Consider the following 57,671-nt stretch of genomic DNA (forward strand, 5'->3'; position numbering starts at 1 on the left):
AGAATCATGACACCTCACCTCGTAGTGTAAAGGGAGGTGTCTACAAAATCGGGGGCATAGCACCGCCAGTCCGTACACTTCGGGGGGAGCTTTCTTCCTTCTTCAAGCGGCGATAGCCGCGTTCTTCCCTCTTCAAGTTCATGACTTCAGGTTTCTGGTGTCGCCGGAGACGGCAACTCCGGGGTCAGTTCCTCGCCTGCAGGGTGCCGTCGTAGCGTCCCTGGCGTTCCGCCGGGGTGAGCAGGGCCACGCCTCGCGTATCTCCGCCGTTGGCCAGGCTTTCGAAGATCACCCGGTAGGTCATCACCGCCTGCACATAGGCGCGCGTTTCATGGAAGGGGATGCTTTCGACGAAGAGGTCGAATTCCTGTGACGGGTTGTCGCGCAGCCAACGGTCCACCCGGTGCGGGCCGGCGTTGTAGGCGGCGGCGGCGGCCAGGCGGTTGCCGCTGTAACGCTGGATCATGTCGCGGATGTAGGTGCTGCCCAGGCGGATATTGGTCGCCGGGTCGAGCACTCCGTAGGGTCCGGGGTCGGCCAGGCCCAGCTGACGACTGACGTTGGCAGCGGTCCCCGGCATCAGCTGCATGAGCCCTCGCGCGCCGGCGGATGACAGGGCGTCGGGGTTGTAGGCACTCTCGCGACGCGCAATGCCCATCAGCATATAGGGGTCGACGCCGGTCTGCTGCCCCCAGCGCATGAACTGGTCGCGATAGGCCTCCGGGAAGCGCCACGGCAGAGCATCCCAGAGTTCGGCGGCGATGGTGGTCTGCACCAGGCGCGCATACCAGCCCCGGCGCTGGGCATAGTCGGCCATGGCCCGGGCTTCGCTCTCGCTGGCACGGGTGGCGGCGGTGTACCACTCGCTGGCGGCCAGGCCGGGTTCATCGATACGCAGCAGGGCTTCGGTGCGTTCCACGACTGCTGAGTGGCTCACGCGGTCCCGTACGGCCGGATCGACCTGGGTCGAGGCCATGCTCAATGCATAGGGTTGACCGAGGCGGTCGGCAGCCGCGAAGCCATAGAAGTCGCGCTCGGTGGCGGCGTGCTGATAGGCGGCCTGCGAGGCACTGCCATTGCCCACCTGGGCATGGGCGCGCCCCAGCCAGTACTGCCAGCGTGCCTTGTCACGCTGCTCGGCCTCCATGCCTTCGATCCAGCCGATGACGCCCTGCCAGTCGCGGTCGCCGAGTGCCACACGAGTGCGCAGTTCCAGAAGCTCGGCATCGGCCAGGCGCGGCATGATGTCATCGACCCAGCCACGGTTCTGCCGGATATCGCGTACCAGCGAGTAGAACACCAGGTCGTGCTCGATGGCGCGGCGGTGCTGTGAGGCGATGGACAGATGCGGCGAGATCTTGCGCCAGGCTTCCAGCGCGGCTTCGGTATCGGCCCGGGTGAAGCCGTGCATGGCGGCGGCGTAGAGGGCGCCGCTACCGCGGCAGTCCGGTCCGATGCAGGTGGGCACACGGGTAATGGCGGAGTAGTCGGATTGCAGCCGCTCCATGATGGCCTGGCCCTTGTTCCAGGCGGGGCCGAGCTGGCGGCCGAGGTAGCTCACCATGCCGCTCTCGCCGTTTTGCCAGGCCAGCATCATGCGTTCCCAGGTTTCCGGCGGGCCGATGTCGCCGCGTGTACGCAGGGTATTGAAGAGCGGGTTGCAGGCTTCCGGCTGAGAGCGTCCCACCTTCCACAGTTCGCGGCCGCCCCTGGCGGCTTCGGCGGGCTGGGTGCTCAGCAGGGCAGCGTAGTAATGGCACTGGCGTTCGGTACTCTCGGGCACCCCCTGGGCGACTGCCCGCAGTCGATCATAGCGGCCCGCCTCGCCATAGGCCGAAATGGCCTGACCGCGCATCCAGTCGGCCAGCGGTGAGTCCCGGTGGGCGTCGATGTATTGCAGCACGCGCTCCGGCGCGGCCCGAGGCAGGCTGGCCTTGAGTCGGTGGTACTCGACATAGCCGGCCAGCACATGCTGGTCGACGGCTGCCTGGTCAATGGCCTGCCACTGTTGATCCCGTGCCGCTTCCAGGGCGTCATGCATCGCCCGGTCACTGGCCTGGACGGTGATCGGCAGCCACAGCAGGGCGGCCGCGAGCAGGGACTTCCAGGAAACAAGGGGGGAAGAGCGAAGCATCAGAGGTTCTCGCTGTTTCGTCGGCCTTTAGGAAACGCTGAATAAATAGCCGAGCATAGTGAAGGCTAGGCCCGCTCCCGGCGGGCCATCGCATTTCCCACGTCCTTGTGGGTCACGCAAGGCGCACGGAGCACAGAAAGTGAGACATAACAGATCGTTAGGCGAGCTTTCGCGCACCGCGCAACGCAGCGATTTGCATGCACAGGCATTTAAGCAGTGTTTCCCTTACGCAGTGTTTCCCTGGCCGATCATGGGTGAGTCACGCCAGTGATCTTGCCAACAAGGCGCGCGCTCGACAATGTGGTCGACAAGACGAGGTCATGCCATCGAGAGTATCCTAGCGCCTGGTGGAGAGCCTGGATAGGCAATCCGGCGGCGTTGCGGCATTTTTTCAGGAGGGGTGATGGCTGGATTCAAGGGGTTGGCGTTGTTTCAGCGCCTCAAACAGCGTTCTCGTGTGCTGGGACGCATGCGGCGAGCCCTGAGCCTGTTCGTGCCGATGCTGGCCGACGTGCTGCGCGGTCGCTACCGTCCGGTGCCCTGGTCGGCGATCGGCTGGATGCTGGCGGCGCTGGCCTATCTGGTCTCGCCGCTGGATCTGATTCCGGATTTCCTGATGCTGATCGGCGTGGTCGATGACGTGGTGGTGGTCGGCTGGTTGCTGACCCGCGTGGATCGTGCCCTGGAAGCCTATCGGCGCTGGAAGCATGGCGAGGATGAGGCCCGGCTGCTGGATGAAGACGCCGACTGAAGGCAGTGTGACGCTTGAAAAACACACGGCGGTCCCCATATCGACGACATAACGCCATTGGTGGTTGCCGCCACCGTCACTGACACGTCGAGAAAGGGGTCCGAAATCGATGACCACTGCCACCCACGAGGAAACCCTGGGTTTCCAGACCGAAGTCAAGCAACTGCTTCACCTGATGATCAATTCCCTGTATTCGAACAGGGAAATCTTCCTGCGCGAGCTGGTTTCCAACGCGGCCGATGCCTGCGACAAACTGCGTTACGAAGCACTGGACAATGATGCCATCTTCGAGGGCGACAGCGAGCTGCGCATCGAGATCGAGCATGATCAACAGGCCGGCACCATCACGCTGCGTGACAACGGCATCGGCATGAATCGTGACGAGGTCATCGAGAACCTCGGCACCATCGCCCGCAGTGGCACGTCCGAGTTCCTCAAGCAGCTCTCGGGTGAACAGCAGAAGGATGCCAAGCTGATCGGTCAGTTCGGTGTTGGTTTCTACTCCGGCTTCATCGTCGCCGATGACGTCACGGTGCGCACCCGCAAGGCGGGGACGGACCACAGTGAAGGCGTCGAATGGCGTTCACAGGGCGAGGGCGAGTTCAGCGTCGCGGACATCGAGCTCGAGCGCCACGGCACCGAGATCATCCTGCACCTCAAGGAAGACGCCAAGGATTTCGCCGACGACTTCCGTATCCAGAACCTGGTGCGCAAGTATTCCGATCACATCGATGTGCCGGTGCGCATGCCGAAGACCGAGAATGCCCGCGATGACGAAGGCAACGAGATCGAGGGCAGCGAGGTCACGACCTGGGAAACCGTCAACGAGGCCACCGCGCTCTGGGTGCGTCCCAAGACGGACATCGAGGACGAGGAGTACAAGGCGTTCTACAAGCATGTCGCCCATGACTTCTCCGACCCGCTGACCTGGAGTCACAACAAGGTCGAGGGCAAGCTCGAGTACACCAGCCTGCTCTATGTGCCGGGACGTGCGCCCTTCGACCTCTACGAGCGTGACGGCGCGCGTGGCGTCAAGCTCTACGTGCAGCGCGTCTTCATCATGGATGACGCCGAGCAGTTCCTGCCGCTCTATCTGCGCTTCATCAAGGGCGTGCTGGATACCCGCGACCTGTCGCTCAACGTCTCCCGTGAACTGCTGCAGCAGGACCCGCAGGTCGACAAGATCAAGTCGGCCCTGACCAAGCGTTCCCTGGACATGCTCAAGAAGTTGGCCAAGGACGACGAGGCCTACCAGACCTTCTGGAACACCTTCGGCAGCGTGCTCAAGGAAGGGCCGGCCGAGGATCATGCCAATCGCGAGAAGATCGCCGGCCTGCTGCGCTTCTCCACCACCCATACCGACAGCGCCACCCAGGATCAGTCACTGGCCGACTATATCGGGCGCATGAAGGAAGGTCAGGAGAAGATCTACTACATCGTCGCCGACGGCTTCAATGCCACCAAGAATAGCCCGCATCTGGAGATCTTCCGCAAGAAGGGCGTCGAGGTGCTGCTGCTCCACGACCGTATCGACGAGTGGTTGATGAGCCACCTGACCGAGTTCGAAGGCAAGTCCTTCGTCGACGTGGCCAAGGGCGATCTCGACCTCGGGGAAGTCGAGGACGAGGACGAGAAGAAGGCCCAGGAAGAAACCGCCAAGGCCAAGGAAGACCTGGTCAAGCGGGTCCAGGACGCGCTGGGCGGTGATGTCCAGGAAGTCCGCGTGACGCATCGCCTGACCGATTCCCCGGCCTGCGTGGTGCTGCCCGAGCATGAGATGGGCTATCAGATGCGCCGCATCATGGAAGCCGCCGGTCAGCCCATGCCGGAGGTCAAGCCGATTCTCGAGCTCAATCCGGAGCACGCCCTGGTCGCGCGCCTGGAAGGGGCCGAGGGAGAGGGCTTCAATGACCTCTCGCGCATCCTGCTCGATCAGGCCGTGATTGCCGAGGGCGGTCACCTCGATGACCCGGCAGCTTACGTCAAGCGTCTCAATACGCTGTTGAGTGCTTGACGTCCACGTCAGCGCGAAATTTTCTGCGTCTTTCTCGACCCCGCTTCGGCGGGGTCGAGTCGTGTCGGGCCGGTGCTTTCGGACGCATCCGGATACGCCTTCGGCAATGGTCTCGACGGCATGCGCCTTGAGAAAGATTTCCAACTCAGGTATTGATAGCCGGCTCGAGTCGTGAATAACGATAAACCTGCAAGGGGGAGATCCAACGTGAAGATTGGTGCACCCAAGGAGTCCGCTGCAGGGGAAGCGCGTGTCGCGTTGACCCCCGAGAGCGCTCAGCATCTCCAGAAGCTTGGACACGAATGTTTGATAGAAACGGGCGCTGGCACGGCGGCAGGCTTTGATGATGCGGCCTACCGTGACGCTGGCGTGGAAGTCATCGAGGGCGCCGAAGCGCTCTGGCAGGCGGCGGATGTGGTCATCAAGGTCCGCGAACCTTCCGAGGCCGAGGCCGCTCGTCTGCGACAGGAACAGACGCTGATCTCGTTTTTCTGGCCGGCCCAGAACGAGGAGCTGCTGGAACGTTGCCGGGCCACCGGCGCCAATGTCATCGCCATGGACATGGTGCCGCGCATCTCGCGGGCCCAGAAGATGGATGCGTTGTCGTCCACGGCCAATATCGCCGGCTATCGCGCGGTGATCGAGGCGGGCAACCAGTTCGGGCGCTTCTTTACCGGCCAGGTGACCGCCGCGGGCAAGGTGCCGCCGGCCAAGGTGCTGGTGGTCGGTGCCGGCGTCGCGGGCCTGGCGGCCATCGGCACGGCGACGAGTCTCGGGGCCGTGGTGCGCGCCTTCGACGTGCGTCCCGAGGTCTCCGAGCAGATCGAGTCGATGGGGGCCGAGTTCCTGTTCCTCGATTTCGACAATGCCGAGGACGGCTCGGAAAGCGGGGGCTATGCCAAGCCTTCCAGCCCGGAGTTTCGCGAGAAACAGCTGGCGTTGTTCCGTGAACAGGCCGCGGATGTCGATATCGTCATCACCACGGCGCTGATTCCCGGCAAGCCGGCGCCGAAGCTGTGGCTGGAAGACATGGTCAAGTCCATGAAGCCGGGGTCGGTGATCGTCGACCTGGCCGCCGAGCGGGGCGGCAACTGCGACCTGACCGAGCCGGATCAGCGCATCGTGACGGATAACGGCGTGGTCATCGTCGGTTACACCGATTTCCCGTCGCGCATGGCCACCCAGGCCTCGCTGCTGTATGCCACCAACATCCGCCACATGATCACCGATCTCACGCCCGAGAAGGATGGTCAGCTGAATCACGACATGGAAGACGATGTCATTCGTGGCTCGACGGTGGCCTACCAGGGCGAGATCACCTTCCCGCCGCCGCCGCCCAAGGTTCAGGCGATCGGCGCGGCCAAGCCCAAGCCCAAGGAAAAGGAGCCCACGCCGGAAGAGAAGAAGGCGGCGGAACATGCCTCCTTTGTCAGCCAGACCAAGCGTCAGGTCGGCATGCTGGCCGTGGGCGGGGCGCTGATGCTGTTGCTGGGCCAGGTGGCACCGCCATCCTTCATGCAGCACTTCATCGTCTTCGTGCTGGCGTGCTTCGTCGGCTTCCAGGTGATCTGGGGCGTGAGCCACTCCCTGCACACACCGCTCATGGCGGTGACCAATGCCATTTCCGGCATCATCGTGCTGGGGGCGATACTGCAGATCGGCTCGGGTAGCATCCTGGTCGGGCTGCTGGCGGCGATATCGGTCCTGATTGCCACCATCAATATCGTGGGCGGCTTCCTGGTGACACGCCGGATGCTGGCCATGTTCCAGAAGTCATGAGCCGCGGAGAGACACCATGTTGAGTCAAGGATTCGTGTCCGCGGCGGCGATCGCGGCAAGTGTACTGTTCATCCTCTCGCTGGGGGGCTTGAGCAATCAGGAAAAGGCCAAGCGGGCGGTGTGGTACGGCATCGTCGGCATGGCCGTGGCGGTAGTGTTTACTGCCTTCGGACCGGGTATCGGCGGTTACTGGTGGATGGTGCCGATGATGATCATCGGCGCCGTGGCCGGTGTCTACCTGGCGAAGAAGGTCGACATGACCGAAATGCCGCAGCTGGTGGCGGCACTGCACAGCTTTGTCGGCCTGGCGGCGGTCTTCGTCGGCTTCAATGCCGACCTGGAGCGGCGCCGCGTGCTGGCCGCGGAAGGCGGCAGCGAGGGCTTTTCGGCCTTTGCCGCCCTGGTGGCGGAAAAGACGCCGGCGGAGCTGACCTTCCTGCAGATCGAGGTCGTGCTCGGCGTCTTCATCGGTGCGGTGACCTTTACCGGCTCGGTGATCGCCTTCGGCAAGCTGGCCGGCAAGGTGGATGGCAAGCCACGCCAGCTGCCGGGTGGTCATTGGCTGAATGCCGGTGCCGCCGCGCTGTCCCTGCTGCTGGCGGTGCTTTACCTCAATGGTGCCGGCTTCTGGACGCTGCTGGTGCTGGCGGCGCTGGCGCTGTTCATCGGCTATCACCTGATCATGGGCATCGGCGGTGCCGACATGCCGGTGGTGGTCTCCATGCTCAACAGCTATTCCGGCTGGGCGGCGGCGGCCATCGGCTTCACGCTCTCCAATGATCTGTTGATCGTCACCGGTGCTCTGGTGGGCTCCTCGGGGGCCATCCTGTCCTACATCATGTGCAAGGCGATGAACCGCAACTTCGTCAACGTGATCCTGGGTGGCTTCGGTGGTTCTCAAGGGCCGGCGGCCGAGATCGAGGGCGAGCAGGTCGCCATCGATGTCAATGGCGTCGCCAGTGCCCTGAACGATGCCGACCGTGTCGTCATCGTGCCGGGGTACGGCATGGCGGTGGCCCAGGCACAGAATGCCGTCAGTGAATTGACGCGCAAGCTGCGTAGTGCCGGCAAGGAAGTGCTGTTCGGCATTCACCCGGTCGCCGGTCGTCTGCCCGGTCACATGAACGTCCTGCTGGCCGAGGCCAAGGTGCCCTATGACATCGTCCTCGAGATGGACGAGATCAACGATGACTTTGCCGAGACCGATGTGGTGATCGTCATCGGCTCCAACGACATCGTCAATCCGGCCGCCCAGGAAGACCCCAACAGCCCCATTGCCGGCATGCCGGTGCTGCGGGTCTGGGAATCCAAGCAGGTCATTGTCTGCAAGCGCGGGCAGGGTACCGGCTACTCGGGCATCGAGAACCCGTTGTTCTTCAAGGAGAACACGCGCATGCTCTACGGCGATGCGCGGTCCAGCATCGATTCGCTGGTTCCCCTGGTGGAATGAGCCCCGGGCCGGCTGGGCCGGCCCGTTTCGTTGCTGTATCCAACGCCCCGACTCGGGGCGTTTTTGGTTACAATCCTGCCAACATTCTCTTGCACGGGGCGATCATGTCCGATGAGCACAACAGGGTAGCGGTGCTGGGCGGCGGCAGCTTCGGCACCGCCCTGGCCAGCATCGCAGCCGATAATGGCTTCGAGGTGCGACAGTGGCTGCGCGATGCCGAACTCGCCGCTCAGATCAACCGCGAGCATCGCAATGGCCGCTACCTGCCCGACTTCGCCATCAACCCCGCCGTGGTAGCCCACACTCAGCTCGCTGAGGCGTTGCAGGGGGCGGGGCTGGTGCTGGTGGCCATTCCCTCCAAGGGCTTTCGTGATGTGGTGCGTCAGGCGCGCCCCTGGCTCGAGCCCGAGTGCATCCTGGTCAGTACCACCAAGGGCATTCAGGAAGATGGCTTCAAGCTGATGAGCCGGATTCTCGAAGAGGAGACGGATGGCCAGCATATCGGCGTGCTCTCGGGGCCGAACCTGGCCTCGGAGGTCGCCCAGCATCAGTTGACGGCCTCGGTCATCGCCAGCCATGACCCCTTGACACGCACCCGCGTGCAGACCGCGCTGGGTTGTGACTACTTCCGTGTCTACGCCAGCAATGACCGCTACGGCGTGGAGCTCGGTGGTGCCCTGAAGAACATCTATGCCATTGCCGCCGGCATGGCCGCGGCGCTGGGCATGGGCGAAAACACCCGCAGCATGCTGATGACGCGTGCCCTGGCGGAGATGAGCCGCTTCGCGGTGGCGCAGGGCGCCAATCCGATGACCTTTCTCGGGCTCGCCGGGGTCGGCGATCTGATCGTGACCTGCTCCTCGAGCCTGTCGCGCAACTATCGGGTCGGTTTCGCGCTCGGCGAGGGGCGCAGCCTGGATGAGGCCGTGGAGGCGCTCGGCCAGGTGGCGGAAGGCGTCAACACCGTGCGCCTGGTGCGTGACATGGCGCATCAGGAAGGCGTCTACATGCCGTTGGCCGAGGGACTCTATCAGGTGCTCTTTCGGGATGTGCCGGCCCGTGACATGGCGCGCCTGCTGATGCAGGGTGAGCAGAGCAGCGATGTGGAATTCGTTCTGCCGCGCGAGAATGTGCAGCAGGATCACCGCGACTCGGGACACAATGATGGCTGAAACCCTGTTGATCATGCGCCACGGCGAAGCCGGGGCAGGGCGACCGGACAGCGAACGCGAGCTGACCGCGACGGGGCACCGTGAAGCCGCCCGCATGGCGGAGTGGCTGGCCGGGCGTCAGGACCTGGATCTCGCCCGCTTGCGGCTGCTGGTCAGCCCTTACCGGCGGGCACAGCAGACCGCCGGCCCTGTGGCAGAGGCCCTGGGCGTGGCGATCGAAACCCTGCCGCTGCTGACGCCGGACGATGCCCCCGACGCCGTGCTCGACTGGCTGCTCGAGGCCGATCCGAGTGGTCCCTGCCTGCTGGTCAGCCACATGCCGCTGGTCGGTGCCCTGACCGGCCTGCTGGTGGAAGGACGCAGCGAGCATGGCCTGGGCTTGCCGACCGCCGCCATCGCCGAACTCACGACCGAGGTGCCGGCAGCCGGCTGTGCACGCCTGGCAGGCCTCATCACGCCCGCTGATCTGACCGCCTGACCTGACGCGGCTCCCTCTCTCTAACCAGGCTTTGTCTGAAAAGTCGACGAGCGAAGGATAGACAAGGCAAAAATCAGCGAAAAAGCGGAGTTTACGAGAGTTGTAAATGAGCATGTTGAGCTGATTTTTAACGCCGTATAGCCGAGCGCAGTCAGTTTTCAGACAAAGCCTAGATCAGGCCGGCGATACGCAGCATGAACACACCCGCCGTCACCGTGATACTGGCCATCAGGGTGGTCAGGGCAATGATGTTGGCGGTGAGGGTTTCATCACCGCCCATGGCCTTGGCCATCACGAAAGCCGCGGCCGCCGTGGGACTGGCGAAGAACAGGAACATGACGCCCAGCTCGCGCCCTTCGAAGCCGACCCACCAGGCCATGGCGGTCGCCAGTATCGGGATGCCGACCATCTTCCACAGGCTGGCGCCCAGTGCGGCGACATAACTCCTCTTCAGCGCGCGCGTCGACAGCGTGGCCCCGATGCAGATCAGCGCCAGAGGCAGGGTCAGCGAGGCAAAGTAATCGCCGCTGGTGGCCAGCCACGTCGGCAGTTCGACCTCCAGAATCGCCAGTGGTGTGGCCCCCAGGACCGCCAGGATCAGGGGGTTCTTGCCAATGTGTCCGGCGATGCTGCGCCATTGGGCATGGCGCGATCCTCCGCCATGTGGCCGGTAGATGCTGAGTATCACGACGGACAGGATATTGTAGGTCAGGATGACCACGCCGAGCAGCAGCCCGCCCAGGGACACGCCGGCCTCGCCATACATGCCGTGGGCCAGCGCCAGGCCGACGATACCGCAATTGCCGCGAAAGGCACCCTGCACATAGACCCCGCGCTGATGCCTGGGCACCCGACAGGCCGCCCAGCCCCAACTGATCAGGAAGCTGGCCAGCGTCGCCAGTGCGAAGAACAGCAGCAGCCAGGGATCCAGGGTGCTGTCCAGATCCGTCCCGATCAGGCTCAGAAAGATCAGCGTCGGCAGGGTGCCATGAAAGACCAGCCGGGAGGCGGTGTTGACGAAAGCCCGGTCGATCCAGCCCAGCCGCTTCAGGCCAACGCCGATGAACACCATGGCAAAGACCGGCAGGGTGATGTCCAGTGTGGAGAGGAAAAGCTGCGTCAATGACATGCCGGGGTCCTGAAGGGGGCAAAGAAGAAGGCCAGAGGTGGCTATGGTGCCGGCGTCAAACGGCTTTTACCAGTCAACCCGGCACGGCCGGGTCCCTGCACGAGCGAGGGTGGCCGTACCGAGACCCGAGCACGTTGGTGGGCCTGGAGTGGCGCCGCATGGATAGAGCGATTGCATGCTACCCTGAGCATATTGTATGACATATGACAATAAGTGAGGCTCGTGACCTGCGCAGGAAGCCGAGGGCGTCTCGTGTTGTCGAGGACTCGCGCAGGGAAATGATGACCTGTTTTTCTATCCGTGATGTGAGGTGGCGTGGTGTCTAGCCAAAAACTGGTGGTGGTGCATGAGTTGTATCCGGAGCTCGTCGAGCAACTGGCCGAGCGGTTCGATCTGACGCACTTTACGCGCGTCACGACGCAAGAAGACATGACGGCTTTCAGGGCGGCGTTGAGTCAAGCCGATGCCTATGTCGGGTCCGGCATCAGGTTCACCGAGGAACTCCTGGAGGCGGCGCCCAGGCTGAAGGTGGTGGCCAGTGTCTCCGTCGGCGTCGACAGTTATCCCGTCGAGGCCATGCGCCAGCGCGGCATCGTGCTGACCAATACGCCGGATGTGCTGACCGAATCCACGGCGGATACGGGCTTCATGCTGATGATGATGGCGGCGCGTCGTGCCGGGGAAATGCGCGACATGGTCGAGAATCATGAGTGGAAGGCCTCACTGTCGCGCCGGCACTTCGGTGTCGACATTCACGGCAAGACGCTGGGAGTCGTCGGCATGGGGCGTATCGGCCAGGCGGTGGCCAGGCGGGGGCGTGATGGCTTCGGCATGTCGGTGAGCTATTACAATCGCTCGGCCAGGCCGGACGTGGAGTCCGCTCTGGGAGCCCGGCAGGTCGAACTCGAGCAGCTGTTCCGCGAGAGTGACTTCATCTGCGTCACCATCCCCTTGACCGCCGAGACCGAAGGACTGATCGGTCGCCATTACCTTGCCATGACCCGGCCCCGGGCCATCTTCGTCAACATCTCGCGCGGCAGGGTGGTGCGCGAGGACGAACTGGCCGCCTGCCTGCAGGATGGCAGCCTGTACTACGCCGGCCTCGATGTCTTCGAGCAAGAGCCATTGCCCGCTGACTCGCCCTTGATGGGCTTGTCCAATGTCATCTGCCTGCCGCACATCGGGTCTGCCACGTTTCAGACCCGCAATGCCATGTGCGACCTGGCCGTCGAAAACGTCAACCGGGTCCTGGCGGGCGAGCAGGCCGTCACGGCCGTCTGAGCCGTGACACCGGGATGGGCAACGGGAGTGGCGGTTCGCAGCGCTTCGTGGGTCGTCAGCGCCTGACGCTCTCGTTGCCAGCGGGCGGTCGTCATACTTTGGTCTAGATGCGACCTTCGGCGTATTGCCTGAGCCCGCCCGGCCATCTAACTTATTTGTATGATGTATGACATGAAGGTTGAGTCACAGCCTTCACCTTGTCCTGGACGAACAAGAGGGCGATCCGGTGATCTATAAGCACGAAGATGTCAAACAGGCGATCAGTGACGGACTGCTGTCCTTCCCCGTGACTGATTTCGATGAGCAGGGGCGTTTTGATGCCGAGAGCTATCGTCAGCGTCTGGAGTGGTTCATCAGCCATGAAATCTCGGCGGTGTTCGTCGCCGGCGGTACGGGCGAGTTCTTCAACCTGTCCCAGGAAGAGTTCCGGGAGATCGTCCGCCTGGCCGTCAGGACGGTCGATGGCAAGCTGCCGGTGATCGCCAGCGCCGGACTCAGTGTGGCGACGGGCAGCAACTTCGCCCGCATCGCCGAGGAAGAGGGGGCCGACGGCATCCTGCTGATGCCGCCGTATCTGACCGAATGCCCTCAGGATGGCCTGGTGGCTTACGCCCGTCAGATCTGTGACGCCACCGCGATCAGCGTGATTTACTACAACCGTGGTAATGGGGTGTTGAGCCCGGCCTCAGTCCAGCGCCTGGCGGAAGCCTGCCCGAACCTGGTGGGGCTCAAGGATGGCAAGGGCGACATGCAGGCCCTCAATCGGGTCATCAAGACCGTGGGCGACCGCCTGGCCTATGTCGGCGGTGTGCCGACGGCCGAAATCATCGCCGAGGCCTACCTGGCCATGGGCGTGAATACTTATTCCAGCGCCGTATTCAATTTTGTACCGGATATGGCCGTGACCTTCTACAAGGCACTGCGCGGTGGCGATACCGAGACAGTGCGTCGCATCTCGCGGGAGTTTTTCCTGCCCTTTGTCGATCTACGCGATAACAAGGCGGGATACGCCGTCAGTCTGATCAAGGCGGGCACCGACATCATTGGTCGCCCTTCCGGCAGCGTGCGCGCTCCGCTGGAAATGCCCAATGATGATGAGCGGGCAAAACTGGAAGCGTTGATCGAGAAAGCCAAGAGCTTCTGAGTCCGTACCTCACCGATACTCAACAAAGATAGTGAAGAGGTGAACGAATGAGCATGCCAAGCTTTACCAAGACCCTGGGAACCTCCGTTCTGGTGGCCGGGATGGCCTTCAGCAGTGCTGCCGCCATGGCTGCCGATGGTCCACTTCGTGGCAACGTTCGTGTCGTGATCGGCTCCACCTCCACGGGTGGTGATACCTATCAGAACTCCAGCATTGTCGTCGACGCGCTCGCCGAGAAGCTGGACCTGAACATGAAGGTGGATGCCGTTGGTGCCAGCTCGGCCTTCCGGTTCCTGGATCGTGATTCGCGCGGCAACACCCTGATGATCTTCCATGATCAGTCCTACCTGGGCTATCTGTATGGTGTCGAGGGATATGACAATATCTTCGACAAGTACACCATCGGGCCGACGGTTGCGATCAACCCGGGCAATGCCTATCTGGTGCCGAAGGACTCTCCCTATGAGAACCTGAACGAGATCATCGAAGCCGCCGGCAATGGTGAGGAAATTCGCGTGGCCATTCAGCCGGGCGGGGTTTCCGAGATCGGTTTCAGTGCCCTGAAGAACGCGGTGTCGATCGAGCACCCGGGCATGGAAGACAATATCGTCGCGGTGAACACGGGCTCTCAGGCTGACAAGAACCAGCAGTTGTTCGATGACCAGGCGGACCTGATCAACGGCACCGTGCAGGCCAACGAGCAGTACACGCGCCTGCCGGAAGACGACCAGAAAGCGATGCGCTTCGTCTGGTTGACCGCACGGAAAGGCACCATCGAACAGGCTCCTGAAGAAGGCCTTGGCAAGACGACCCGCGAGCAGCTCCTCGAGTATGTCGAGCCCAATGTGAATGTCACCATGGGTGATGAAAACTTCACCTTCGATAAGGAATTCTTCTTCCTTTACAACAAGGACATGGATCCGGCCATCGTCGATCAGATCGATGAAGCCCTGGCCGAAATCTATGAGGAAGGTGAGATTCAGGAGACTCAGAAGAACTCTTTCTTCATTCCCAACTTCAAGCCTTCGGATGAAGCGGAAGAGTACTTGAAGGACAAGATGTCCGTTTACGAGGACATCATCACCAACATCCAGTAAGCAACACGGCCGGCGGATACATCCGCCGGCCTGGTTCCTGGACGTCCATGCCTTTTAGATGCCCAAACGAATGCCTTTTCTGGAGGCACTATGGAATCGGGACTGACATCCCTGCTTGATGTCTCGATCAACTTCGAGACATCTCATTTGTTTTTTCCGCGTATCATTCACTGGGTGATCGCGGTCTTGTTTGTCATCATACTGGTGGTTCATACCATTCCGTTTCTTTTGGCTGTCAAGCGTGGTGAGAAAACGTTACCCATCCTGGGTGAGACCATGGACAAGTTTCGTTTCTTTGGTTCATTGGCGCTGATAGCCGTCTACTTTCACATGATGTCAGTTATCGGGAACATGTTTCCCTACACAGGGTACGGGTTCCTTTTTGTGTCAATCGTATTCGTTTTCCTGATGTCATTGATGTACATGCACACCAGGACGCGACGTAAAGTCATCACTGCTGCCATCAATGCCGTTGTGGCACCCAGTCTGGCCTGGTTCGTTCTGGCCAAGCTGTTCCAGATCACCCTGCCGTAGCGGAGTCTTTCGTCATGCTCGATATACTATCGGTACTGGATTTTACCTTCTTTCTGCTGGCAGGGATGGGAGCGCTCGTCGGCATCATCTTCGGTTCCATACCGGGGATGACCGCGACCATGGCGGTTGCCGTCTGCCTGCCTCTGACCTATGCGCTGGGCCTGCATCACGGGCTTGCATTGCTGCTCGGCCTCTATGTCGGCGGCATTTCGGGGGGCATGGTACCTGCCGTACTGCTCAATATTCCGGGCACACCGTCCTCGATCACGACCACCTTCGATGGTTACCCGATGGCCCAGAAGGGCGAGGGCGAACGCGCCCTGAGGGTCAGTGTCGTGGCCTCCGTGGTCGGAGGGCTGATCAGTGCCGCCATCCTCTTCCTGTTTGCGCCGCTGCTGGCCGAGTTTTCCATCAAGTTTTCCTATGTCGAGAAATTCCTGATCATTCTGCTCGCCCTGACAGTCATTGCTTCCATGTCGCGTAACATGCTGGTGGGTATCTTCAGTGGTGTGCTGGGCATCTGGCTGAGCCTGATCGGGACCTACAGCATCACGGATGGCGGGAATGGCAAGACGCGCCTGATGGTTGACTTTCTCGAGCCCTACCTTTTCGAGGGCTTTTCCCTGCTGCCGGTACTGATCGGCATCTTCGGTATTGCCACGATCCTGCTGGAAGCGGAAGAAGGCGTGAAAAGCGGCCTGGCCGGGCAGAAGATCAAGATGGGCACGGGCAGCGGCTTTTCCTTCTCGATTTTCAGGGGGCGCTTGACCAACCTGGTCCGCTCTTCCTTCATTGGCACCTTCGTCGGGATGTTGCCTGGTGTCGGCGGCAGTGCAGCCTCCGTACTGGCCTATACCCAGGAAAAAAACCTGTCGCGCGAGTCCAGTGAAATGGGCAAGGGGGCGCCTCAGGGACTGATCGCATCCGAGTCCGCCAACAATGCGCTCACCGGTGGTGCGCTGATTCCGCTGCTGTCCCTGGGCATTCCTGGGGATTCGACGACGGCCGTTCTTATCGGGGCATTTACCCTGCAGGGCATTCAGGTGGGGCCGCTGTTCATTCCGGAAAATACCGATACCTGGTACATCATGATGACAGCACTGGTGTTTGCCAACATCGTGATGTTCTTTTTGATGTTCTATGCCATCAAGCACATTGCCAAGGTGGTACTGGTACCCAAGTACATCCTGTATCCCATCATCGTCATGATGTGTGTGGTCGGGGCCTATGCGATCAATTACGGCATCATGTTCGATGTGTGGACGCTGCTGATATTCGGTGTGCTGGGCTATCTCATTCAGAAGGTAGGGCTCGAGGTGGCTCCCCTGATCATCGGCTTCATCCTGGGCAGTCAGGCGGAAGTCTACTTCGTCAAGAGCCTGGAGTCCTTTGGCAATTATTCGATCTTTTTCACCAAGAGTCCCATCGCTGTCGTGCTCTGGCTGATGATTGCCGCATCCGTCGCCTTCTCCATCTACATGGGTATCCAGAGTCGCAGGAAACAGCGTCAAGAAGCGTCCGCATGACGCTTTCGAAGTCTGTCGAGGATTGACTATGGCACAGCAAACCAAGCCGCCCAAGGTGATTCGTATCCATCCCGGCGATAACGTCGCGGTCGTGGTCGGGCAAGGCGGGCTCGCGGCGGGGGAACGCCTGGATGATGGACTGGTGCTGCAGGGCCATGTTCCCCAGGGCCACAAGGTGGCCCTGGAGGACATCGCTCAGGGTGGCAGGGTCATTCGCTATGGCGAAGTCATCGGCACGGCCATGGTGTCGATCCCCAGCGGGGGGCATGTCAGCGAGGATAACCTGCACATGCCGATCCCGCCCGGGCTCGATGATCTGCCGCTGGCGACACGACCGGCCCCCGCCACCGAGGCGCTGGAAGGGTATACCTTCGAGGGCTTTCGCAACACGGACGGCAGTGTCGGTACCAAGAATGTCCTGGGTATCACGACCAGTGTGCAGTGTGTATCCGGCGTCGTGGACCAGGTGGTGCAGCGCATCAAGAAGGAGCTGTTGCCCCGCTTCCCGAATGTCGAGGATGTGGTAGGACTGAACCACAGCTATGGTTGCGGCGTGGCCATCAATGCGCCGGCTGCCGTGGTGCCGATTCGCACGCTCAAGAACCTGGCCCGCAACCCCAACTTCGGCGATGAAGTGATGGTCATCGGCCTGGGCTGCGAGAAGCTTCAGCCTTCCACTCTTGTCGATGACCAGCCGGTCAAGATCTATCAGAACACCGAAGCGGCGGATCCGCAGGCCAATGTGCTGAGCCTGCAGGATGAGTCCTTCGAAAGCTTTGCCGATATGGTCGAAGGCATCATGGCCATGGCCGAGCGCCATCTCGAGCGGCTGAACCAGCGTCAGCGCGAGACCTGCCCGGTGTCGGATCTGGTGGTGGGCATGCAGTGCGGGGGCAGCGATGCCTTCTCCGGTCTGACGGCCAATCCTGCGGTGGGTTTCGCGACGGATCTCATCGTCCGTGCCGGTGGCAGCGTGATGTTTTCCGAAGTCACGGAAGTTCGCGATGCCATTCACCTGCTGACACCACGTGCCGTGGATGCCGAGGTCGGCCAGGCGCTGGTCGATCAAATGGCCTGGTATGACGATTACCTGTCCCTGGGCCAGGCCGATCGCAGTGCCAATACTTCGCCCGGCAACAAGAAGGGCGGGTTGAGCAACATCGTCGAGAAGGCCCTGGGGTCGGTGATCAAGTCGGGGAATTCGCCGATTGTCGATGTCATCGGGCCGGGTGAACGCCTGCGCAAGCGTGGCCTGACCTTCGCCGCCACGCCGGCCAGCGACTTTATCTGTGGCACTCTGCAGGCCGCCGCGGGCATGAACCTGCAAGTCTTCACCACCGGCCGCGGTACGCCCTACAACCTCCCCATGACACCCGTCATCAAGGTCTCCAGCAATTCCACCCTGGGGCGCCGCTGGCATGACCTGATCGACCTCGATGCCGGACGTATCGCCACTGGCGAGGCTTCCATCGAGGATATGGGCTGGGAATTGTTCCACCTGATTCTCGATGTGGCCAGTGGGCGTCAGCAGGCGGCGGCCGACAGGCTGGGGCTGTACAACGATCTGGTGCTCTTCAATCCAGCGCCGGTCACCTGAGGCGTTGTTGAATATTGTAACGAGGCAATATCCCATGTTTCCGAAAATTACCCAGATGAAAATCGTGCCGGTGGCCGGCGAGGATGGCTTCCTGCTCAACCTGAGCGGCGGCCATGCCCCCTGGTTCATTCGCTGCGTGCTGGTGCTGGAGGACGAATCCGGTAACCGCGGAGTCGGCGAGATTCCCTCCAGTGACGGCATCCTCAAGGGGCTGGAGCAATGTCGCGAGCTGGTCGAAGGCTCGAGGGTCAATGACGTCAAGCAGACCCTGAATCGTGTGCGTCTGCTGCTGGCCAGCAATGGTCGCGAAGAGCGCGGTCGCCAGACTTTCGACCTGCGGGTCGCGGTGCATGTCATCACGGCGATCGAGTCGGCCCTGTTCGACCTCTTCGGGCAGGCCATGGGTATGCCGGTAGCCGACCTGCTGGGTCAGTATGGCCGTCAGCGCGACGAAGTGGAGGCGCTCGGCTATCTGTTCCTGCTGGGCGATCCCGACAAGACGGACCTGCCGTACCCGCGTGCCACCGATCCCGTGGATGCCTGGGACGAGGTGCGTTATCGCGAAGCCATGACCCCCGATGCCGTCGCCGACCTGGCCAAGGCGGCCTATGAGCGTTACGGCTTCCGCGACTTCAAGCTCAAGGGCGGTGTGCTGCGTGGTGAAGACGAAGCCGACTGCATCCGTGCCCTGCATGAGGCCTTCCCCGATGCGCGCCTGACGCTGGACCCCAATGGCGCCTGGGGGCTCGACGAGGCGGTGCGTGTGCTCGATCCCGTCAAGCACCTGCTGAGCTATGCCGAGGACCCCTGTGGTCAGGAAGGCGGCTTCTCCGGTCGCGAGACCATGGCAGAGTTCAAGAAGCGTACCGGACTGCCCACCGCCACCAACATGATTGCCACCGATTACAAGCAGTTGCAGCTGGCCGTGCAGTTGAACTCGGTGGATATCCCGCTGGCGGATTGCCACTTCTGGACCATGCAGGGCGCCGTGGCCGTCGGCGAGCTGTGCAACGAATGGGGCATGACCTGGGGTTCGCACAGCAACAACCATTTCGACATTTCCCTGGCCATGATGACGCATGTGGCGGCGGCCTGCCCGGGCGAGATCACCGCCATCGACACCCACTGGATCTGGCAGGACGGCCAGCGCATCACCACCGATCCCTTCCTGATTCGTGACGGCAAGCTGCAGGTACCGAAGACGCCGGGACTGGGTGTCGAGCTGGATGATGCCCGACTCATGGAAGCGCACGAAAAATACAAGCGCCTCGACGTCACGCAGCGCGACGATGCCATGGCCATGCAGTATTTGATCAAGGGCTGGGAGTTCGATCCCAAACGCCCGGCGCTGGTGCGCTGACACCAGACCCCAGAGGCGGCGCGAAGCGATGCCGCCGACTGTTTCCGGGTGATACGGCGCGATGCGCGGTATCACCGCTTCCCTCGACAGGAGAGAGACGATGACACTCGAAGGCAAGCAACTGATTGGCGCCCAGGCCGTTGCGGCCGAAGGCGCACTGATTCATGCGGTGAACCCCTCCACCAACGAGCGTCTGGACCCGGGATACCCGGCGGGTAGCAAGGCCGAAGTCGAGCGTGCCTGTGATCTGGCCTGGACGGCCTTCGATCAGTATCGCGAAACGGGCCTGGAAGAGCGGGCCAGCTTTCTCGAGGCCATTGCCGATGAGATCGAAGCCATCGGCGAGCCGCTGATCGAGCGCGCCATGGCCGAATCCGGCCTGCCGCAGGCGCGTATCCAGGGCGAGCGTGGTCGTACCTGCGGTCAGCTGCGCCTGTTCGCCGGCGTGGTGCGGGCCGGCGAGTGGCTCGACGTGCGGATCGACCCGGCACTGCCGGAACGCCAGCCGATGCCGCGGGTCGACCTGCGGCAGCGTCATGTCGCCCTGGGGCCGGTGGCTGTCTTCGGTGCCTCCAACTTCCCGCTGGCCTTCTCCGTCGCCGGTGGTGACACGGCCTCCGCGCTGGCCGCGGGCTGCCCGGTCGTGGTCAAGGCCCACTCCGCGCATCCGGGGACGTCCGAGCTGGTTGGTCGGGCCATCCAGAGGGCGGTGCACAAGTGCAAGCTGCCGGAAGGCGTGTTCTCGCTGCTGTATGGTTCCGGCCGTGAAGTCGGCCAGGGCCTGGTGACCGACGCGCGTATCAAGGCGGTCGGCTTCACGGGCTCGCGCTCCGGCGGCACGGCGCTGGTACAGGCGGCGCAGTCGCGTCCCGAGCCGATTCCGGTCTATGCCGAGATGAGCTCGATCAACCCGGTCTTCCTGCTCCCGGCCGCGCTTCAGTCGCGTGCCGCCGAGCTGGGCGAGGCCTTTGTCGGCTCGCTGAACCTGGGCGCCGGTCAGTTCTGCACCAACCCCGGGCTGGTCATCGCCGAGAAGGGCGAAGGACTGGACAACTTCCTGGCCGCCGCCGGCGAGGCCGTGCAGGGTGCCGCGTCGCACACCATGCTGACGCCGGGCATTCACGACGCCTACAACAAGGGCGTCGATGCCCTGGTCAGCAATGACAAGGCGCGTGAAATCGCACGCGGGCCGGCAGGTGACGGTGACAACCAGTGCCAGGCCGGCCTGTTCGCGGCCTCCGCCGCTGACTTCCTGTCCGACGAATCGCTGCAGGCCGAGGTCTTTGGTGCCACCTCGCTGGTCATCGAGTGCGCCGACCAGGCCGAGGTCAAGCGGGTGGCCGAACACCTGGAAGGTCAGCTCACGGCGACCCTGCAGATGGACGATGCCGATGCCGAGGCCGCTCGCGCGCTGCTGCCGGTGCTCGAGCGTCGGGCGGGTCGCGTCATGGCCAACGGCTGGCCGACCGGCGTCGAGGTCTGCCACGCCATGGTGCACGGCGGTCCCTATCCGGCGACCTCGGACTCGCGCACCACCTCGGTGGGCAGTGCCGCCATCTATCGCTTCCTGCGTCCGGTCTGCTACCAGAACCTGCCCGAGGCCCTGCTGCCCGAGGCCCTCAAGGACAGCAACCCGGCCGGCGTCAGCCGCCTGGTGGATGGCAAGCGCGAAGCATAAAGCCAGATACCCAGCGGGATGATCGTCAAGCATTGGCGGCCTGCGGGCCGCCTTTTTTATGTGACCCGATGGCGTTGACTCGCCGGACCGAGAAGCCGGCTCCGGAAGGCTTTCAATGGTGCAAGCCGGCCTTCTCGGGAGGGTAGAGCAAGCTGATAACAGGAGATATGCCATGACCTCTGATGCGCCGGTAGCGAGCACGCCCCCGCACGCGCCGCCCAAAGTCCCCTGGTGGGTGGCACGGCGACTCTCGCGGATCCTGTGTCTCGATGACTTCGAGCCGGTGGCCAAGCGTCACCTGCCCGGGCCGCTCTTTGGTTATGTCGCGGGTGCTGTGGAAACCCAGGCGTCCTACCGCGACAACCGTGCGGTCTTTGACGAGCTTGGCTTTCAGCACAGGGTGTTGCGTGATGTCAGCCAACGCCAGTCCTCGATCTCGCTGTTGGGGAAGCGTTATTCAGCACCCTTCGGTATTGCGCCGATGGGCATATGCTCGCTGACCGGGTATCGAGGGGATCTGGCGCAGGCCCGGGCTGCCGCTCGGGCCGGCATCCCGATGATCCTCAGCGGCTCGTCCCTGATCCGCCTCGAGGAAGTCATGGCGCAAGCGCCGGATACCTGGTTCCAGGCCTACTTGCCCGCCGAGTCGTCGCAGATTGATGCCTTGATTGACCGGGTGGCTCGGGCCGGCGTCGAGACACTGGTCGTCACGGTGGATTCGGCAGTCGTTCCGAATCGCGAGAACAACCTGCGTAACGGTTTTCGTACGCCCCTGCGCCCGAGCCCACGACTGTTCTGGGATGGCTTGACGCATCCGCGCTGGAGCCTGGGAACCTTCTTGCGCACCTGGGTGCGCCATGGCATGCCGCACTTCGAAAACAATACCGCGGAGCGTGGTGCCGCCATTATATCCAGACACGTCCTGCGTGACTTTTCCGGGCGTGAGCATCTCGACTGGTCCGAGTTGCAGCGTATTCGCCAGCGCTGGCAAGGGCGCCTGGTCATCAAGGGACTGCTGAACCCGGAGGACGTTGCCACGGCACGAGCGGATGGTGCCGATGGGGTGATTCTTTCCAACCATGGTGGACGTCAGCTGGATGGTGCCGTATCGCCGATGCGTGCCCTGCCCGCAGCACTGGAGGTAGCGGGTGACATGTCGGTGATGATTGATAGTGGCTTCCGGCGTGGCACCGATGTGCTCAAGGCGTTGGCCCTGGGGGCGAGCTGTGCCTTCATCGGGCGACCCTTCAACTATGCGGCTGCCATTGGTGAAGAAGGTGGCGTGGACCACGCCATTCATTTATTGATGGACGAGATTCGCGCCGATATGGGCATGCTGGGGATCAACCGGCTGGAGGAGCTCGAATCGGATGCCCTGATCAACCTGGCTCGGTCATGAGGAGGCGTTCATAGCCTGGAACACGAGCCAGTGCAATACCGCGCTATGCATGCCCCGTTTGCCGAGTGGGTTCATATCAGCCCCAGCAGCGTGAGCACGAAGATCCCCAGGGTCAGGGTCACCAGGCTGAGCAGGGTGCTCTGCATGATGATATTGGACGTCAGATCGGTATTGGCCCCGGCGGCGCGCGCCATCACGAAGGCGACAGCGGCGGTGGGGCTGCCCAGGAAGAGGAACAGGATGCCCAGCTCCGGGCCTCTGAAGCCCAGTGGAAGTGCCAGCAGCACGCCCAGCAAGGGCATGATCACGACCTTCCACAGGCTGGCATCGAGGGCCAGCAGGCTGCCCTGCTTGATGGCCGCCAGGCTCAGGCTGCCGCCGACACAGATCAGTGCCAGGGGCAGGGACATCGAGGCCAGGTAGTCGCCGGACGTCATCAGCCAGCCCGGTAGCCCGATGTCCAGCCACCCCAGCAGCAGCCCCCCGGCGATCCCGATGATCAGGGGGTTGGTCGCCACATCCTTGAGAATGGCCCCGGGGTGAGAATTGACCAGCGGGCTGTAGACGGCCAGCACGATGGCCGACAGTACCAGGTTGAGCATGATGATGCCGCCCGCCATGACGCCACCAAGTGATAGCCCCAGCTCACCGTACATGCTGGTCGCCAGGGCCAGGCCCATGATGCCGCAGTTGCCGCGAAATGCCGCCTGAACGTAGACGCCACGTTGTTGCCGGGGGCAGCGGTATAGCGACCAGGCCCAGATCAGCACGAACATCAGCGCCGAAATAATCAGGTAATACACCACCAGCCCGAGCTGGAAGTCCTCGCCGGGTTCGGCACGCAGGATGCTCAGGAAAAGCAGGGCCGGCATGGTGACCTTGAAGACCAGACTGGAGGCGGTATTGATGAAGGCCTGATCGATCCAGCCCAGGCGTTTCAGCAGGATTCCCATGAACACCATGGTGAATACCGGCAGGCTGACATTCAGTGTATCGAGCAGCAGGTGGGTCATTGGCATCTTGTCCTGATGCGGAAGATCGGCATTGTGACGGGACATGAGGGGCAGCAGACGGCGACCGCCTGGCATGGCCGCATGATTGTACGATATATGATGATTGTCGGCACGCCCGCATGGTTCGCTGGCCAGCCTGTCTGGTTCGGGTCGCCGCCAGCCGGGGACTGGAAGGGAAGCGGAAGCAAGGCGGGAATGGCCGATAGCACTTTAGTCTCAAAGTGGTCGGGAAGGCTTGTAAGGTGCACGGAGACTGACTAACTTGTCATTCATATGATGTATTACCAGTTTAAATCCTGCCGTCATGTCCGAGCGGAGATTCTGGTAATCCGTCAGGAAAGGCATTCAAGACATTCGCTCAGACGTGTGTCCCTTGATGATAAAAGACGCCTCGAACGGCTTTGGTAACAGAGCACAGGGGCATCAGAACAAGCACAATGATTGACCATATCCTACCCGGATGGAGCGAGCCATGCTGACCAACAAGACAACGAATTTTCGTCATTGCCTGAAGCTCACGACCGCCACTGGCCTGCTGGCCATGGTGGCATTACCTGCCCAGGCAGAACAGTGGCGAGGCTGGAACATCCACCCGCCCAGCTACCCCAACAGTGTGGCGCTGGAAAGCTTTGCCGAGGAGGTGGCCGAAAAGACGGAAGGGCGCGTCGAACCCAAGGTCTATCACAATGCAGTCCTGGGCGATCAGCCGGACGCCATCGAACAGACGCGCAACGGGGCACTGGATTTTGCCAACTTCAACATGGGGCCCATGGGACCCATTGTGCCGGCGACCAATATTCTGTCATTGCCGTTCATCTTCAGCAGCCCCGATAACATGTACCGCATCATGGATGGGGAAATCGGTGAGCGTTTCGCGGATGCGCTGGCCGAGAAAAACCTGATTGCGCTTTCCTGGTTCGGCTCTGGTGCGCGGAGTCTGTACAACACCGATCATCCGGTGACATCGCCCGAGGATGTGGACGGGCTGAAGGTCCGCGTGATGAACAACGACCTCTATGTGCAGATGATCGACGAACTGGGCGGCAATGCCACGCCGATGGCATACAGTGAGGTCTACCAGTCGCTGAAAACCGGTGTCATTGACGGTGCGGAAAACAACTATCCGTCCTACGAATCCAGTGGTCATTATGAAGTCGCTCAATATTACTCCCTGACCGAGCACCTGATCCTGCCCGAGTGCTTGTGCGTCGCCAAATCCACCTGGACCGAATTGTCCGAGGAGGATCAAGGCATTGTTCGTGAAGCAGCGGAAAACGCGGCTCAGGAGCAACGCAAGCTCTGGGAAGAGCAGGCGCAGAGCAGTCGCGAGCTGGCTCTGGAATCCGGCGTGGAAATCAATGAAGTGGATGACAAAGCCGCCTTCCAGGACAAGATGCAGCCGATTTATGACGCTTTCATTCAGGAAAATCCGGACCTCGAAAGCCTGGTAAGCGATATTCAGAACGCGCAGAAATAGTGCCGTCCACACCATGCCGAGCCCCGGTCGGCGCGCCAACCGGGGCTCCTCGACAGGGTCAGAAACCGTGAGTGCTTATTCCGATCAATCCGAGGGTCAGTCCGAGGAACGGGTTGTACGCTCTGCCGTCGATAGTGTGCTGGATGGCATCGCGCAACTCTGCATTATCGTCTCGGGCATTCTGCTCGTTTTCTTGATTGCCTCGTTCGGCTGGCTGGTCTTCGGGCGTTATGTTCTCAACGACACGCCGACCTGGGTCGAGCAGACTTCGTTGCTGATCGTCATCTATGTGACTTTCCTGGGCGCCGCCGCCGGGGTGCGCCACAAGTCCCACCTGAGCATCGACTTCATTCGGGAGGGGCTGCCGGCCTTGCCGCGTAGCCTGATGCGGCTGGTGGCGGATCTGTTCGTGGTGGCCTTTGGCGTTTTCATGGCATGGCAGGGCTACATCATGGTGCTCGACAATCTGAGTCGGCCGATTCCGATGATCGGTCTTTCCGAGAGCTGGCGCGCCGCGCCGATGGTGGTCAGTGGGCTGCTGATGGTGCTGTTCTCGGTGGTCAATATCGTGCAGCGTCTCGTGACGCCAGGGGAGGCGTGATCCATGGGCCTGATAATACTCTTTGGCGTCTTCTTTCTCGGTCTGATCGTCGGTGCGCCCGTGGCATTCGCCGTCGGCCTGGCCTCGGTCGTGACCTTCCTCTACGAGGGGCTGCCGCTCTTCGTCGGCTTTCAGCGCATTCTGTCCGGCATCTCGGTGTTTTCGCTGCTGGCCATTCCCTTCTTCATCTTCGCCGGCGAGTTGATGCTGCATGGTGGCATCTCCAATCGCCTGGTGCGTCTCGCCTCGGCGGCGGTGGGGCGGATTCGCGGCGGCCTGGGACTGGTGAATGTCTCGTCCTCGATGCTGTTCGGGGGGATTTCCGGGTCAGCCGTTGCCGACACCTCGGCACTGGGGTCGATTCTGGTGCCGGTCATGAAGGAGAAGGGCTATGATGCCGACTATGCCGTCAACGTCACGGTGACGTCGTCGGTTGCCGGCGTGGTCATTCCGCCCAGCCACAACATGATTCTTTATGCTGTCGCGGCAGGCGGCGGGATCTCGGTGACCCAGTTGTTCATTGCCGGCATCGTTCCCGGCATTCTGATGTGCCTCGCCCTGGCGGTTGCCGCCTACCTGGTGGCGGTGAAGCGTGGCTATGCCGGGGAAGAGTTTCCGGGCTGGTATGCCCTGATCATCAGTTTCGCCGCGGCGCTGCCGGGCCTGCTGACCGCGGTCATCATCGTCGGTGGCGTGCTCTCGGGCATTCTGACCGTGACCGAGTCCGGTGCTTTCGGGGCGATCTATGCCATCGTCATCACGGGGCTGGTCTATCGCGAGCTGACCTGGCACTCCTTCAAGAAGGCGGTCTATCAGTCGGTGCGCACGACCTCGCTGGTGATGATTCTGGTCGGGTGCGCCTCGGCCTTCTCCTATCTGCTGGCCCTCTACAGCGTGCCCGAACTGCTGAGCGAGGCGCTGCTGGCCATCTCCGACAACCCCTACGTCATCCTGCTGATGCTCAACCTGCTGTTGCTGGGGCTCGGCATGATCATGGACATGGCGGCGCTGATCCTGATCTGCACGCCGATCTTCCTGCCGGTGGCCGCCCAGTTCGGCATGGACCCGATCCAGTTCGGCATCATCCTGATGATCAACCTGGGGCTGGGGCTGTGCACACCGCCGGTCGGGTCCTGTCTGTTCGTCGGCAGCGTCATCGGCAAGATCAAGATGGAAGAGACGGTGCGCACCATCTGGCCGTTCTATCTGGCCCTGTTCGCCGTGCTGATGCTGGTGACCTATGTGCCGGCCGTGTCACTGATGCTGCCGTCGCTGTTCGAGTCGGGCGGCTAACCGCAACTGTCAGTCAGGATGTCATGATGAAGATCGCAAGCGTGCATGCGCATATTCTGGATTACCGCCTCGACCAGGCCTTCGAGAGCGCCACCATGCGCTTCGAGCGGCGTCAGCACTGTCTGGTCGAAGTGGTCTGCGAAGACGGCACTCTGGGGTGGGGCGAATGCCTGGGGCCGGCCAGGGCCAATGCCACCATCGTCAACCTGTACGGGGCAGCCCTGGTGGGGGCCAATCCGCTGGAAACCGAGAAGCTGTGGCTGGATCTCTACAACCGACTGCGCGATCAGGGACAGCGCGGCCTGACCATGACGGCCCTGAGCGGCATTGATATCGCGCTCTGGGATATCAAGGGCAAGCACTATGGGGCCTCGGTCAGTGAATTGCTCGGTGGGCGTTTTCGCGAAACGGTCCGGGCCTATGCCACCGGCTCGTTTCGCCGTGATGGCGTGGACCGCGTCCAGGATGTGGCCGAGGAGGCCGCCGCCCATGCCCGGGAGGGCTTCCATGGCGTCAAGATCAAGATCGGCTTCGAGGTCGAGGAGGACCTGCGGGCGATCGCGGCGGCACGCGAGGCCCTCGGCCCGGAGCGTCGCCTGATGATCGATGCCAATCATGGCTATGATCAGCTCGAGGCCATCGAGGTCGGCAAGCGCGCCGCACCATTCGACATTGACTGGTTCGAGGAACCGGTGCTGCCGGAGCAGCTCGACACCTATCGCGCCGTGCGCCAGGGCCAGCCTATCCCGGTGGCGAGTGGCGAGAACTGGCATGGTCGCTATGCCATGCTCGAACCCCTGACCACCCGCGCCATCGACATTGCCCAGCCGGATGTCTGCGCTGTCGGCGGCTTTTCCGAGATGCGTCGGGTGGCCGACATGGCGGCCATGCACGGGGTTCGCCTGGTGCCGCACGTCTGGGGCACGGCAGTGTGCATTGCGGCCAGCCTGCAGTTCATGGCGGCCCTGCCGCCGAATCCGCCGCGTCGTCGCCCCCTGGAGCCGATCATGGAGTTCGATCGGACGAAAAACCCGTTTCGACAGGCGGTCGTCGAAACGCCTCTTGAGCACCATGACGGCGTCATGTCCATCCCGGATGGCCCGGGGCTGGGGATCCGCATCAATCGCGATGCCCTGCATGAGCATGCCTTGAGGGAGGACTGAAGCATGACCGAGATAGCGGCCAATACGCGTCCCCTGAGCGGGACGCCACCGGCGCTCGAGGCGCCGCCCGGGGCCACCGACTGTCATATCCATCTCTACCTGCCTGGCTACGAGGCGCAGCCGGGTGGTCCACCGATCCCGGAACTGGCGACGGTAGAGGATTACCGCCAGCTTCAGCGCTGGTTGTCGCTGGAGCGGGTCGTGGTCACGCAGTCGAACGCCTACCAGGATGATAATCGCGCCCTGCTGGAAGCCCTGAGGCAGCTGGGTACGGAGGTGGCGCGCGGTGTGGCGGTGGTAACCCCGGATACTGCGGAGCAGGAGCTCGAGGCCTGGCACGCGCTCGGTGTCAGAGGCGCGCGCATCATGAACCTTCCCGGCGGCGCCATGACCACCACCGACATGCCGGCCATCGAGCCCCGCGTGCGGGCCATGGGCTGGCACCTGATGGTGCAGTTCAACGGCCGACATCTCGAGCAGCACCTGGCGGCGCTGCGGCGGCTGGAAAGCGACTACATCATCGACCATATCGGCAAGTTCATGGATCCGGTGCCGGCCGATGATGCACGGGTCGACGAGATCCTGAGGCTGCTGGATCGAGGCAATGCCTGGTTCAAGGTCTGTGCCGGCTATGAGGCCAGCCTGGAAGGCGGCCCGCATTACCCTGACGTCGGAGCGATCGCCCGGCGTGTCATCGAGCATGCGCCCGAGCGCATTCTGTGGGGATCCAACTGGCCCCATGTCGGCGTATCGCGCGATCGCTACCCGAATGATGCCGAGCAGCTGGACGTGCTGCTCGAATGGGCCAGTCCGGCCGTTCGGCACCGGATCCTGGTCGACAACCCCGCGACACTCTATGGCTTCGGGACGTCCTGAAGCGTCCCTGGCGATATCCGGGTGGGGCGCGACTCGAGCAGCGCCGGCCATCCACTGTCATTCATGTCCATCACGGCTTGCCTCGGTGAGCCGCCCAATCCCCATCAAGGAGCTGCATGATGTTGAATCGCATTCTTGTCACCGGCGCAGCCGGTGGTCTCGGCAAGGCCATTCGCCCACACCTTGCCCGGCTGGCCCATCGCGTGCGCCTGTCGGATATCGCGGACCTGGGAACTGCGGCCGATCACGAGGAGCTCGTGCCCTGCGATCTGGCCGATGCCGAGGCGGTCAGATCACTGGTCGAAGGCTGTGACGGCGTCGTGCATCTGGGCGGTGTATCCGTCGAGAAGCCGTGGGACGGCATTCTCCAGTCCAATATCATCGGCGCCTACAACCTCTATGAGGCCGCCAGGAACCTCGGCAAGCCACGCATCGTGTTTGCCAGTTCCAACCACACCATCGGCTTTCATCCGCGCACCACACGCATCGATAGCCAGTGCACGCGCCGCCCGGACTCGCTGTATGGCGTCTCCAAATGCTTCGGCGAAGACCTGGCCAGCCTTTACCACGACAAGTTCGGTGTCGAGACCCTGAGCGTGCGTATCGGCTCCTGCTTTCCCAAGCCGGCGGATACCCGGATGCTGGCGACCTGGTTGAGCGTCGAGGATTTCGTCGCCCTGCTGGAGCGTGCCTTTGTCGCGCCCCGGCTGGGATACACCGTGGTCTATGGCGTCTCGGCCAACAACGAGACCTGGTGGGATAACAGCAAGGCCGCGTTTCTCGGCTGGGTGCCCAGGGACAGCTCCGAACCCTGGCGCGAGGAGGTCGAAGCCGCGGCGGGTGATATCGACCCCAACGACCCGACCGTGGTCTATCAGGGTGGCAAGTTCGTGGCCATGGGGCATCCGGATGACTGATCTCGCCGTTCCGGTTCGCCAACAGAAAAAGGAGAATGCTGATGGATGACACGGTCACCCTGACGCTTGACGAAGCGCAGAGGCTGAGTCACGAGGTTTTGACCCGCAACGGCTTCAGCGAGTCTCATGCCGCCGCCATTACGCGCAATGTGGTGGCCGTGCAGCAGGATGAGTGCCACTCCCATGGACTCTATCGCCTGATCAGCTGCGTCGAGACATTGCGCAATGGCGGTGTGAAGCCGGATGCCGTGCCCCGGGTCGAGAATCTGGCGCCCGGCGTGGTGCGCACCGATGCCGACCAGGGTTGCTCGCTGCTGGCCTTCGAGCAGGCCCGGCCCATCTTGATGGAGAAGGCCAGGACCAATGGCATCGCCCTGCTGGCCGTGAACAATGCCTTTCACTTTTCGGCGCTCTGGCCCGAGGTGGAGTCGCTGTCCGAGGCGGGGCTGGTGGCGCTGGCCATGACCCCGAGCCATGCCTTCGTGGCCCCGGCAGGCGGCAGTCGGCCCCTGCTGGGCACCAACCCCGTGGCCTTCTCCTGGCCGCGTCCGGGGCGTTTTCCGTACACTTTCGACTTTGCCACCAGTGTCGTGGCACGTGGCGAGATCGAGCTTCATCGACGCGCCGGCGAGACGCTGCCGGCGGGCTGGGCCATCGATACGGAGGGCGCGCCGACGACGGATCCCGAGGCGGCGCTGGAGGGGGCCATGCTGCCGTTTGGCGGCCACAAGGGGTCGGCTCTGTCGATCATGATCGAGCTGCTGGCAGGCCCGCTGATCGGCGATCTGCTGGGCCACGAGACCCGGGCCGCCACTCCCGGGGGAGAGGGCCGGCCACAGCATGGCGAACTGCTGCTGGCGATCGATCCGGCGGTGCTGACGGGGGCCAGTGTCGAACAGCACCTGGCGCATGCCGAGGCATTGTTCGAGGGCGTGCTGGGCCAGGGGGCCAGGCTGCCGTCGCAGCGTCGCCATGCGGCGCGTCAACGCAGTTGGACGAAGGGTTTAACGATCCCCATGACCCTGTACCAGGAGCTTGATAGGCTACGTGGATAAGGCGCTGCCGTGTCAGAGAGTGTTGACAGACCACGGCGCATTTTGACGCGTGACGTTTGTCGACACCCTCGCATGGCGAGGACAGCAAGCTGAATCGGCCGTCAGGGAACGGAAGCGCAACAACAAGCATGCATTCAATCGAGCCGCGCAATGCACAGGGTGGCTCAATTTCAAAAGGACGCGAGATGGCGGTGTCGAATGAATGGGGCGTGAAGCCCATTACCCGCGAAGGTAGCCTGTCGAAGGCGGTGCTGGAGCAGCTCGAGCAGCGCATCACCTCGGGACAGACCCCCGTGGGCAGCAAGCTGCCTACCGAAAGTGAACTCTGTGATGCCTTCGGCGTAAGCCGCACGGTGATTCGCGAGGCCATGACCCATCTCAAGTCGCTCGGGCTGGTCGAGACTCGCCGCGGCGTGGGCACCACGGTGTTGCGCAACGAGGTGGACGCACCGCGGCCGGCGGTGCACATCAGTCCGCGTACCGTGGAAGACATCCTGCAGGTGCTGGAGCTGCGCCTGACGCTGGAGCCGAGCGCCGCCGAGCTGGCCGCGTATCGCCATGACGGCGAGGACCGGCAGCGTCTGGAGGCCCGCCATGCCGACTTCGCGGCCGTGCGCGCCGGGCAGTCCCAGGCGAGGCGCGAGGACTTCGCCTTCCATCACACCATCGTCAAGGCGACGCACAACGTCTTCTTCGACCGCTTCTACGAGCCCTTGAGCGACAGCATGATCCCGCGTTCCAAGCTGCTCAGCATCGATATCGACATGAGCTCCACGGCGCGCTATCTGGAACTGGTGCATCAGGAGCACACCCGCATTCTGGAGGCGATTCTCGAGCGGGACGGTGCGGCGGCCCGCCAGGCCATGCACGAACACCTGGCGCGCTCGCGCGACATGTACGCGGAGTACCGCGAGCAGGAGTGAAGCGGGCTGCCGCCGGTGCCATCAACGCGCCATGTACAGCCCGACCAGCACGGCGAGCAGCACCGTCAGGAAGAAAACGCGATTGCGCAGGCGGGTATCTCGTCGGTTGTTCGGGGGGCGGTGTGGCACGTTGGCTCCTGGTGGCAAGCAATAAGGCGAATGTCGTGGCACAGCGAGCGTGTCGAAATGATACGCTCGCATGAAACGGCTGAATGAAAACCCGGCTCTACCCAGGCCGCCTCATGGTATTCGTGTCAGCCCGTGACCACCAGACGTCTCGCGCAACGGAAACCTGCCATGCCATCGCCCGATACCGCCATACCGCTTGTCTTCGCCCATGCCAACGGCTTTCCCGGCCGCAGTTATCGCAGCTTTCTGGCACCCCTGGAGGAGGATTTCGACCTCCATCCCGTCGAGCGGCTCGGGCATCATCCCGAGTATCCGGTCGGCGACAACTGGTTGGCGCTACGTGATGAGCTGCTCGCCCACCTGGCCGGGTTCACGTCGCCGGTGGTCGGCGTCGGCCACTCCATGGGCGGCGTGCTGATGGCCATGGCTGCCGAACAGGCGCCGCAACGCTTCCATGGGGTGGTGATGCTGGATCCCCCCTTGATGCTGGGTCTGGATGCCCTGGCCATGAAGCTGGCCAAGCGGCTGGGCCTGGTCGACCGCGTCACCCCGGCGGGCCGGAGCCTGGGACGCCGCTCCCGGTGGCCGGATCATGCGACCATGCGCGACTATCTGCGTCGCCGCGGCCTGTTCCGGCACTTCACCGATCAGGCACTGGATGACTACATCGCCGGCGGTACCCGGGAGCTCGAGGAAGGGGGCGTGGCACTCTGCTACGACCCCGCGATCGAAGTGGATATCTTCCGCCATCTGCCCGACCATCTGCATGGCCTGCCGTCCCGCTTGAAGGTGCCGGTGAGTGTGCTGGCGGGGCAGGACTCGGATCTGATGACGCCGCGTCGACGCCGGCGTCTGCGGCGTCACGGGGTGCCGGTCAGCGAGGTTGAGGGCAGTCACATGTTTCCCATGGAGCATCCGCAAGCGGCCCGTCAGGCACTTCAGGCGTGTCTCGATGCCATGCTGCCGGGAGCCTGCCGATGACCACCGCGACGCCCCTGAGATTGGCAAACCAGCGCCTGGCGGCCCTGTCCTGGGGGGACGCCGCTGCGCCGACCTGGCTGGACAATGCGGCGAGCTTTTCCCGGCTGGCGCCGCGGCTGGTCGAACACCTGGGCATCCGGGTGGTGGCGCTGGACCTGGCCGGCCACGGCCAGTCGCGGCACCTGGCAGGCGGCGGCGATTATGCGCTCTGGGACTACTGCCATGATGTGCTCGATGCCCTGGATGCGCTGGACCTCGACAGTGCGCCCCTGCTGGCGCATTCCATGGGTGCCGGCGTGGCCTGCCTGCTGGCCGCCGGCCTGCCGGAACGGGTCGATGGGCTGCGCCTGATCGACGGTCTGGGCGCCTTGAGCACCCCGGCGCCGTCGGCGCCCGGGCAATTGCGCCAGGGCCTGCAGGCGGCGCGGCGCACGCCATCGCCGGCGCCGCGTTATGCGGATATCGATGCGGCCGTGCAGTCCCGGGTCAAGGGCAGTGTCACGCCGATCGATGCCGACACCGCGCGGCCCTTGATGGAACGCAACCTGGAAGCCATGCCCGAGGGGGACTGGCGACTGCGCAGCGATCCGCGCCTGCGCTGGCCATCGCCGGTGCGCTTCACGCCCGAGCAGGTACTGGCCATGCTGGGGGCCATCCGCTGCGATGTGCTATTAATCGAGGGTAGGGCGGGTATTCTGACGCAGCGCCCCGGCATGGACCAGGCACGCGGGGCGCTGCAGCGGCTGAGCCGGCACATTCTGGCCGGCGGTCACCATCTCCATCTGGAGGCGGACAGGGTACCGGCAGTCGCTGACGCCATCGTGACGCATCATGCTTGTGCCGGGCAGGGTTGATCCTGTGCGGCACAGGACGCAGCCAATTCCGGGGAGGTGTCATGGACGAACAGCAGGCTGAAGACGGCAATGGTCGCCGCGTCATGCTGGCACTGGGCAGTGGCGGCGCGCGGGGCTATGCGCATATCGGTGTGATCGAAGAGCTGGAGGCACGCGGTTACGAGATCGTGGCCCTCTCCGGCTGCTCCATGGGAGCGCTGGTGGCCGGCGCCTATGCCGCCGGTCAACTCAGTGCCTACCGTGACTGGGTGTGTCGCCTGGACTACTTCGACGTGCTGCGCCTGGTCGACATTACCTGGAGCCCGATGGGCGCCATGAAAGCCAGCAAGGTCATGAGCAAGCTCGAGGAGCTGGTCGGTGACAGCCTGATCGAGGACCTGCGCGTGCCGGTGACCACCGTGGCCACGGATCTGACGCGCCAGCGCGAGGTCTGGTTTCAATCCGGCCCGTTGTTGCAGGCCGTGCGGGCTTCCATCGCCGTGCCCGGTGTCATCACGCCGGTCTATCGCGGCTCCCAGGTGCTGGTGGATGGCGGCCTGCTCAACCCGCTGCCGGTGATGCCGGCGGTGGAGGCGCGTGCCGACTTCCTGATGGCCGTCAACGCCACGGCCCAGACGTCGCGTCCCATCTCGCTGGACGCCATGTTGCCGCCCGACGAGGCGGCCGAGGAACGGGCCCGGGAAGAGGCCCGCGATCAGTCGGGCAGCGTCGATTTCGAAGGCTGGATGCAAGGGGTCAAGGGCGCCACCAAGAAACTGTTCGACGGCCTTGGCAGCGCGGAAGCCGATGACCATGAGCAGGGCCAGCAGGAGCGTGATCAGCACGCCTGGGGGCGGCTCGACATGATGCTGGCGTCCTTTGATATCGCCCAGGGTGCCATCGCCAATTACCGCCTGGCCGGCTATCCGCCGGATGTTCTGGTCAAGATCCCCAAGACGGTGTGCGGCGCCTACGAGTTTCATCGCGCCGAAGCCCTGATTCGCCTGGGGCGCCACCTGGCCAAGGAAGCGCTGGACAAGCGCGAACGCGATCTGGGGACCTGAAAGGCATGGGGCAGGGCTTCGAGGGCGCGGCAGGCCGATAACGCATCGCGCGAGCCCGAGCCATAGCCGGCCTGCACTGACAGCGGGTGATGCGCGTGTCGTCCGCTTCTTGCATGCGCTAGAGTGGTTCGCCTAACGGCACAAATGGCGGAGTGGATAAAGCGGCCATGGAAGTAAAACTGCCCTCGCTGAGGGGGCTGAATGCCTTCGAAGCCACGGCCCGGCTGGGGTCGATGACCGCAGCAGCGGAGGCCACCGGCACCTCTCAACCCGTGGTGTCGCAACGGATACGCGCGCTGGAGGAGCACCTCGGGTTATCGCTGTTCGAGCGCAGTGGCAATAGCCTGGTGCTGACGCCTCACGGTGAGCGCTTCTATCACGAGGTGGAGCATGGCTTGCAGGTGATTCACGGCGCCTGCCAGGAGATGTATCGCCTCAGCGGCGTGTACAGGCCGCAAGTCTCCATCGCGGCGGGGTCCGGTTTTACCCACCTGTGCCTCTTGCCCTTGCTGCCCGAGCTGAAGGCCTGCTTCCCGCAGCTGCGCATCCATCTCGTGCCCGTGGATCGGGACGATGATGCGTCCATGCAGGCGGCGGATATTGCCATCCGGTTCGGCCGGCAGTCTGCGGCATCCGGGTCGCAACTCCTGGCCGAGGAGCGCGTCCTGCCGGTCTGCACGCCCGCCTATGCGGAACGACACGGGTTGCAGTACATAAACGACGCCGATGACCTGTCCCGCCTGACACTGCTGCATCAGGATGAAAGGGATCCTCGCTGGCTCGACTGGAAACAGTGGGCTCGAGCGGTGGCGATATGGCCGATTCCCGATGAGGATATATTTCCTTTCCACAATTACCCGCTGGTGTTGAATGCGGCTCTGGAAGGGCAGGGGGTCGCGCTGGGATGGAAGTTCATCGTCGAGAAACATCTCGCCAGCGGCAAGTTGATGGGAGTGGGACCGGAGGTGGCCCGCGCGCATTATGGCTACTGGATAGAGCTCAAGTACCCTGACAATGCACTGGTGCAGCCCGTCAAGGACTGGCTGGTGTCGGCATTGAACGCTGAGCGGGAGTGAGCGGCATCATGCATGGCCGGCGGGACTCTGCCGGCCATGGCGGGTGTCGGGCCGGTCGCGTCGCTGAGCGCCGGCCCTTATGCCGAGTCACTCGGCGACCGGGCCCTGTGCTTCTGCCTCGCCGATGACGGCCGGGTCGAAGGGTGTCCGGGAGAACACGCGTTCCAGCAGGGGCTTGAAGTGCTCCAGTGAGGGCGTCGGGTAATCGGGATCGAAGGAGGCCTGGTCATAGCGCTCACAGAAGTCGACGCAGCTTTGATACCAGGGGTGGTGCTTGTAACGATCCCGTTCGTGCGGGTCCTCGGCGAAGAAGTGCGCGTAATAGACCTTCTGGAACAAGCCGTGGTGATGGATGATCCAGGTCACCTGGCTCCGCACGTAGGGGCGGATGATCGCCGCGGCAAGTTGCGAATGATTGTAGGGTGCCAGTTCGTCTCCCAGATCATGCAGCAGGGCACCGACGATCAGGTCGTCGTCGGCACCATCGGCTTCGGCTCGCGCCGCGCTCTGAAGAGAGTGCTCGAGGCGCGTCACCTGATAGCCGCTCAAGCTGTTGTCCAGGTTTTCCAGTGCCTTGATCAGACGCTCGACCAGGCCCTCGTTGAACGCTGATTCCAGCCTGTCGAGAAACTGGTACTCTTCCCGGGTACCGTCCTTCATCTGGCGAAATGCGACCTGTTGCATTCAGGCGACCTCCTGGGCTGTGTGCGCATCTTTCAGCAGGCTGGCGTAACGTTCCCGCGGTCCATCGGTATCCAGATAACATCCCTGCAGATGCCGGTGCCCTTCGTCAGGGTTGTAGCGGGTTCTACCATGCAGGACCCGACTGTTGTCGAACATCATCAACTCACCGGCGCCGAGTCGGAAACGGAACTCGAAGTCGGGATCCAGAAAGAGTTCCCCGAGTCGCTTGCGCGCCTGGTGGAAGAGCCGGGTATCGCGCGCATCCAGCAGTGGCAACGAGTCCAGCCGCGGGCTGTAGTGAACCCCGGTGGGTAGGCCCTCGGCATCTGTCTGGATCATGCTGCGATGGGTCACGAGTTCCGTGCCGGCATCCAGGAAGCGGAAACGCACGGGTGTCTGCTTGAGCAGCTGATACCCCTCCGGCATCTCGTGTTGCAGGGTGGCCAGCACCTGGAGGCTGTCGACCAGTGTCGAGAGCCCGCCGCTCGTTTCATTGACCAGGCAATGCAGCAGCTGGATGCCCGGTACCGGATGTCGGTACGGGTTGTCGGTGTGCGGCCCCAGCGCGACACTGCGGTAGGCCAGATCATTGCCCGTGGGGCGCGAGTAGACCTCGAAGTAGCGCCCGAAATTGGTTTCCTTGACATAGCCGTACTTGGCGCCGACCTCCAGGATGCGTTCGGGGTCGGTGGGTACGTCGTGCAGCACGATATAGCCGTAGCGCAGGTAGGCGTCCAGCGACTGGTGGAACGCCGCGTCATCCGCCAGGATCTGCCGCCAGTCGAAGCGCAGGCCCTGGTGATCGATGCGCGCATCCCATGGCGTGGCCGAAGGAAAGTGGCTATGGCCCTGAATGTCCGCCGCCAGGGCATCAAGCTGGAAGGTTTCCTGGTGGCCGTCGCTGAAGGCGATATGCACGTCATCGTGGCACCCGCTCTCCAGTGATGCGATGGCCAGGTCCGGATCCAGGGCATGCGAGTCGAAGAGTCGCTGCTGGGTCATCGGCTCCAGCTGGTCGCGGGCCCGAGTGCGCTCCCTGAGCCAGAGCGGGCTGAGGGTGAAGTGGTGATCCCCTTGATGTGCCCTGAGGGCCGGGGGTTGTTCGACGATTTCCAGCCTGACCTGTGCCGGCATGCTTTCGCTCCTGCTTCAACGGATGATGCGATCGGTTTCCGCTGCTCAGGATGATGGATAGCCGCCCGGCGAAGTAGGCCGGTTCACTTATGGCGCTTCATGCATTTTTTTTATGGGAGCCCTGCATCATCGCGGAGGTGCTAACGCTGGCGCCGCAACAAGACATAGACGGCACCGGTCCCGCCATCGATGGGCGTCGCCGAGCAGAAGGCCAGCACGCTCGGCCACTCGCGCAGCCAGGCATTGACGTGACTCTTGATGACCGGGTAATTCGCGCTGGCGCCCCAGGCCTTGCCGTGCACGATCAGGACACAGCGCGCGCGTTCGGCTTCGGCCTCGTGGAGGAAGCTTTCCAGCTCCTGGCGAGCCTCGTCGATGGTGTAGCCATGCAGGTCGAGACCCGCCTGCCAGCCGAGGCGGCCTTTCTTGAGCTCGCTGCGCGTACGATAGGGCAGGTCGGGAAGGGCGAAGTCGAGGTAGGTCGATGGCCTGACGGGATCGACACGGCCATCCGAGGTGCGTCCCGACGCATTCTGGTTGCCGGCATCCGTCGCTGCGGCCCGTCGCGCCTGGGCGGCTTCCTCGGCGCGCCGAGGGCGGCCCGGGTCGGCGCGATTGTGTTGCATGGGGCGCACACCGGCCTCGCTCAGCGCCTGACGAAAGGCGTTGATCTCGTCGTCATCGGGCTTCTGGCGTCGTCGACTCATGGTCAGGCTCGTCGGCCACGCACCGTGTCGTGCGTGGCATCATGAAGTGCATGCAAATGGCGGTGGCCGGTGTTCGGCATCAAGCCTCCAGTATAACGGCCCTGGCGTGGCTGTGAACCGCCGGCGAAGGTACAATCGTCAGTCCACGCTTATCATGCAACCGCTGAACAGGATGCCCCGTGGCCGATTCCGACTGCACTTCATCGACTTCCACCCTGACGCTTGGCAACGGCGAGCTCGCCGAGGGGCTGATCACCCTGCGGGACTGCCTGCGCTGGGCCACCAGCGAGTTTCATCTGGCCGGCCTGCATTACGGTCACGGTACCGATTCGGCCTGGGACGAGGCCGTGGCCCTGACCCTGGGGGCCCTGCATCTGCCCTGGAATGTCGACCCCGGCGTACTCGATGCGCGCCTGCTGCCCATGGAGCGCTCGCGCATCGTGGCGCTGGTGCGCGAGCGTATCGCCAGCCGGCGCCCCTTGCCCTACTTGCTGGGGGAAGCCTTCTTTGCCGGCGTGCCCTTCAATGTCGACGAACGGGTATTGATTCCGCGCTCGCCGATCGCCGAGCTGATCGAGGATGGCTTCGCCGCCTGGTTCCCGGGCGAGCCGCCGATGCGGGTGCTGGACCTGTGCGCCGGATCCGGTTGCATCGGCATCGCCACGGCACTGCTTCTGCCGACCAGCGAGGTGGACCTGGCCGATGTCAGTCCCGAGGCCCTCGAGGTATCGCGACAGAACATCACCCGCCATGATGTCGGCGATCGAGTGCGCGCCGTGATCGCGGATCTTTTCAGCGGACTGGAAGGGCAGTGTTATGACGTCATCGTCTCCAATCCGCCCTATGTCGATGCCCGCGACCTGGCCGGCATGCCACGCGAGTTCCACCACGAGCCGAGCCTGGCACTGGGGGCCGGTGCCGATGGCCTGGACATCGTGCGGCGCATCCTGCGCGAGGCCCGACAGTACCTGAGCGACGACGGCGTGCTGATCGTCGAGGTCGGCAACTCCGATCACCACCTGGAGGCGGCGTTTCCTGACGTGCCCTTCATGTGGCTGGAATTCGAGCGTGGCGGCCAGGGCGTGTTTGCGCTGACCGCCGCGGAACTCGACGCCCATGCGGCGTCCTTCGCCTGATTCGTCATTGAGGAGCGCCCATGTCCGGCAACACCTTCGGCAAGTTGTTCACCCTGACCACCTTCGGCGAGAGCCACGGCCCGGCGCTGGGCGCCATCATCGACGGCTGCCCGCCGGGGGTGCCGGTGGATGAAGCCACCCTGCAGCACGAGCTGGATCGCCGCCGTCCCGGGTCGTCGCGTTTCACCACCCAGCGTCGCGAACCCGATCGGGTGCGCATCCTGTCCGGTGTCTTCGAGGGCGTGACCACGGGTACCTCGATCGGGTTGATGATCGAGAACACCGATCAGCGTTCCAAGGACTATTCGCGCATCAAGGACCAGTTCCGGCCGGCCCATGCGGATTACACCTACCACCACAAGTACGGTCTCCGCGATTACCGTGGGGGCGGGCGTTCCAGTGCACGCGAGACCGCCATGCGCGTGGCCGCCGGCGCCATCGCCAAGCAGTATCTGGCCGGTCGGGGCATTCGCGTGCGCGGCTACATGAGCCAGCTCGGTCCCATCGGCATCGAGTTCCGTGACTGGCAGGCGGTGGACGAGAACCCCTTCTTCTGTCCTGACCCGGACAAGGTGCCGGAGCTCGAGGATTACATGGAACAGCTACGCCGCGACCAGGACTCCGTGGGGGCGAAGATCTCGGTGGTGGCCGAGGGGGTGCCGCCCGGGCTGGGCGAGCCGGTCTTCGATCGCCTGGATGCCGAGCTGGCCCATGGCCTGATGAGCATCAACGCGGTCAAGGGCGTCGAGATCGGCGACGGCTTCGCCGCGGTGGCCCAGCGCGGCAGCGAGCACCGCGACGAGATGACCCCGGACGGCTTCCTGTCCAACCATGCCGGCGGCGTGCTGGGTGGCATCTCCAGTGGCCAGACCATCATCGCGCATCTGGCCCTCAAGCCGACCTCCAGCATTACCACGCCGGGGCGCTCCATCGACATTCACGGCGCACCGGTCGAGGTCATCACGCGCGGGCGCCACGACCCCTGTGTGGGGATTCGCGCCACGCCGATCGCCGAGGCGATGATGGCGCTGACGCTGATGGATCACCTGCTGCGCCATCGTGGCCAGAACCAGGATGTCGCGGTGACAACGCCCCGCCTGTCGTGACGGGCCCTGCCGAGCGGGGCAGCCTGCTACACTGGACATGAGACGCCACTCACTCCAGTCAGGGATGCTATCCATGAAGATCAATGTCGAATTCGATTTGACGCCCGATGAATTTCGTCAGGCGCTCGGGCTGCCCGATGTGGAGGCGTTCCAGCAGGATCTGCTGCAGCGCATCCAGAAGCAGATGGAATCCGGGGTGGAAGGTTACGACCCGATGAGCCTGATGCAGCCCTTCCTTCAACAACCGCTCTTTCAGCAGGGCATGGCCAATTTCGGCAATTATCAGCAGATGATGATGGACATGCTGAATCGCGCCGCCTCCGGCGCCGGCCAGCAGGGCGCCGCCCAGGGTGACGAGTCGACAGCATCGACGTCCTCCGGCCAGAGCGGGTCGGGATCGGCGTCGGCCAGTTCCCGGTCACGCAGCAAGCGCAGCAACTGATTGGGTCGCCTGCCGGCGTTGTCGCAGTCTTGACGTCATTATCTTGCAACGTGCGGCGTGCCAGACTAGTCTTTGTGCAGTGCAGCACAAATTCCGTGTCATCCGTTCCCTTCGGGAGGTAGCGATCATGCAAGACAAGATGATGGATTCATTCAATCAGCAGGCCCGCGAATTCTTCACCCCCATGCGCAAGCTCAATTCCCTGATGCTCGACAACATGGAGCGGGTCACCCAGTATCAGCTGGATGCCATGAAGCGTTACAGCCAGATGGGGACGTCCAGCCTGCGCGATGCCAGTGACATCGGCGATGCCGAGCAGGCCCGCGATTTCGGCACTCGCCAGGTCGAGATGATGACCGAGCTGTCCAATCAGATGCTGGCCGACGCCCGCGCCATGAGCGAAATGAGCCTGCGCATGAAGAGCGAGATGGAAGCGTTGTTCGGTGAGTCCGGTCAGGCCATGGCCGAGCGGATGGAAGAAGCCACGCAAGCCACCCAGGAGTCCGCCAAGTCGGAAGGCCCCGCCAAGGCCACCAGCCAGACGACGCGCAAGCGCGGCTCCGGCAGTAATGCGGGTAACGGCAACGGCTCCAGCTGACGATACCCCGACCAGCAGGCAGCAGCGCCGTCACGACGCGCTGTCATCTCGGCCGCCATCCGCTTGATGGGTGGCGGCCGTTTTTCCAGATACCGGGAGGGAGCGATGCAGCCAGGGAATCACACGCCGTCGCAGGAAGAACTCGAAGCATGGGGCGAGCAGGCCAGGTTGATCGGTGAACATTACCAGGCGCTGATCGAGGATGTGTTACCCCGGTTGGTGCCGGACACCGCGGCGGAATCCGTCTACTCGGACATGCGCGAAAGCTTTCGTGCCGGTGCCGAAGCGCTCAATCGTGATCCATCGCTGCTCTGGCAGACCCAGGCGCGCCTGATGGAGGATCAGTACCAGCTCTGGCAATACGGCCTCAAGGCCTTCTCCGGGCAAGCGGTAGAGCCCCTGGTCTCGCCCGGCAAGGGCGACCGGCGTTTTCGCGATGATGCCTGGCAGAGCGACCCCTTCTACATGGCGATCATGCAGCAGTATCTGCTGTTCGCGCAGCGCGTCGAGGCCCTGATCGACAACCTCGATGGCCTGTCGGACGACAATCGTCGCAATCTCGCCTTCTATGCCCGGCAACTGGTCAACGCCATGTCGCCGACCAACTTCGTGACCACCAACCCTGAGGTCATGCGCCGCACCGTGGAAACCCGCGGGCAGAATCTCGTCGACGGGCTGGCACGCCTGCGCGAGGATCTGGCCAACTCGGTGGAAGGCATCAATGTCACCATGACCGATCGCACGGCCTTCAAGGTCGGCGAGAACATCGCGGTCACCCCGGGCTCGGTGGTCTTCGAGAACGAGCTGATGCAGCTGATCCAGTATGCGCCCAGCACCGAGAAGGTCTTCAAGACTCCCCTGCTGGTGGTACCGCCCTGGATCAACAAGTATTACGTGCTGGACCTGCGTCAGGAAAACTCCCTGATCAAATGGCTGGTCGACCAGGGGCACAGCGTCTTCCTGATCTCCTGGCGCAACCCGGGGCCCGAGCAGCGGGACCTGACCTGGGCCGATTACATGCAGATGGGGCCCATCGCCGCCATGGAAGCCATCGAACAGGCGGTCGGCGAGAAATCGGTCAACCTCCTGAGCTACTGCGTGGGCGGTACCCTGGCAGCCTCCACCGTGGCCTACCTGACCAGCACGCGGCGTGGCCGCAAGGTACGCTCCGTGACCTACATGGCCACGCTGCAGGACTTCCGGGACCCGGGCGAGCTGGGGGTCTTTCTCAGCGAGCCGGTGCTCAGTGGCCTCGAACAGAAGCTCGAGCAGGATGGTTATCTGGACGGCCGTGTCATGGCCTACTCCTTCAACCTGCTGCGTGAGAATGACCTCTTCTGGTCGTTCTACATCAACAACTATCTCAAGGGCGACGCCCCGGCCCCCTTCGACCTGCTGTACTGGAACACCGATGGCACCAACCTGCCGGCCGGCACCCATGGCTGGTACCTGCGCCATCTGTATCGCGAAAACCGTCTGGTCGAGCCCAACGGCATCGAACTGGATGGCGTCAAGATCGACCTGCGCAAGATTTCGACGCCCAGCTATTTCGTGTCGACCCGCGAGGACCATATCGCCAAGTGGAACAGCACCTACTATGGCGCGCTGTTGCCCAAGGGGCCGGTGACCTTCGTGCTGGGTGGCTCCGGTCACATCGCGGGGATCGTCAACCCGCCGCACAAGAACAAGTACGGGTTCTGGACCAATGACGAGCTGCCGGACGACCACGAAGCCTGGCTGGAAGGCGCCGAAGCCCACGAAGGCTCCTGGTGGCCGCACTGGCAGGCGTGGATGACCGACAACGGCTACGCCGATGCCGAGAAGATGGTCGCAGCCCGCCAGCCCGGCGACGGCGAACTCGATATCCTCGAACCCGCCCCCGGCCGCTACGTCACCATGACGATCCCCGAGGTGCTGGGCGAAGACCCGACCTCGTCGGGAGCTTGAAGTCATAAGCTTGAAGCTGGAAGTCCCCGGCTGCGCCGGGAGCTATAAGCTGTAAGCTTTAAGCTGGAAGAAAACCACCCGGGCTTCGCCCGGAGCTGGTAGATCGTCCGCTTCGCGGCCGTAAGCTTGAAGCTGGAAGAAAAAACCTTGACCCCGAGCTGTCGGGGTTCATGCTGTCTTCCAGCTTCCAGCTTCCAGCTTCCAGCTTCCAGCTTCCAGCTTCCAGCTTCCAGCTTCCAGCTTCCAGCTTCCAGCTTCCAGCTTCCAGCTTCCAGCTTCCAGCTTCCAGCTTACGAGCGGCGTCCCCGCACCCCGGCCAGCACCATCCCGAGCCCGAGCAGCCAGACCGGCCAGCTGCCGGTGCGGGTGAAGGGGGTGAGGCCTTCCATCGGGGTGAATTCGCCGATCAGGGTGGCGGTCTCGAACTGGGGCAGGCGCTTTGTGATATGGCCCCGGGGATCGATGATGGCGGTGACGCCGTTGCTGGTGGCGCGCACCACATAGCGGCCGTTTTCCAGGGCACGCAGTCGCGCCATCTGCAGGTGCTGTTGCGGCCCCAGCGAATCGCCGAACCAGCTGTCGTTGGAGAGCGTCAGGATCACCTCGGATTGACGGGCCTGATCCGCCACCAGGTCGGCATAGATGATCTCGTAGCAGATGGCGTTGCCGATGCGGGTCCCGGCGGCGACCATGGGGGACTGCTCGTCCGCGCCCGGGGTCATGGCCGGCATGGGCAGATCGAAGAAGGCGATGGCACCCCGCAGCAGGCTCTCCAGTGGCAGATATTCGCCGAAGGGCACCAGGTGATGCTTGCGATACTCGCCCTCGACGCCGTTTCGTCCCACCACGCTGTTATAGAACAGCCCCTGCGCATCGCGTTGCAGTATACCGGTGAGCAGCTGTGTCTCGTCCGCCAGGCTGGCCTGGGCGCGTTCGATGATGGGGGCGGCCCGGTCCTCGAACATCGGCAGGGCGGCTTCCGGCCAGATCACCAGGTCGAGCGGAGCGCCGTCGAGTTGTCGGGTCTGGCGCAGATAGGTGTCGATGGCCGTGCGCTGTCCCTGTTGTGTCCACTTGATGTGTTGCGAGAGGTTGCCCTGCAGCAGGGCCACACGCACCGGATCGCCGGCGGGCTGCGTCCAGTGCGTCGGCAGGGCCAGCGGGATCAGCCACAGGCCGGCCAGGGGCAGGGCGCACCACCAGCGCCGGCGCAGCAGCTGGACGCCCAGTGCGCCGCTCAGTGCGGTAACCAGCGACAGCAGATAGACGCCGCCCAGCGGTGCCCAGGAGGCCAGCGGCGAGTCGACCTGGCCGCTGCCCAGCAACAGCCACGGAAAGCCGGTGAACAGCCAGGTGCGTAATGCCTCGCCCAGCACCCAGGCGCCGGCAAAAGTGATCACATCCAGGCGGGGGCCGCACAGGCGGCGATAGAGCCCCAGGGTGACGGCAAAGAACAGCGCCATGGCGGCCACGAACAGGGCGGTCAGGGCGATGGCCAGCGGTACACCGGTATAGCCGTAGTCATGAATCGAGACATAGACCCAGGAGACCCCGGTGCCGAAGAGGCCCAGACCATAGCACCAGCCTCGCCAGGCCGCCTGACGGGGCGTGCTGTCGCTCAGCCCGGCGTACAGCAGGCCGGCGGCCACCGGTGCCAGCCACCACAGCATGAAGGGCGCGGCGGAGAGGGTGGTCAGGATGCCGGCGACGATCGCGGCGAGGTAGCCCAGGCGAGGGTGGCGGCGAAAGGCGTGCATGGTCCCGTCCGTGGTTGTCGAGTCGGCGCGGTGAGGCGTCTCAGCTGTCGTCGTGGCCGTGTCGCTCGGCTTCGAGCAGGCGAATGCGACGGTTGTCGGCATTCAGGACGGTAAAGCGCCAGCCACCGAACTCGGTATACTCGCCGCGCCCGGGCAGGTGGCCGAAGCCTTGCATGATCAGGCCGCCCAGGGTGTCGAATTCCTCGTCGGAGAAACGCGTGCCGAAGTGCTCGTTGAAGTCCTCGATGGGGGTCAGGGCGCGAATCGCGTAGCGGCCCTCGCCGAGGTCGCGGATGTCGGCTTCCTCGTCGGTATCATGCTCGTCCTCGATGTCGCCGACGATTTCCTCGAGGATATCCTCGATGGTCACGATACCTGCGGTGCCGCCGTACTCGTCGACGACCACGGCCATGTGGTTGTGGGTATCGCGGAATTCCTTGAGCAGGCTGTTGAGGCGCTTGGACTCCGGCACGAACATGGCCGGGCGCAGGACCTCCTCGAGCTGGAAGGCGTGACCGCTGTCCTGGCCCTGACGCAGCAGCGGCAGCAGGTCCTTGACCAGCAGGATGCCTCGAACCTCGTCGAGATTCTCGCCGATGACAGGGTAGCGCGAGTGGCCGGTCTCGAGAATGAAGGGCAGGTATTCTTCCAGCGGCTGGTCGAGGTCGATGGCGTTGACCTGGGAGCGCGGGATGAGGACTTCGCGTACCTGCTGGTCGCTGATGTTCAGGGCGCCCTCGATGATCATCATGGCGTCCTGTTCGAGCTTCAGCCGGGTGGCTGCCTGGCGCAGGAACTCCAGCAGTTCGTCGCGGGAATTGGGCTCATCCGTATCGTTGGAAAGGGCACTGAACAACTTATCGAGCCAGGACCTGCTGCCCTGGCTGCTCGATCGGTCTTCGCTCATGCGTTGGCTCTCTCGTCCTCGGAATCGTTGTCATCTGTGCGAGGATCGGGGCTCGCGTACGGATCGGCAATGCCCATTTCGGCGAGTATGGTTCGCTCCAGGGCTTCCATGTCCTCGGCCTCTGCGTCCTCGATATGATCGTAACCCAATAGATGCAGCGTGCCATGCACGACCATGTGCGCATAGTGGTCCTGCACTGTCTTGTGCTGGTGACCGGCTTCGTCGCTGACCACCGAGTGGCAGATCACCAGATCGCCGAGCAGCGGCAGGTCCACGCCCGGCGGGCACTCGAAGGGAAAGGAAAGCACATTGGTGGGGCGGTCGCGATGCCGGTAGTCGCGATTCAGGCACTGACTCTCGGCGGCATCGACGAAGCGCACGGTCAGCTCATGGCGCGTTTCCCCGGGGTGTCGGGACAACACGCCGGCCACCCAGCCGACGAGCGCCGACTGGTCCGGCAGGTCGTCGGCATCCACCGCCACCTGGCGGTCGATTTCCGGAACCATCGCCGGCGAGCTCATGTGTCTCCCGCCCCGCCGTCGTCGCGGCGTTCCAGTCGCTGCTGGCGGAGCGCTTCACGCTCCTGTTCACGGGCCTCGCGCTTGGCCCGGGCCTCGGCTTCCTCGTCGGCCTCGAAGACATCGTAGGCCTCGATGATGCGCTGTACCAGCGGATGGCGTACCACGTCCTTGGCGGCAAAGTGGGTCACCCCGATGCCCTGGGTGTCCTTGAGGACATCGAGCACCTGGATCAGCCCGGAGGTCTGGCCGCGGGGCAGGTCGACCTGGGTGATATCGCCGGTGATGACGGCCGTCGAGCCGAAGCCGATGCGCGTCAGGAACATCTTCATCTGCTCGCGCGTGGTGTTCTGGCTCTCATCGAGGATGATGAAGGCGTTGTTGAGCGTGCGGCCCCGCATGTAGGCCAGCGGCGCAATCTCGATGACCTGACGCTCGATCAGCTTGGCCACCTGCTCGAAGCCGATCATCTCGTAGAGGGCGTCATACAGGGGGCGCAGGTAAGGGTCGATCTTCTGGGCCAGGTCGCCGGGCAGAAAGCCGAGTTTCTCGCCGGCCTCCACGGCCGGGCGCACCAGCAGGATGCGTCGTACTTCCTGTTGGTTCAGCGCTTCCACGGCCGCGGCCACGGCCAGGTAGGTCTTGCCGGTGCCGGCGGGGCCGATGCCGAAATTGATGTCATGCGCGCGAATGCTCGCGACATACCCCTGCTGGTTGATGCCGCGCGGCTTGATGACCGACTTGGGCGTGCGAATCAGGACCTCGCCGTCGCCACCCCGGGTGTTCTCCTCTTCTTCCAGCGCCTCGACGCCCGACTCCTGCAGGAAGAGATGCACCGTATCGGGTGTCAGCTCGGTCGCTTCGGTCTCGCGATACAGGTGCTCGACCACATTGGCGGCGGCCTTGACCCGCGACTCCGGCCCGGCGAGCTGGAAGGTGTTGCCGCGATTGCGCAGCGTGACGCCGAGCCGCTCCTCGACCAGCTTGAGATGCTCGTCGCGCTGGCCGCACAGTGCGGCCAGGCGGCGCGGGTCATTGGGCTCGAGATTGAGGGTGATGACGCGATTGGCCGATGTAGATGACTGGCTCAAAGGGCACGAATCCATCGATTGGTGTGTGATGATGAACAGCTTACTGCCCCGGAGCTTGCCGGGGCAATGTGCGTGAACGTCCATGACCTGCGTCTCGCCGGCCACAGGGCCCGGCCAGCGGGGTCAGGCGGCTCGCGCGGCGTACTGCACGGCGGGTTGCGCCGCAACAGTGCTCAGAAGCGTTCCGGAGAGGCCAGGTCGCCGCGCAGCGAGTTGGGCAGTGCCTCGGTGATTTCCAGGTCGACGAAATAGCCGATCAGCTCGGTCGGGTTCGGGGCGCGGAAATTGACCACCCGGTTGTTCTCGGTGCGCCCGGACAGCTGGCCCGGATCCTTGGACGAGAAGCCGGTGACCAGAACGCGCTCCGTGGTCCCCACCATGCGGCGACTGATCTGCATGGCCTGTTGATTGATGCGCTCCTGAAGGATCGCCAGGCGCTGCTTCTTGACGTCCTCCGGGGTCTCGTCGGGCAGGTCGGCCGCCGGAGTGCCCGGACGGGCCGAATAGACGAAACTGAAGGACACATCGAAGCCGATGCGATGGATCAGGTCCATGGTCGACTCGAAGTCGGCCTCGGTCTCGCCGGGGAAGCCGATGATGAAGTCCGAGGAAAAGCTGATGTCCGGCCGCAGGGCGCGGATGCGTTCCAGCTTGTCGACATATTCCTCGACCGTGTGGCCACGCTTCATGGCCGCCAGGACGTTATCCGAGCCGGCCTGGACGGGCAGGTGGAGATGGCTGACCAGTTCGGGAATCTCGCCGTAGGCCTCGATCAGGCTGTCGGAAAACTCCACCGGATGCGAGGTGGTGAAGCGAATGCGGTCGATGCCCTCGACGGCCGCCACGCAACTGATCAGCTCGGCCAGGTCGATTTCGTCACCCAGCTGGTTTTCGCCACAGTAGGCGTTGACGTTCTGGCCCAGCAGGTTGATCTCGCGAACGCCCTGGTCGGCCAGGTGGATGACCTCGTCCATCACGGCCTCGAAGGGGCGCGAGACCTCCTCGCCACGGGTATAGGGCACCACGCAGAAGGTGCAGTACTTCGAGCAGCCTTCCATGATCGATACATAGGCGGTGGCGCCATCCGAGGTCGGCTTGGGCAGGTGGTCGAACTTCTCGATCTCGGGGAAGGTGACATCGACCACCGAGATCTTGTCCTCCTGCCGGGCGTCGAGCATCGAGGGCACGCGGTGCAGGGTCTGCGGGCCGAACACCATGTCGACCTGCGGCGCCCGCTTGCGCAGCGCCTCGCCTTCCTGACTGGCGACACAGCCGCCGACACCGATCACCAGGTCGGGGTTGGCTTCCTTGAGCTTCTTCCAGCGGCCGAGCTGGTGGAATACCTTTTCCTGAGCCTTCTCGCGGATCGAGCAGGTGTTGAGCAGGATGACGTCGGCATCCCGCTCGTCGTCGGTGAGTTCCAGCTGATGGGATTCGCCGAGCATGTCCGCCATGCGCGCGGAGTCATACTCGTTCATCTGGCAGCCGTGTGTCTTGATGAAGAGTTTCTTCGCCATAAGAGTCTGGTCGTGGCTCGAAGGCCCGACGGGGCACCGGTGGATGATCGTTCGCGGGGTAAGACCCGAGGTCTTCCGACAAGGGCCGTTATTATACGGGCAGCAGGCCAGACTTGTCATGGTCTGTGGCCCGTGCGCCGGCACCGGGTGCGCTGCCGAGGCGGGCTGTCCTGTGGTACCGTTATGCCTCTGCCGGTCACGGGCGCTGGTCATGAACTGATCGAAGCCGCGTCAGCGCCGGCATTATGCCGCCTGGGGACGGGTTTCCAGCAGTTTTCCCGACACTTGTCCACAGTATCTGTGGATGACAGCCCGGGGAAATGCCCGTCGGGGCGGGCGGCACAGGCAACTGGCGTCAGGCATGGCCACAGGACGCCGCATAGACAGCTCGGACAGCCAGGACAACGGCATGACAAAGCAATCACGCAGCATCACGCTGCTGGGTGTGCTGATCGGGGCGCTGGCCCTGCCGGTGCACGCCCAGCAAGCGGAAGAGGGAGACACCGACGCCTCGGCCTGGGTCTCCGATGAGTTGACCACTTATGTACGCAGTGGCCCCACGGATGAATACCGTATCGTCGGGCGTCTGACGGCGGGTGATCCGGTGGAAGTGCTCGGCACGGATGGCGACTACACCGAGGTTCGCAGTGGCAGCGGCGATGTCGTCTGGGTGCCCAGCGACCAGTTGCAGGAGACGCCCAGCGCTCATGTGCAGCTGCCCCGTCTGGAAGAGCAGGTCGGTACGCTGCGTTCCCGGCTGGCGGATGTCGCGGGGACCTGGGAAGGACGCGTCCAGGCACTCAACGAAACACTGCAGACCCGTGAAGAGCGCATTGCCGAGCTGGAAGACCGCAACCAGCAACTGGCCAGCGAGGCCGATGCATCGCGCGAGAAGGCGCGCGAACTGGAAGCGCGCCTGAACACCCGGGAAAATGACCTCCTGATGCGCTATCTGATGTACGGCGGTGGCATTGCCGGGGCGGGGCTGCTGGTCGGCTTGATCGTGCCGCATCTACCGCGCCGTCGACGCAAGCGTGATCGCTGGTTCTAGACGGATCATGGTCCGACTATAGGGGGGCGCATGGCTCAGGAATGGCTGCAGCGCTGGCAGGAAGGGCGCATCGGCTTCCATCGCGACACCACGCATCCTGCCTTGATGCGCTTCTGGCCGGGGCTCGGCCTGGCTTCCGGCACCCGGGTGCTGGTGCCATTGTGCGGCAAGAGCCATGACATGCGCTGGCTTGCCGAGCAGGGGCATGCGGTGCTGGGCGTCGAGCTCGTCGAGACGGCCATCGAGCAGTTCGTGGCCGAGGGTGACGGTGAGGTCGTGCGGGATACCCATGACAGCTTTGCCATCACCCGCCAGGGTGGTGTGGAGCTCTGGTGCGGGGACTTCTTTCACTTCCCCGTTGACCACGCCGATGCCTTTGCCGCCTTCTATGATCGCGCCGCCCTGATCGCACTGCCCGAACCCGCGCGACAGCGCTATGCCTTCCACCTGGCACAGCTGCTGCCGCCCGGTGCCCTGGGGCTATTGATCTCGCTGACGCGGGAGCCCGGCGATGTGGGCGGCCCGCCTTATACGGTCACGGCCGAGGAAGTGCGCGAGCTGTTGGCACCCAATTTCGAACTGTGGCACCTGGCGGATGCTCGGCCCGACCCTGACAGCGGCTTTCAGGAAAGTGTCTGGCAGCTGAGGCGACGCGGCCCTGCCTCGTCAGGCTGACTACTGAACCGGGCAGCGGCGCGCCGGGCGTGCAACAGGCTCGGCGCCTCTGCCCGGCCGCTGCGTCAGCGCGACAGGAAGCGTCCCAGTTCCGGGTCCCGGAAGGCGCGATTCAGGCCGTCGCTGAGTACCCGTTCCACCATCGACTGATGCTTCTTGAAGCCCGGGCTGACGGCGAATTCCTGACTCAGGCTCGAAGTGTAGGTCCCGGTGTAGGTGGCTCCACCATTCTCGGCCCTGGCCTCGAGCACCGACTCCAGGCGAGCCTTGTCGAGCATCGGACGGCTATCCTCACGACCATAGGCCAGCCGCTGGAGGGTCAGGGTCAGGCTGGGGCGGCCGTCGGCGGCCTGGGTGGTCGGCTGGAACCCCATGTCGCGCAGGGCGCGTTCGGCCTCGTCCTGGAGCCTGGGGATCAGGGCGCCGGCTTCCACGGTGATGACCGAGGTCGACATGGCATTGCCGCTGCGGGTGCCGATCTGTTCGCTCTGCCGGCCATCGACGGTCGTCACGGTGACGGCCTGGCCCTGACCGATGCTCGGCACGCTGGTCGTGCGCTCCGGGGACGGCTGCAGGTATTGCGGTGACGCACAGCCGGCCAGCCAGCCTGCCGTCAGCACCAGGGCCGTCAGTGTCATCAAACGTCGAAGCATGGTCTCTCTCCCTGAAATGGCAATTCGCCATGGATTATAGTCGTGTCGCCGGCGTCGGCGAGGATTTCCTCGGTCGCTTATCCGGCCATGGGCGCCGTGGCATGACACTCGCTGTGAGTGGCCGCCGTGAACCGGTGCCAGTGCCGCGGGTGGGCGAAGAGGCGCTGGCCGCGAGTCAGTGCCAGGCGTTCGAAGTCGGCATGGCGCACGGTGGCCAGCCAGGGGCCGGGCAGCCAGTCGGCGGCCAGCTCCACGCGAACCTCCGCGCCCACCGGCGAGATGGCCGTGACGCTGACGGGCAGATGCGCCGCCTCACTTGGCTCGGCCTCGAGGGCGATCTCATGGGGGCGCAGCAGCAGGTTGCGCGGCCCGTCGGGCAGCTCGACATCCAGCCGCGCATCGCCGCAGGTCAGCACCCCGTCGCGCACTTCGCCCTCGAGCTGGTTCACATCCCCCAGGAACTCGAACACGAAGCGGTTGCTCGGGGCTCGATACAGGGCTTCCGGCGTGTCGATCTGCTCGATGCGGCCGTCGCTCATCACCACCACCCGGTCCGAGAGCTCCAGGGCTTCTTCCTGGTCATGGGTGACGAAGACGCTGGTGAAGTTCAATTCGTCGTGCAGATGACGCAACCAGCGGCGCAGTTCCTGACGGACCTTGGCATCCAGAGCGCCGAAGGGCTCGTCGAGCAGCAGTACATCGGGGCGCAGCGCCAGGGAGCGCGCCAGCGAGACCCGCTGCTGCTGACCGCCGGATAGCTGGGCCGGGTAGCGGTCGGCCAGCTGTTCGAGCTGCACCATTTCCAGCAGGCGATGCACCCGGGCACGGATCTCGCTGCCGGGCGGACGCTGCCGGCGAGGCATCACGGTCAGCCCGAAGGCGACGTTGTCGTAGACCGTCATGTGGCGGAACAGCGCATAGTGTTGGAAGACGAAGCCGATGCGCCGGTCGCGTACATGCAGGTGCGTGACATCGCGCTCGCCGAACAGGATGCGCCCCTCGGGCTGGCGATCGGGGGCCTCGAGCCCGGCGATGATGCGCAGCAGGGTCGTCTTGCCGGAACCGGAGGGACCGAGCAGCCCGATCAGCTCGCCCTGCTGGATGTCGAGGTCCAGCGGCGCCAGCGCCTGGTGCTGGCCACCCCGGCCATAGTGCTTGGCGATGTTCTCCAGATGAATGCTCATGCGGAAGCCTCCCGGCGCGACGCGCGCCATTCCAGGCCGGCCTTGGCGGCCAGCGTGAACAGGGCGATGAGGGCCAGCAGGGCGGCGCTGGCGAAGGCCCCAACGGTGTTGTAATCCTGATACAGCAGTTCGACATGCAGTGGCAGGGTGTTGGTCTCGCCGCGGATGGCGCCGGAGACCACCGAGACGGCGCCGAATTCGCCGACGGCCCGCGCATTGGTCAGGATGACACCGTAGAGCAGCGCCCAGCGAATGTTCGGCAGGGTAACCCGGCGGAACAGCGTGAAGCCGGAAGCCCCCAGGGTGACGGCGGCTTCTTCCTCGCGCGAGCCCTGGGCCTGCATCAGCGGAATCAGTTCGCGGGCGACGAAGGGGCAGGTGACGAAGATGGTCACCATCAGGATGCCCGGCCAGGCGAACATCAGCTGAATGTCATGGGCATCCAGCCAGCCGCCGATCCAGCCATTGCGGCCGTACAGCAGCAGGTAGATCAGACCCGCCACCACCGGCGAAATGGCGAAGGGAATGTCGATCAGGGTCTGCAACAGCCGCCGGCCGGGGAACTGGAAACGGGTCACCAGCCAGGCGAGCATTACCCCGAACACCAGGTTCACCGGAATGGTCAGGGCGGTGATGAACAGCGTCAGGCCGATGGCCGCCAGGGTGTAGTGATCGGTGATATTGCCCCAGAAGGTACCGAGTCCCTTGGCGAAGGCCTGGGCAAAGATCGCCACCAGCGGCAGCAGCAGGAAGAGGGCAGCCAGCCCGACGGCCGTGCCGATCAGCAGGCGGCGCAGGCCGGGAGAATCGCCGATTCGTTGCATCAGGCGCTCCCCCCATGCAGGCGACGAATGAACCGACCCTGCCAGAGATTGATGGCCAGCAGCAGGAGCAGCGAGGTGGCGAGCACCACCGAAGCAATGGCCGAGGCCCCCACATAGTCGTATTCCTGCAGCTTGACGAAGATCATCAGCGAAGTGATCTCGGTCTCGTAGGGCATGTTGCCGGCGATGAAGATCACGGCGCCGAATTCGCCCAGTGAACGCACGAAGGCCAGCCCCGTGCCGGTGACCAGTGCCGGCCACAGGTGGGGCAGGAGGACCCGGCGAAAGGCCACGCCATCCCGGGCCCCCAGGGTCATGGCAGCTTCGTCGACCTCGCCGGGCAGGTCCTCGAGAACCGGCTGCACGGTGCGCACCACGAAGGGGATGCTGGTGAAGGCCATGGCCAGGGCGATGCCCACCCAGGTATAGGCCACCTCGATGCCCAGCGGCGCCAGGAGCTGGCCCATCCAGCCGCTGCTGGAATACAGCGTGGCCAGGGTGATGCCAGCCACGGCGGTCGGCAGGGCAAAGGGCAGGTCCATCAGGGCATCGAGCAGGCGCTTGCCGGGGAAGTCATAGCGCACCAGCACCCAGGCCATCAGCAGTCCGAACACCGCGTTGACCAGGGCGCCGGCCGCGGCGGCACCGATGGTCGTCAGGTAGCTGGCCACCACGCGGCCTTCGCTGATGATGGCCCAGTATTCGCCCCAGGACAGGCCGGACAGCTGGCCGACCAGGCCGGTCAGCGGCACCAGCAGCACCAGCGACACGAAGGTCAGGCTGATGCCCAGTGACAGGCCGAAGCCCGGCAGCACACGCTGCCGGGCCCGCGGCAAGGAGAGAGTGAAAGCCGATGCTTTCATGGTCGCGTCTCGTCGGTGTCAGGCAAGGAGGCGGTTCAGCGACGCTGCAGCTGGTCGAGGGTCCCGCCGCTTTCGAAGTGGGTCTGCATGGCCTGATCCCAGCCGCCGAAGACGTCCTGAACCTCGAAGAGCTCGGTCTCGGGGAACTGGTCGGCGAACTCCTCGACCACGGCCTCGTCGTGGACGCGGTAGTTGAAACCGGCCAGCAGGCGCTGGGCTTCCTCGGTGTAGAGGTAGTCCAGGTAGTCCCGGGCCAGTTCGCTGTTGCCGTTGTCTTCCGCGTTCTCGTTGACCACGGCCACCGGGAACTCGGCGAGGATGCTGACCGGCGGCACGATCACCTCGTACTCGTCGCTGCCGTATTCCTGGCGGATGTTGTTGACCTCGGATTCGAAGCTAATCAGGACATCGCCGATGCCGCGCTCGATGAAGCTGGTGGTCGCGCCGCGGCCGCCGGTATCGAAGACCTTGACGTTGCCCAGGAAGGTACGCATGAAGTCCTCGATCTGCTGCTGGTCGCCATCGAACTGGCGCTCAGCGGCGCCCCAGGCGGCCAGATAGGTATAGCGGCCATTACCGGATGTCTTGGGATTGGGGAAGACCAGTTCGACGTCTTCCTCGACCAGGTCCGTCCAGCTCTCGATGCCCAGGGGGTTGTCCTTGCGCACCAGGAAGGCGGTGGTGGAGTAGTAGGGCGAGGCGTTGTTGGGCAGCTGCTGCTGCCAGTCCTCGGCCACCAGGCCGGCATCGGCGAGTACCTGGACATCGGTGACCTGGTTGTAGGTCACCACGTCGGCGCCCAGTCCCTGGAGGATGGCGCGCGCCTGGGCGGACGAGCCACCGTGCGACTGCTTGATGGTCAGGGTGTCGTCGTGATCGGCCTCCCAGTGTTCCTTGAACGCCGGGTTGATCGCGGCGAACAGCTCGCGGGCGATGTCGTAGGAGGAGTTGAGCAGTTCACGCTCGGCCGCCATGACCGGCGAGGCGAAGCCCATGCCCAGGCCGGCGGCGATAAGCGAAGCAGTGAGGGTGCGGCGTACGACGGGCAGCGGGGACATGATGGCTCCTTGCAGTGCGAAAAAGGTTTCCTTAGATGGCTAAGGTAATAATCGCTAAATGGAATTACAAGGGTTGGGGTTATATTAATTCGGTATATTGAAGTCGCGACGGGTTACCAGTTTGATGAGCTACGAGCTACGAGCTACGAGCTACGAGCTACGAGCTACGAGCTACGAGCTACGAGCTGCGAGCTGCGTGAGGAGTGAGGGGCGAAGAGGGAAGAGGGAAGAGGGAAGAGGGAAGAAGGAAGAAGGAAGAGGGAAGAGGGAAGAAGGAAGAGGGAGGAGGGAAGCGGGAAGAGGGAAGAGTTCGTGTTGTGAGTCGGGTAGAGGGGCCATGCCCCCGGCGGTGCGGGGGCATGGCGGGCCGTCAGAGGCCGATGGCGGAGGAGGTGGAGCGGCGCGGGTCGGCGCCGCCGAAGAACTTGCCGTCCTCGATGACGATGGACTGCGCCGCGCCCATGGCGGATTGCTGGCTGATGGTGTGGCCCTTGCCTTCGAGGAGCTCGATGGTGTCGGGGCTGATGCCGGCCTCGATGCGGATCTCGTCGGGCAGCCATTGATGGTGAATGCGCGGCGCGCTGACCGCCGACTGGATGTTCATGTCGTGGTCGATGACATTCATCAACACCTGCAGGGTGGTGGTGATGATGCGCGAGCCACCCGGACTGCCGGTGATCAGGAAGTTCTTGCCGTCGCGCTTGACGATGGTCGGTGTCATCGAGGAAAGCATGCGCTTGCCGGGCTCGATCTTGTTGGCTTCGCCGCCGATCAGGCCATAGGCATTGGGCACGCCGGGCTTGGCCGAGAAGTCATCCATCTCGTTGTTGAGCAGAAAGCCGGCGCCTTCCACCGCAATGCCCGAGCCATAACTGAAGTTGATGGTGTAGGTGTTGGACACCGCCAGACCATTGCCATCGGCAATCGAGAAGTGGGTGGTCTCGTTGGACTCGTAGGGCAGCGGCTTGCCCGGCGAGATATCGCTGCTCGGGGTGGCGGTGTCCATGTCGATCTGCCCGCGCAGTTCCTCGGCATAGCCTTCCGAGGTCAGGCCTTCGAGGGGCACATCGACGAAGTCGGTATCACCCAGGTATTCCGAGCGGTCGGCATAGGCACGTTTCATGGCCTCGGCCATGACATGGAGGGTGTCGGCCGAGTTGAAGCCCCATTCGCCGATCGGGTACTCCTCGAGAATATTGAGCATCTGCACGATGTGCGCGCCACCCGAAGAGGGCGGACTCATGGCATAGATGTCATGGCCGCGGTAGGTGCCGTGGCTGGGCTCGCGAATCGCCGGTTGATAACCGGCCAGGTCCTCAAGGGTGATCAGGCCGTCGTGGCGCTCCATTTCGGCGGCGATCAGTTCGGCGGTCTCGCCCTCGTAGAACTCGCGCGCGCCCTGCTCGGCGATACGCTTGAGGGTAGCGGCCAGGTCGGGCTGGCGGAAGGTGTCGCCGACTTCATAGGCACTGCCGTCTTCCTTGAAGAACATCTTGCGGCTCGACTCCCACTTTTCCAGCCGCTCGCGGGTGTCGTTGACGCCGGCGACGAAGCGCGGCGGTACCTCGAAGCCTTCTTCGGCCAGGCGAATGGCCGGGGCCAGGGCATCGGCCAGGCTCAGGGTGCCGTATTGCTCCAGGGCCAGCGCCAGGCCGGCCACGGTGCCCGGCACACCGGCGGCGCGATGGGTGAAGCGCGACCACTCGGAGACGGCGTTGCCGTCCTCGTCCTGGAACATCGTCTCGGTGGCGGCGGCCGGGGCGGTCTCGCGGTAATCGATGGCGATGACCTCGTCGCTGTTCTCGTCGGAGATCAGCATGAAGCCGCCACCGCCGATATTGCCGGAGCGGGGCTGGGTGACCGCCAGGGCGAAGCCGGCGGTGACGGCGGCATCC

At 63.7% G+C, this 57,671-nt stretch carries 51 protein-coding genes (1 of these 51 running past the window's edge); 34 read left to right on the forward strand and 17 right to left on the reverse strand.

The features are described 5' to 3' along the window. Positions 1-184: 184 nt before the first annotated feature. Positions 185-2,134, reverse strand: a complete 1,950-nt coding sequence (locus QWY79_RS10860; protein ID WP_290272617.1) for a transglycosylase SLT domain-containing protein — start codon at positions 2,132-2,134, stop codon at positions 185-187. Between the two features lie 403 nt (positions 2,135-2,537). Between QWY79_RS10860 and QWY79_RS10865 the strand changes: the two genes are divergently transcribed. The 6 genes from QWY79_RS10865 to sixA all read left to right on the forward strand — a co-directional run bounded on the left by QWY79_RS10865 (position 2,538) and on the right by sixA (position 9,778). Further along, positions 2,538-2,885, forward strand: coding sequence for a YkvA family protein (locus QWY79_RS10865; protein WP_290272619.1), 348 nt, complete (start codon positions 2,538-2,540; stop codon positions 2,883-2,885). A gap of 109 nt (positions 2,886-2,994) precedes the next feature. Beyond that, positions 2,995-4,899, forward strand: a complete 1,905-nt coding sequence (htpG, locus tag QWY79_RS10870) for a molecular chaperone HtpG (RefSeq protein WP_290272621.1) — start codon at positions 2,995-2,997, stop codon at positions 4,897-4,899. A 207-nt stretch (positions 4,900-5,106) separates the two neighbouring features. Continuing rightward, entirely contained in the window at positions 5,107-6,678 is a 1,572-nt protein-coding gene (locus QWY79_RS10875; RefSeq protein ID WP_290272623.1) for a Re/Si-specific NAD(P)(+) transhydrogenase subunit alpha, read from the forward strand. A gap of 16 nt (positions 6,679-6,694) precedes the next feature. Then, positions 6,695-8,128 (forward strand): NAD(P)(+) transhydrogenase (Re/Si-specific) subunit beta, encoded by a 1,434-nt coding sequence (locus tag QWY79_RS10880; protein WP_290272625.1) that lies wholly within the window; start codon positions 6,695-6,697, stop codon positions 8,126-8,128. Between the two features lie 104 nt (positions 8,129-8,232). Further along, the gene (locus QWY79_RS10885) at positions 8,233-9,300 is read left to right on the forward strand and encodes an NAD(P)H-dependent glycerol-3-phosphate dehydrogenase (RefSeq protein WP_290272626.1); all 1,068 of its coding nucleotides are present in this window, start codon (positions 8,233-8,235) and stop codon (positions 9,298-9,300) included. Next, on the forward strand, positions 9,293-9,778 hold the full coding sequence (sixA, locus tag QWY79_RS10890) for a phosphohistidine phosphatase SixA (protein WP_290272628.1): 486 nt from the start codon (positions 9,293-9,295) through the stop codon (positions 9,776-9,778). The genes QWY79_RS10885 and sixA overlap by 8 nt, the downstream gene beginning before the upstream one ends. 169 nt (positions 9,779-9,947) lie before the next feature. Here sixA and QWY79_RS10895 read toward each other — a convergent pair whose 3' ends face one another. Next, the gene (locus QWY79_RS10895) at positions 9,948-10,907 is read right to left on the reverse strand and encodes an AEC family transporter (RefSeq protein WP_290272630.1); all 960 of its coding nucleotides are present in this window, start codon (positions 10,905-10,907) and stop codon (positions 9,948-9,950) included. 318 nt (positions 10,908-11,225) lie between these two features. On the opposite strand from QWY79_RS10895, the gene QWY79_RS10900 reads away from it, so the two are divergent. From QWY79_RS10900 to QWY79_RS10940, 9 genes are all read left to right on the forward strand, one after another. Next, entirely contained in the window at positions 11,226-12,188 is a 963-nt protein-coding gene (locus QWY79_RS10900; RefSeq protein ID WP_290272632.1) for a 2-hydroxyacid dehydrogenase, read from the forward strand. A gap of 226 nt (positions 12,189-12,414) precedes the next feature. Beyond that, the gene (gene kdgD, locus QWY79_RS10905) at positions 12,415-13,332 is read left to right on the forward strand and encodes a 5-dehydro-4-deoxyglucarate dehydratase (protein WP_290272633.1); all 918 of its coding nucleotides are present in this window, start codon (positions 12,415-12,417) and stop codon (positions 13,330-13,332) included. 53 nt (positions 13,333-13,385) lie between these two features. Continuing rightward, on the forward strand, positions 13,386-14,429 hold the full coding sequence (locus QWY79_RS10910; protein ID WP_290272635.1) for a type 2 periplasmic-binding domain-containing protein: 1,044 nt from the start codon (positions 13,386-13,388) through the stop codon (positions 14,427-14,429). Between the two features lie 90 nt (positions 14,430-14,519). After that, positions 14,520-14,963 carry a tripartite tricarboxylate transporter TctB family protein gene (locus tag QWY79_RS10915; RefSeq protein ID WP_290272636.1) on the forward strand — a complete coding sequence of 148 codons (444 nt, stop codon included), beginning with the start codon at positions 14,520-14,522 and terminating at the stop codon, positions 14,961-14,963. Positions 14,964-14,977: 14 nt separating this feature from the next. Then, on the forward strand, positions 14,978-16,489 hold the full coding sequence (locus QWY79_RS10920) for a tripartite tricarboxylate transporter permease (protein WP_290272637.1): 1,512 nt from the start codon (positions 14,978-14,980) through the stop codon (positions 16,487-16,489). Between the two features lie 28 nt (positions 16,490-16,517). Continuing rightward, complete coding sequence (garD, locus tag QWY79_RS10925; protein WP_290272638.1) at positions 16,518-18,086, forward strand: galactarate dehydratase; 1,569 nt, start codon at positions 16,518-16,520, stop codon at positions 18,084-18,086. Between the two features lie 34 nt (positions 18,087-18,120). Further along, positions 18,121-19,446, forward strand: a complete 1,326-nt coding sequence (locus tag QWY79_RS10930) for an enolase C-terminal domain-like protein (protein ID WP_290272640.1) — start codon at positions 18,121-18,123, stop codon at positions 19,444-19,446. Between the two features lie 100 nt (positions 19,447-19,546). After that, positions 19,547-21,124, forward strand: coding sequence for an aldehyde dehydrogenase (NADP(+)) (locus QWY79_RS10935; RefSeq protein ID WP_290272642.1), 1,578 nt, complete (start codon positions 19,547-19,549; stop codon positions 21,122-21,124). A 172-nt stretch (positions 21,125-21,296) separates the two neighbouring features. Continuing rightward, complete coding sequence (locus QWY79_RS10940) at positions 21,297-22,523, forward strand: alpha-hydroxy acid oxidase (RefSeq protein WP_290272644.1); 1,227 nt, start codon at positions 21,297-21,299, stop codon at positions 22,521-22,523. A 71-nt stretch (positions 22,524-22,594) separates the two neighbouring features. On the opposite strand, the gene QWY79_RS10945 is transcribed toward QWY79_RS10940, so the two are convergent. Further along, a complete protein-coding gene (locus QWY79_RS10945) occupies positions 22,595-23,542 on the reverse strand; it encodes an AEC family transporter (RefSeq protein ID WP_290272646.1) in 948 nt (315 codons plus the stop codon). A 466-nt stretch (positions 23,543-24,008) separates the two neighbouring features. Here QWY79_RS10945 and QWY79_RS10950 point away from each other — a divergent pair, with 466 nt between their 5' ends. The 12 genes from QWY79_RS10950 to QWY79_RS11005 all read left to right on the forward strand — a co-directional run bounded on the left by QWY79_RS10950 (position 24,009) and on the right by QWY79_RS11005 (position 35,924). Continuing rightward, positions 24,009-25,013 (forward strand): TRAP transporter substrate-binding protein, encoded by a 1,005-nt coding sequence (locus QWY79_RS10950; protein WP_290272648.1) that lies wholly within the window; start codon positions 24,009-24,011, stop codon positions 25,011-25,013. A gap of 67 nt (positions 25,014-25,080) precedes the next feature. After that, positions 25,081-25,614 (forward strand): TRAP transporter small permease, encoded by a 534-nt coding sequence (locus tag QWY79_RS10955; RefSeq protein WP_290272650.1) that lies wholly within the window; start codon positions 25,081-25,083, stop codon positions 25,612-25,614. Between the two features lie 3 nt (positions 25,615-25,617). Next, on the forward strand, positions 25,618-26,907 hold the full coding sequence (locus tag QWY79_RS10960; protein WP_290272652.1) for a TRAP transporter large permease: 1,290 nt from the start codon (positions 25,618-25,620) through the stop codon (positions 26,905-26,907). 26 nt (positions 26,908-26,933) lie between these two features. Next, positions 26,934-28,070 (forward strand): mandelate racemase/muconate lactonizing enzyme family protein, encoded by a 1,137-nt coding sequence (locus QWY79_RS10965; protein ID WP_290273415.1) that lies wholly within the window; start codon positions 26,934-26,936, stop codon positions 28,068-28,070. A 3-nt stretch (positions 28,071-28,073) separates the two neighbouring features. After that, entirely contained in the window at positions 28,074-28,946 is an 873-nt protein-coding gene (locus QWY79_RS10970) for an amidohydrolase family protein (protein WP_290272655.1), read from the forward strand. 119 nt (positions 28,947-29,065) lie between these two features. Then, positions 29,066-29,863 (forward strand): NAD-dependent epimerase/dehydratase family protein, encoded by a 798-nt coding sequence (locus QWY79_RS10975; RefSeq protein ID WP_290273418.1) that lies wholly within the window; start codon positions 29,066-29,068, stop codon positions 29,861-29,863. Positions 29,864-29,904: 41 nt separating this feature from the next. Beyond that, complete coding sequence (locus QWY79_RS10980; protein ID WP_290272657.1) at positions 29,905-30,918, forward strand: Ldh family oxidoreductase; 1,014 nt, start codon at positions 29,905-29,907, stop codon at positions 30,916-30,918. A gap of 185 nt (positions 30,919-31,103) precedes the next feature. Then, positions 31,104-31,841 carry a FadR/GntR family transcriptional regulator gene (locus tag QWY79_RS10985; protein WP_141317440.1) on the forward strand — a complete coding sequence of 246 codons (738 nt, stop codon included), beginning with the start codon at positions 31,104-31,106 and terminating at the stop codon, positions 31,839-31,841. Positions 31,842-32,138: 297 nt separating this feature from the next. Next, positions 32,139-32,951, forward strand: a complete 813-nt coding sequence (locus QWY79_RS10990) for an alpha/beta fold hydrolase (RefSeq protein ID WP_290272660.1) — start codon at positions 32,139-32,141, stop codon at positions 32,949-32,951. Continuing rightward, entirely contained in the window at positions 32,948-33,805 is an 858-nt protein-coding gene (locus QWY79_RS10995; protein ID WP_290272662.1) for an alpha/beta fold hydrolase, read from the forward strand. The genes QWY79_RS10990 and QWY79_RS10995 overlap by 4 nt, the downstream gene beginning before the upstream one ends. Positions 33,806-33,846: 41 nt before the next feature. Then, entirely contained in the window at positions 33,847-34,848 is a 1,002-nt protein-coding gene (locus QWY79_RS11000; RefSeq protein ID WP_290272664.1) for a patatin-like phospholipase family protein, read from the forward strand. Between the two features lie 167 nt (positions 34,849-35,015). Further along, positions 35,016-35,924: a LysR family transcriptional regulator gene (locus QWY79_RS11005; protein WP_290272666.1), complete on the forward strand. Its 909-nt coding sequence runs from the start codon at positions 35,016-35,018 to the stop codon at positions 35,922-35,924. Between the two features lie 87 nt (positions 35,925-36,011). On the opposite strand, the gene QWY79_RS11010 is transcribed toward QWY79_RS11005, so the two are convergent. From QWY79_RS11010 to QWY79_RS11020, 3 genes are all read right to left on the reverse strand, one after another. Beyond that, positions 36,012-36,608, reverse strand: a complete 597-nt coding sequence (locus QWY79_RS11010) for an HD domain-containing protein (RefSeq protein ID WP_141317445.1) — start codon at positions 36,606-36,608, stop codon at positions 36,012-36,014. Continuing rightward, entirely contained in the window at positions 36,609-37,742 is a 1,134-nt protein-coding gene (locus QWY79_RS11015) for a TauD/TfdA family dioxygenase (RefSeq protein WP_290272669.1), read from the reverse strand. A 140-nt stretch (positions 37,743-37,882) separates the two neighbouring features. After that, positions 37,883-38,449 (reverse strand): Smr/MutS family protein, encoded by a 567-nt coding sequence (locus QWY79_RS11020; RefSeq protein WP_290272671.1) that lies wholly within the window; start codon positions 38,447-38,449, stop codon positions 37,883-37,885. Positions 38,450-38,628: 179 nt separating this feature from the next. Between QWY79_RS11020 and prmB the strand changes: the two genes are divergently transcribed. From prmB to phaC, 5 genes are all read left to right on the forward strand, one after another. Then, positions 38,629-39,585 carry a 50S ribosomal protein L3 N(5)-glutamine methyltransferase gene (gene prmB, locus QWY79_RS11025; protein WP_290272673.1) on the forward strand — a complete coding sequence of 319 codons (957 nt, stop codon included), beginning with the start codon at positions 38,629-38,631 and terminating at the stop codon, positions 39,583-39,585. A 20-nt stretch (positions 39,586-39,605) separates the two neighbouring features. Next, a complete protein-coding gene (aroC, locus tag QWY79_RS11030; protein WP_290272675.1) occupies positions 39,606-40,691 on the forward strand; it encodes a chorismate synthase in 1,086 nt (361 codons plus the stop codon). 73 nt (positions 40,692-40,764) lie between these two features. Then, complete coding sequence (locus tag QWY79_RS11035) at positions 40,765-41,133, forward strand: hypothetical protein (protein WP_141317450.1); 369 nt, start codon at positions 40,765-40,767, stop codon at positions 41,131-41,133. A 127-nt stretch (positions 41,134-41,260) separates the two neighbouring features. Then, entirely contained in the window at positions 41,261-41,731 is a 471-nt protein-coding gene (locus QWY79_RS11040; RefSeq protein WP_290272678.1) for a phasin family protein, read from the forward strand. A gap of 105 nt (positions 41,732-41,836) precedes the next feature. Continuing rightward, positions 41,837-43,678, forward strand: a complete 1,842-nt coding sequence (gene phaC / locus QWY79_RS11045) for a class I poly(R)-hydroxyalkanoic acid synthase (protein ID WP_290272680.1) — start codon at positions 41,837-41,839, stop codon at positions 43,676-43,678. Positions 43,679-43,968: 290 nt separating this feature from the next. Here the strand turns inward: phaC and lnt are convergent, their stop codons facing one another. The 5 genes from lnt to miaB form a co-directional block, all read right to left on the reverse strand. After that, positions 43,969-45,435: an apolipoprotein N-acyltransferase gene (gene lnt, locus QWY79_RS11050; RefSeq protein ID WP_290272682.1), complete on the reverse strand. Its 1,467-nt coding sequence runs from the start codon at positions 45,433-45,435 to the stop codon at positions 43,969-43,971. 40 nt (positions 45,436-45,475) lie between these two features. Then, the gene (locus QWY79_RS11055) at positions 45,476-46,342 is read right to left on the reverse strand and encodes a CorC family transporter (RefSeq protein WP_290272684.1); all 867 of its coding nucleotides are present in this window, start codon (positions 46,340-46,342) and stop codon (positions 45,476-45,478) included. Further along, complete coding sequence (gene ybeY / locus QWY79_RS11060; protein ID WP_290272685.1) at positions 46,339-46,863, reverse strand: rRNA maturation RNase YbeY; 525 nt, start codon at positions 46,861-46,863, stop codon at positions 46,339-46,341. Before ybeY ends, QWY79_RS11055 begins: the two co-directional genes overlap by 4 nt. Next, complete coding sequence (locus QWY79_RS11065) at positions 46,860-47,966, reverse strand: PhoH family protein (RefSeq protein WP_435389783.1); 1,107 nt, start codon at positions 47,964-47,966, stop codon at positions 46,860-46,862. The genes ybeY and QWY79_RS11065 overlap by 4 nt, the downstream gene beginning before the upstream one ends. Positions 47,967-48,124: 158 nt before the next feature. Continuing rightward, positions 48,125-49,468: a tRNA (N6-isopentenyl adenosine(37)-C2)-methylthiotransferase MiaB gene (gene miaB, locus QWY79_RS11070; RefSeq protein WP_290272689.1), complete on the reverse strand. Its 1,344-nt coding sequence runs from the start codon at positions 49,466-49,468 to the stop codon at positions 48,125-48,127. A gap of 409 nt (positions 49,469-49,877) precedes the next feature. Between miaB and QWY79_RS11075 the strand changes: the two genes are divergently transcribed. Both QWY79_RS11075 and QWY79_RS11080 read left to right on the forward strand, forming a co-directional pair. Then, on the forward strand, positions 49,878-50,519 hold the full coding sequence (locus tag QWY79_RS11075; protein WP_290272691.1) for a TIGR04211 family SH3 domain-containing protein: 642 nt from the start codon (positions 49,878-49,880) through the stop codon (positions 50,517-50,519). Between the two features lie 30 nt (positions 50,520-50,549). Further along, positions 50,550-51,194: a thiopurine S-methyltransferase gene (locus tag QWY79_RS11080; protein WP_290272693.1), complete on the forward strand. Its 645-nt coding sequence runs from the start codon at positions 50,550-50,552 to the stop codon at positions 51,192-51,194. Positions 51,195-51,259: 65 nt separating this feature from the next. Here QWY79_RS11080 and QWY79_RS11085 read toward each other — a convergent pair whose 3' ends face one another. The 6 genes from QWY79_RS11085 to ggt form a co-directional block, all read right to left on the reverse strand. After that, positions 51,260-51,847, reverse strand: a complete 588-nt coding sequence (locus QWY79_RS11085) for a YajG family lipoprotein (RefSeq protein WP_290272695.1) — start codon at positions 51,845-51,847, stop codon at positions 51,260-51,262. A 77-nt stretch (positions 51,848-51,924) separates the two neighbouring features. Continuing rightward, complete coding sequence (locus QWY79_RS11090) at positions 51,925-53,031, reverse strand: sulfate/molybdate ABC transporter ATP-binding protein (protein ID WP_290272697.1); 1,107 nt, start codon at positions 53,029-53,031, stop codon at positions 51,925-51,927. After that, positions 53,028-53,855: a sulfate ABC transporter permease subunit CysW gene (gene cysW, locus QWY79_RS11095; RefSeq protein ID WP_290272699.1), complete on the reverse strand. Its 828-nt coding sequence runs from the start codon at positions 53,853-53,855 to the stop codon at positions 53,028-53,030. The genes QWY79_RS11090 and cysW overlap by 4 nt, the downstream gene beginning before the upstream one ends. Further along, positions 53,855-54,718: a sulfate ABC transporter permease subunit CysT gene (gene cysT / locus QWY79_RS11100; protein ID WP_290272701.1), complete on the reverse strand. Its 864-nt coding sequence runs from the start codon at positions 54,716-54,718 to the stop codon at positions 53,855-53,857. Before cysT ends, cysW begins: the two co-directional genes overlap by 1 nt. Before the next feature lie 35 nt (positions 54,719-54,753). Then, a complete protein-coding gene (gene cysP, locus QWY79_RS11105) occupies positions 54,754-55,776 on the reverse strand; it encodes a thiosulfate ABC transporter substrate-binding protein CysP (protein ID WP_290272703.1) in 1,023 nt (340 codons plus the stop codon). 370 nt (positions 55,777-56,146) lie between these two features. Continuing rightward, positions 56,147-57,671: the 3' portion of a gamma-glutamyltransferase gene (ggt, locus tag QWY79_RS11110; protein ID WP_435389784.1), read on the reverse strand. 203 nt of this gene lie beyond the right edge of the window; 1,525 of the gene's 1,728 nt are visible here — the last part of the coding sequence; the start codon falls outside the window, past its right edge — the gene reads right to left on this strand; its stop codon occupies positions 56,147-56,149.

This window comes from Halomonas sabkhae, assembly GCF_030409265.1.
GTDB lineage: Bacteria > Pseudomonadota > Gammaproteobacteria > Pseudomonadales > Halomonadaceae > Halomonas > Halomonas halmophila.

Bases quoted from the DNA above. Each gene is read 5' to 3' on its own strand.
- QWY79_RS10860 (WP_290272617.1), bottom strand. From the start codon at position 2,134: ATGCTTCGCTCTTCCCCCCTTGTTTCCTGGAAGTCCCTGCTCGCGGCC.
- QWY79_RS10865 (WP_290272619.1), top strand. From the start codon at position 2,538: ATGGCTGGATTCAAGGGGTTGGCGTTGTTTCAGCGCCTCAAACAGCGT.
- htpG (WP_290272621.1), top strand. From the start codon at position 2,995: ATGACCACTGCCACCCACGAGGAAACCCTGGGTTTCCAGACCGAAGTC.
- QWY79_RS10880 (WP_290272625.1), top strand. From the start codon at position 6,695: ATGTTGAGTCAAGGATTCGTGTCCGCGGCGGCGATCGCGGCAAGTGTA.
- QWY79_RS10885 (WP_290272626.1), top strand. From the start codon at position 8,233: ATGTCCGATGAGCACAACAGGGTAGCGGTGCTGGGCGGCGGCAGCTTC.
- sixA (WP_290272628.1), top strand. From the start codon at position 9,293: ATGGCTGAAACCCTGTTGATCATGCGCCACGGCGAAGCCGGGGCAGGG.
- QWY79_RS10895 (WP_290272630.1), bottom strand. From the start codon at position 10,907: ATGTCATTGACGCAGCTTTTCCTCTCCACACTGGACATCACCCTGCCG.
- QWY79_RS10910 (WP_290272635.1), top strand. From the start codon at position 13,386: ATGCCAAGCTTTACCAAGACCCTGGGAACCTCCGTTCTGGTGGCCGGG.
- QWY79_RS10915 (WP_290272636.1), top strand. From the start codon at position 14,520: ATGGAATCGGGACTGACATCCCTGCTTGATGTCTCGATCAACTTCGAG.
- QWY79_RS10920 (WP_290272637.1), top strand. From the start codon at position 14,978: ATGCTCGATATACTATCGGTACTGGATTTTACCTTCTTTCTGCTGGCA.
- garD (WP_290272638.1), top strand. From the start codon at position 16,518: ATGGCACAGCAAACCAAGCCGCCCAAGGTGATTCGTATCCATCCCGGC.
- QWY79_RS10930 (WP_290272640.1), top strand. From the start codon at position 18,121: ATGTTTCCGAAAATTACCCAGATGAAAATCGTGCCGGTGGCCGGCGAG.
- QWY79_RS10935 (WP_290272642.1), top strand. From the start codon at position 19,547: ATGACACTCGAAGGCAAGCAACTGATTGGCGCCCAGGCCGTTGCGGCC.
- QWY79_RS10940 (WP_290272644.1), top strand. From the start codon at position 21,297: ATGACCTCTGATGCGCCGGTAGCGAGCACGCCCCCGCACGCGCCGCCC.
- QWY79_RS10945 (WP_290272646.1), bottom strand. From the start codon at position 23,542: ATGCCAATGACCCACCTGCTGCTCGATACACTGAATGTCAGCCTGCCG.
- QWY79_RS10950 (WP_290272648.1), top strand. From the start codon at position 24,009: ATGCTGACCAACAAGACAACGAATTTTCGTCATTGCCTGAAGCTCACG.
- QWY79_RS10960 (WP_290272652.1), top strand. From the start codon at position 25,618: ATGGGCCTGATAATACTCTTTGGCGTCTTCTTTCTCGGTCTGATCGTC.
- QWY79_RS10965 (WP_290273415.1), top strand. From the start codon at position 26,934: ATGAAGATCGCAAGCGTGCATGCGCATATTCTGGATTACCGCCTCGAC.
- QWY79_RS10970 (WP_290272655.1), top strand. From the start codon at position 28,074: ATGACCGAGATAGCGGCCAATACGCGTCCCCTGAGCGGGACGCCACCG.
- QWY79_RS10975 (WP_290273418.1), top strand. From the start codon at position 29,066: ATGTTGAATCGCATTCTTGTCACCGGCGCAGCCGGTGGTCTCGGCAAG.
- QWY79_RS10980 (WP_290272657.1), top strand. From the start codon at position 29,905: ATGGATGACACGGTCACCCTGACGCTTGACGAAGCGCAGAGGCTGAGT.
- QWY79_RS10985 (WP_141317440.1), top strand. From the start codon at position 31,104: ATGGCGGTGTCGAATGAATGGGGCGTGAAGCCCATTACCCGCGAAGGT.
- QWY79_RS10990 (WP_290272660.1), top strand. From the start codon at position 32,139: ATGCCATCGCCCGATACCGCCATACCGCTTGTCTTCGCCCATGCCAAC.
- QWY79_RS10995 (WP_290272662.1), top strand. From the start codon at position 32,948: ATGACCACCGCGACGCCCCTGAGATTGGCAAACCAGCGCCTGGCGGCC.
- QWY79_RS11000 (WP_290272664.1), top strand. From the start codon at position 33,847: ATGGACGAACAGCAGGCTGAAGACGGCAATGGTCGCCGCGTCATGCTG.
- QWY79_RS11005 (WP_290272666.1), top strand. From the start codon at position 35,016: ATGGAAGTAAAACTGCCCTCGCTGAGGGGGCTGAATGCCTTCGAAGCC.
- QWY79_RS11010 (WP_141317445.1), bottom strand. From the start codon at position 36,608: ATGCAACAGGTCGCATTTCGCCAGATGAAGGACGGTACCCGGGAAGAG.
- QWY79_RS11015 (WP_290272669.1), bottom strand. From the start codon at position 37,742: ATGCCGGCACAGGTCAGGCTGGAAATCGTCGAACAACCCCCGGCCCTC.
- QWY79_RS11020 (WP_290272671.1), bottom strand. From the start codon at position 38,449: ATGAGTCGACGACGCCAGAAGCCCGATGACGACGAGATCAACGCCTTT.
- aroC (WP_290272675.1), top strand. From the start codon at position 39,606: ATGTCCGGCAACACCTTCGGCAAGTTGTTCACCCTGACCACCTTCGGC.
- QWY79_RS11035 (WP_141317450.1), top strand. From the start codon at position 40,765: ATGAAGATCAATGTCGAATTCGATTTGACGCCCGATGAATTTCGTCAG.
- QWY79_RS11040 (WP_290272678.1), top strand. From the start codon at position 41,261: ATGCAAGACAAGATGATGGATTCATTCAATCAGCAGGCCCGCGAATTC.
- phaC (WP_290272680.1), top strand. From the start codon at position 41,837: ATGCAGCCAGGGAATCACACGCCGTCGCAGGAAGAACTCGAAGCATGG.
- lnt (WP_290272682.1), bottom strand. From the start codon at position 45,435: ATGCACGCCTTTCGCCGCCACCCTCGCCTGGGCTACCTCGCCGCGATC.
- QWY79_RS11055 (WP_290272684.1), bottom strand. From the start codon at position 46,342: ATGAGCGAAGACCGATCGAGCAGCCAGGGCAGCAGGTCCTGGCTCGAT.
- ybeY (WP_290272685.1), bottom strand. From the start codon at position 46,863: ATGAGCTCGCCGGCGATGGTTCCGGAAATCGACCGCCAGGTGGCGGTG.
- QWY79_RS11065 (WP_435389783.1), bottom strand. From the start codon at position 47,966: ATGGATTCGTGCCCTTTGAGCCAGTCATCTACATCGGCCAATCGCGTC.
- miaB (WP_290272689.1), bottom strand. From the start codon at position 49,468: ATGGCGAAGAAACTCTTCATCAAGACACACGGCTGCCAGATGAACGAG.
- QWY79_RS11075 (WP_290272691.1), top strand. From the start codon at position 49,878: ATGACAAAGCAATCACGCAGCATCACGCTGCTGGGTGTGCTGATCGGG.
- QWY79_RS11080 (WP_290272693.1), top strand. From the start codon at position 50,550: ATGGCTCAGGAATGGCTGCAGCGCTGGCAGGAAGGGCGCATCGGCTTC.
- QWY79_RS11085 (WP_290272695.1), bottom strand. From the start codon at position 51,847: ATGCTTCGACGTTTGATGACACTGACGGCCCTGGTGCTGACGGCAGGC.
- QWY79_RS11090 (WP_290272697.1), bottom strand. From the start codon at position 53,031: ATGAGCATTCATCTGGAGAACATCGCCAAGCACTATGGCCGGGGTGGC.
- cysW (WP_290272699.1), bottom strand. From the start codon at position 53,855: ATGCAACGAATCGGCGATTCTCCCGGCCTGCGCCGCCTGCTGATCGGC.
- cysT (WP_290272701.1), bottom strand. From the start codon at position 54,718: ATGAAAGCATCGGCTTTCACTCTCTCCTTGCCGCGGGCCCGGCAGCGT.
- cysP (WP_290272703.1), bottom strand. From the start codon at position 55,776: ATGTCCCCGCTGCCCGTCGTACGCCGCACCCTCACTGCTTCGCTTATC.